Consider the following 54773-nt stretch of genomic DNA (forward strand, 5'->3'; position numbering starts at 1 on the left):
GGTCTCGATCTCGTAACCGGCCGCCCTGGCCTTGTCCTTGTACCAGCCGACGATCTTTTCAGGCGCGTCGCCGCTTTCCATGGATACAAGCGCACCTGCCGCTTCGCCCATCCCCACGTTCGAGGCACTGGTGACCTTTGCCCCCGGATAGACGGCAAGGCCATCTGGCAGGTCGGGCTTCACATTCGCACCAGTATCGACGGTGACTTCACCGTCCTCACCATTGAGGCGCACGTTGGTTTGCTCGCCGTTCTCGGAAATCTCGTAAGCGACTTCGCCATCCTCGGTCTGCATCGTGCCTTCGCGCTCCGACCCGCAGGCGGAAAGGGCAAGGACAGCAGCCGGGGCAAGCAAGACGCTGGCAAGACGCATCGGTTTCTCCATTATCAGTTTCAGGGTCCCTCGACCCAGCGGCCGTCGGCCTGTTTCCAGTAACGCCGCTCGACGTTATCGCGCTCTCCCAACGCGCGCCATGCCCCGCGTGCGCCGTCAATGGTGCTTGCGTCGAAGAACAGGAACGCCCGGTCGAATTCCAGCGCATCGTCACGCCAGATTCCGTCCGCGAGCGCCACAAGGCGCGCACCGTTAATCGGGACGGTCATTTCGGGGGAAAGCAGCACGGGCTGCATGTCCGCGCCGGGCTGCCCGACCTCCCCATTGGCGAGGAAACCGGGGTTGGCCCACATGGCGTCGGACAATGCGGTGCGGGCTGCTTCATCCTCGCAGACGACGAACATGCGCTGTCCGCCCTGCAAGGCCTTTCCCGCGATCAGCGCCAGCGCCTGCGGCGCGGGATCGCGGGTCAGGTGATAGAAATCGACGCGCACCGGTCAGCCGATCAGGCTTCGGACGTATCCCGGATAAAGCGGTCGAGAACGCGCACGCCGAAACCGGTCGCGCCCTTGTCCCAAGTGGCACCGGCCTTGTCGGCCCATGCCATGCCCGCGATGTCGAGGTGTGCCCAGGGGGTGCCGTCCTCGATGAAACGCTGCAGGAACTGCGCCGCCGTGATCGAGCCGCCCCAGCGCGGGCCGACGTTCTTCATGTCGGCGATCTGGCTGTCGATCAGCTTGTCGTAGGCAGGCGAAAGCGGGAAGCGCCACAGCTTGTCGCCGCTGGTCTGGCCCGCCTTGAACAAGGCATCGGCAAGATCGTCGTCGTTCGAGAACATGCCGGCGTTTTCATGGCCGAGCGCGACCACCATCGCGCCTGTCAGCGTAGCGAGGTCGACGATGCGTTCGGGCTCGAACGTCTGCTGCACCCAGGTCAGCGCGTCGCACAGCACAAGGCGGCCTTCGGCGTCGGTGTTGATGACTTCGATCGTCTGGCCCGACATCGACGTGACGACGTCGCCGGGACGCTGGGCGTTGCCGTCGGGCATGTTCTCGGCAAGGCCGCAGATTCCCACGACGTTCGCCTTGGCCTTGCGTGTGGCAAGCGCGAGCATGGCCCCTGCCACGGCGCCAGCGCCGCCCATGTCCCATTTCATGTCTTCCATGCCGCCAGCCGGCTTGATCGAGATACCGCCGGTGTCGAACGTCACGCCCTTGCCGACGAACGCAGTCGGCTTGTCGCTGCCGCCGCCGTTCCAGTGCATGGCGAGAATGCGGCTCGGACGGGCCGAACCCTGACCGACGCCCAGCAGCGCGCCCATGCCCAGCTTTTCCATCTCTGCAACGTCGAGCACGGTGATTTCGACGCCGGTGCCTTCAAGGCGCGCCTTGCAGCGGGCGACGAAGCTTTCGGGATAGATGATGTTGCCGGGTTCCGAAACGAGTTCGCGCGTGAACTCGACGCCGAGCGCGACAGCGGCGGCATCGTCCCAAGCCGCTTCGCTGCCTTCGGGCGCATTGACGGCGACCACTTCTTTCAAGGTCGGCTTCTGCTCCTCCTTGAGGCGGGTCCGATAGGTGTCGATGCGCCATGCACGCAGGCGGGCGCCCATCAGGACGGCGGCTGCGCCTTCGGCATCGAGGCCGCTGTCGGCGAAATCGATGGCAATTGCGCCCTCGCCCGAGGTGATGAACTTTGCGGTCAGGCCAGCGCCGGCCTTTTCGAGGTTGGCGAGGCGTTCGGCCGAGCTCGGCTGGCCAGCGCCCGAAAGCGCGATGCGGCGGACCTTGCCGTCGACTTCAGCAAAGCCGTCGAACTGCTGGCCGGGCTTGCCCGAAAAGCGCGAGGCGGATGCCCCTTCGGTCACGGTGGCCGGCAGGCCTGCGGGCAGCGCATCCTGCGCGACGATCTGGGCGACGACGCGGACTTCTGCGGGCAGTTCGGAGGCGAAACGGATGTTCATGAAGGCTCCTGCTTTGTCTTTTTATCGAGAGCAGCGAAAGGGGGGGACGCGCCGAGCGGGGGTCACGACGCGGGATATGCCGCTCTATCGGCGTTGCAGTTAGGCATGAGCGGTGCAATAGGCAAGCCATGCCGCCCGGATCGCAGAGTGCCCAGATGACCGTTCCGACTGCCGATTCGGAATCCGCCAATACGCTGCGGAGCGCGAACGTCCCACGCCGCCACGGCTTGCTCGCAGCCAGTGCTCTGACCGCCGCCGCCCTTCTCGCCGTCCCGGCCCATGCACAGGAAGTCGGCGAGGATACCGCGCGCGAGCCGGATTATTTCTGGAACGGCGGTGAAAACCCAGAACCTGACCCCGCTCCGCCCTTCCGTATCGAGGAAGCGGACGAGGCTGGCGCAATCGCGTTCGAGGCCGACGAACTCGGATATGAAAACGGCACCGAGACCGTCATCGCAAGTGGCGACGTCGTCTTAAGGCGCGGCAACCAGCAGCTGGAAGCCAACGAGATCCGCTGGGACCGCGAAAGCGGGCTGATCGTGGCAAGCGGCAATGTGCGCCTGCGCGATGAAACCGCGAACACGATCTACACCGACCGGCTGGAACTGACCGACGAACTGCGTGCAGGCGCAATGGAAAACTTGCTTCTCGTCCTAGACGAAGGGGCAAGGCTTGCCGCCCGCAAGGGTACGCGCAACGAGGACGGGACCGTCCGCCTCGACTATGCCGCCTACAGCCCGTGCCGCGTCGAGACGCCCGAAGGCTGCCCACGCGATCCCAGCTGGCGCATCGTCGCCAAGCAGGTGAACTTCGATCCCGAGAGCCAGACCGTACGGTTCAAGGGCGCGAAGCTGGAACTGTTCGGCGCGCCGATCCTGCCGCTGATGGGCATCACCATCCGTACCGACGGCCAGCCGGTCTCCGGCCTCAAGACGCCCAACTTGCGCTTTTCGGAATCGAACGGCATCGAGGTGATGGGCGAATACTACTGGCGTCTCGCCCCGAACCGAGAAATGACGCTGGGGGCCAGCGTCTATTCCGATGTCGCGCCGCTGCTGTCGGCAAGCTACTCCGCTTTGACAGAGCACGGAGCGTATCAGGTCACCGGCTATGCGACGAACAGCTCGCGCATCCCCATTGGCGGCGATGCCAGCGACGTTCTGCCCGGGTCGGAAGAATCGGTGCGCGGCTATTTCGACGCCAACGGCCGGTTCCAGCTGGACGAGAACTGGTCCGTCACCGGATCGGTCCGCCTTGCCAGCGACCGCACGTTCCTGCGCCGCTACGACATCAGCCGCGACGACCGCCTTCGCTCGATGATCAACGTCGAGCGGATTGACGACGACAGCTACCTTTCGATCGCGGGTTGGGCGACGCAGACGCTGCGCACGGGCGAGGAGCAGGGGCTGGTGCCTTTCGCCATGCCGCTGGTCGACTATCGTCGCCGGCTGTCCGATCCGGTGCTGGGTGGCAAGATCATGCTGCAGGCCAACACCCTGATGCTGGAACGCAGCGACGGGCAGGATACGCAGCGCGCCTTTACCCGCGCGGAATGGAGCCTGCGCACGCTGACCGGCATGGGGCAGGAAGTGACCTTCACCGCCCTTGCCCGCGGCGATGTCTATCACACCGACGAAACTGCGCTGACCAGCGTCGACTTCTATCGCGGCAACGAAGGGTGGGAGACCCGCGCCATGGCCATCGGTGCCGTGGACGTGAAGTGGCCGCTCGTCGGCGGCGTCTTCGGCGGAACCCAGGTGCTGACCCCGCGCGTCCAGTTCGTCGCCAGCCCGCCGATCCGCAATCTCTCGATCCCGAACGAGGATGCGCGCGCGGTCGATCTGGAGGATTCAAACCTCTTCGCGCTCAACCGCTTCCCCGGATACGACCGGGTTGAGGACGGCGCTCGGGTCACATACGGCTTCGACTGGCGCTGGACCGCGCCGGGCTGGCGCATCAACACGACGTTGGGCCAGTCCTATCGCCTGTCCAACCAGTCCGACATCCTGCCCGACGGCACGGGCCTCACATCGCGTACGTCCGACGTCGTGGGCCGCAGCGAAGTGCGTTTCCGCGATTTCGTCTCGTTCACGCACCGCTTCCGGCTGGACAAGGACAACCTCGCCGTCCGCCGTAACGAGTTCGACGTCGCTGTCGGCAGCCGCAAGACTTATATCGAGGCAGGCTACTTGCGCCTCGACCGCAACATTCCAGATACGCTGGAAGACCTTGGTGACCGCGAGGAACTGCGCCTTGCAGGCCGTGTCGCCTTTGCCAACTACTGGTCGCTGTTCGGTTCGACCGTCGTGAACCTCACCGACCGCGAGGAAGATCCCTCGTTCACGTCGGACGGTTTCGATCCGTTGCGCACGCGTCTCGGCGTTGCCTATGACGATGAATGCATGTCGATCGCCCTGACATGGCGGCGAGACAGCTTCACGACGGGCGATGCGCGCAAGGGCAATACTTTCCTGTTCCGTTTCAGCCTCAAGGGTCTTGGCCTTTAAGCCTTTTCCCCGCCTAGGAGAGGTCTTGTGTTGCCCTTCGAAGGCCATGACCCTAAACGCCTTGGCCGGATACAGGGGCATTTGGCGGCTCATCTATGGTTAAGCCGGGGCCGGCCATTGGCGCAGAGTAATGCAAATGTTCGCGCCCGCCGCGCGGCAAAAAGGGATGTCAGGTTCTAAACTTATGACCATGGGCAAGACTTCGACCATGAGCGAAACGATCTTCCGTGCGGCTGGCCGCGCGGGTCTGATGCTGGGCGCCGCCGCCATGATGGCCGGCCCGCTGGCCGCCCAGACCCCGGCCGCGAACGCCGCCAATGCGGACGATCCGGGCGCCAACGCCAATCTCGATCTGCCCGCCAACCCCGATATCCTCGGGGCGGAGCCGGTTTCGCAGTTCCGCGGCGCGACCGCGATCGTCAACGGCACGATCATCACCGGCACCGACATCGACCAGCGCCTCGCGCTCGTCCTCGCGGCCAACCAGAACGAGCTTTCGGCAGAAGACCAGCAGCGCCTGCGCGCTCAGGTCCTGCGCAACCTCATCGACGAAACGCTGCAGATCCAAGAAGCCAGGGCTTCGGAACTCGAAGTCTCGAACTCGGAGGTCGAGGCGACCTACAACCGTGTCGCGCAACAGAACTTCGGCATGACACCGAGCGATCTGGATGCCTATCTCTACAACGTAAAGTCCTCGCCCGCTTCGATGAAGCAGCAGATCCGCGGCGAACTTTCGTGGCAGCGTATTCTTCGCCGTAACATCGCGCCGTTCATCAACGTTTCCGAAGAGGAAGTGAACGAGCGTCTTGACCGTTTGAAGGCCGATCGCGGCACCGAGGAATACCGCCTTGGCGAAATCTTCCTTTCCGCCACCAGCGAGACGAAGGCCGAAGTCCAGCGCCAGGCCCAGCAGATCATGGAACAGCTGCGCGAAGGCGGCAGTTTCGTGGCTTATGCCCGCCAGTTCAGCCAGGCCTCCACCGCGGCGGTCGGCGGCGATCTTGGCTGGGTGCGCCTCGCGCAGCTTCCGCCCGAACTCGCCGAAGCGGCGTCGCAGATGCAGGCCGGACAGCTGGTCGGCCCGGTCGAACTGCGCGGCGGTTACTCGCTGCTCTACCTCATCGACACCCGCAAGGTCCTGATGGCCGACAAGGGCGAGACGATCCTGAGCCTCAAGCAGATCTCGATCGACTTCCCCGAAGGCATGTCGCCCGACGCCGCCGCCAAGCGCGCGAACGACTTTGCACAGGCAGTGCAGCAGATTGACGGTTGCGGCGCAGCCGAAAGCGGCGCTGCCGCGATGGGCGCACAGATCGTGTCGAACGACAACCTGCGCGTGAAGGACCTGCCGCCGCAGCTTCAGGAAACGCTGCTCGCGCTGCCGCAGGGCGGTATCACGCAACCTTTCGGTTCGGCTGCCGAAGGCGTGCGGGTTCTAATGGTCTGCGGCCGCACCGACCCGGCCATGGCCGGCGGGCCGACGTTCGATGAACTGATGGCGCAGATCGAGGACGAGCGTATCAACAAGCGCGCCCAGATCTATCTGCGCGACCTGCGCCGCGACGCGGTCATCGACTACAACTAAGAGGTTGGGGGCGGACCCGATGACGCGCGTCCGCCCGCCCCTCGTCGCCTCGCTTGGCGATCCGGCCGGCGTCGGCCCCGAACTCCTTCTGAAATCCTGGACCGCGCGCGAGGAGGAACGCCTCGCGCCTTTCGCGGTCGTGGGCAGTCTTTCGCTGATGAAGGAAATCGCGGGGAATGTGCCGCTGGCGTCCGTGCGCGGTATCGAGAGCATTGCGGAGGCTGGCGAGATCTTTGCCGACGCGCTGCCGGTGCTGGATATCGGCCCGTTGCCTTACACGCCCGGCGCTCCCTGTCGCGAAGGCGCTGAGGTCGCTCTCGCCTCCCTTGTCCGCGCGACCCATCTGGCCATCGGCGGTAACGCATCTGCGCTCGTGACCGGCCCGATTGCCAAGGCCGAATTGCAGAATGTCGGCTTCGCGCATCCCGGACAGACGGAGTTCGTGGCCGAGGCGTGCGACGTCGCGGCCGAAGACGCAGTGATGATGCTGGCCGGGCCGTCGCTGAAAGTCGTGCCGATGACCGTGCACGTCTCGCTGGCCAGTGTCCCTGCGCTTCTGACGCAGGACCTGATCGCCAGCCGCATTCGCATCGCAGCAAAGGCGCTGGCGCGCGACTTCGGTCTTGCCAACGCGCACATCGCGGTCGCAGGGCTTAACCCCCATGCCGGAGAACAGGGCCGGATGGGCCGCGAGGAAATCGAAGTGATCGCCCCTGCCGTGGAGGCACTCCGCGCCGAAGGGCTCGATGTCGTAGGGCCACTGGCGGGCGACACGATGTTTCATGCCGCCGCGCGGGCCAATTACGACCTTGCCGTCTGCATGTATCACGATCAGGCGCTGATCCCGATCAAGGCGCTCGACTTCGACCGGGGCGTGAACGTGACGCTGGGCCTCCCGATCATCCGCACGTCGCCCGATCACGGGACAGCCTTCTCGCTCGCCGGAACGGGACGTGCCGATGCCGGGCCGACGATCGCGGCGCTTCGCATGGCCGCCGAATGCGCCGACCGACGGGCGGAGCAGTTGGCATGAGTCTCCCCCCGATCCGCGAGACGATCCGCCAGTACGGGCTGTCCGCATCGAAAGCGCTGGGCCAGAACTTCCTGCTGGATGAGCAGCTTCTTGATCGCATTGCCGCTATTCCGGGTGACCTCAGGGGCCGCAACGTCCTGGAAGTCGGTCCCGGGCCTGGCGGCCTGACGCGGGCGCTGCTGCGCGCCGGAGCCAATGTCACTGCAATCGAAATGGACGAGCGTTGCCTGCCCGCGCTGGCCGAGCTCGACGAACATTTCCCCGGCCAGCTAACCGTGATCCACGGCGATGCCATGCGCCACGATCCGGCGGACCTGTTCGACGGACCCTACGCGGTCGTCGCGAACTTGCCTTACAATGTCGGCACGGCGCTCTATACCGGCTGGATGAGCGGGACCGAATGGCCACCGCAGTGGTCGTCGCTAACGCTGATGTTCCAGTTGGAAGTCGCGCAGCGCATCGTGTCGGAGCCCAATACCGGTGCCTATGGCCGCCTTGCCGTGCTGTCGCAGTGGCGTTCTTCGGCCAAGATCGCGATGAAAGTGCATCGCAGCGCCTTCACCCCGCCACCCAAGGTGATGAGCGCCATCGTCCACGTCACGCCCGTTCCCGCCCCGCCCGGCGTGTCGAGCCCGGTGCTTGAAGCCGTAACCGAGGCCGCCTTCGGCCAGCGCCGCAAGATGCTGCGCCAGAGCCTGAAGCGCGTGCCCGGTGCGCTGGATGCGCTAAAGGAACTCGGCATCGACGAGACACGCCGCGCGGAAACACTGTCGGTGAGTGAATTCGTCTCGATCGCAGAGAAACTCTCCCCGCGTTGATCGTCAGACCGGTTCGCTGACCAGCTTGACGCAATGGCCGCGATTGGTCGGCTCGACCGACATCTCGGCCCCCGCCTGCCGCGCAAAGGCGTGCATCAGGCCAGTGCCCATGCCGCCGCCACGGCGAAGCGGAGCTTCCTCCACCTCCGGCTGGATCGAATTGCCGACGCCATCGTCGCGAACGGTCACGGACCAGCCCGAACCGTCACAGGTAAAGCCGACATCGACGCTGCCGGCGCGCCCTTCGGGGAAAGCGTACTTGGCGCAATTGGTGATCGCTTCGTTGACGAAGAGCCCCAGCGCGACCGCGACCTGACGCGGCAGAACGCACGATGCGATGTCGGTCTGCACTGCCACATTGTCGGCAAAGGCCCCTTCGCGCACGCGCAGGATCACTTCTTCAAGATAATCGCGCATCTCGACGCTGCTACCCTCACCCTGACTATCTACGAGGTTCGCATAGGCCCGCGCGAACGTATGCACGCGGCCCGTGGCCTCGCCAAGCGCAGAGATCACGGCTTCGTCGTCGGTGCGGCGCTTTTGCAGTTCCAGCAGGCTCGCCACCAATGCGAAGTTGTTCTTGGTGCGGTGTTCAAGCTCGGCCATCAGCAGACCGCGCCGCTCGATCTCCGCATCGCGGGCCTCTGCTGCGGTCTGAACAGCGCGGCGGAAGGTCTCGGCCAGCAAGGCGATGACTGCGACGGCAGAGGCGTTGATCACCACGCGCGAAGGATCGGTTGGCACGACAAACTGGAAACTGCCGACCGACGGCAGGACGAACCACCATGCCCAGAAGAAACTGAAAAGGTACGCGACAAGCCCTGCCCGCCAATGCCCGAAGAGGGTTGCGATCAACACGGTGGGATAGACCAGCGCGAAAGGCCCCGAGGTCGGCGCGACAAGATCGAGCAGGCTGCGCGTCCCGATCATCGCAAGCGCACAGGCAAGCCCGAACAGCGCCTGCGCACCAAGCTTCGCCGCCGGCGAGGCAAACCCCGCACTGACGTCAAAAGTCGCAAGCCGTTGAAACAATGGCGATCCCCGAACGAATGGTCGGGGCAAGTCCCCGGGCAATGCCGCACCATGTAAGGATCTTGGCTTTACCCGGGGTTTATAGACTAAACCGCCCTCACGCGAACAAATTTATCCGCGCGACATATTCAAGCCGGTGCAGCGGCGCGTTCCTTCTTGCGCAAGCGCCATGCATGGAGCAGCGGCTCGGTATAACCCGAAGGCTGTTCGACACCCTTGAACACGAGGTCCTTGGCTGCCTGGAAGGCAGGGCCATCCTCGTTCCCGACAAGCGGTTCGTAAGCGGCATCGCCTGCGTTCTGTTCGTCGACCTTGGCAGCCATTCGGTTAAGCGCTTCCATCACCTGATCTTCGGAAACGACACCGTGGAGCAGCCAGTTGGCCATGTGCTGGCTGGAAATGCGCAGCGTCGCGCGGTCTTCCATCAGACCGACGTCGTTGATGTCGGGCACCTTGGAACATCCGACACCCTGGTCGACCCAGCGCACGACATAGCCCAGAAGCCCCTGCGCATTGTTGTCCAGTTCCTCGCGCAGTTCCTCTTCCGACCAGTTCACGCCGTCAGCCAGCGGCACGGTCAGCAGCTTGTCGAGCGGAGGAATACCTTCCGCGGCGACTTCCTGCTGCCGGGCGAAGACATCCACCTTGTGATAGTGCAGCGCATGCAGCGTCGCGGCCGTCGGCGACGGAACCCAGGCGGTGTTCGCGCCGGTCATCGGATGGCCGATCTTTTCGACCAGCATCTGGCCCATACGGTCGGGCGCGGCCCACATGCCCTTGCCGATCTGCGCCTTGCCCGAAAGGCCGTGCTTCAAGCCGATGGCGACGTTGCGCTTTTCATAGGCAGCGATCCAGTCGCTGCCTTTCATCGCGCCTTTGCGGATCATCGGGCCGGCCTGCATCGAGGTGTGCATCTCGTCGCCGGTGCGGTCGAGGAAGCCGGTGTTGATGAACACGATGCGATCGCGAACGGCGTGGATGCAGGCGGCAAGGTTCGCGCTGGTGCGGCGCTCCTCGTCCATCACGCCCACCTTGATCGTGTGGCGCGCCAGACCGAGCATGTCCTCGACCGCGTCGAACAGGTCGTTGGTGAACTTGCACTCTTCCGGCCCGTGCATCTTGGGCTTCACGATATAGATCGAACCGGTGCGGCTATTGGCCAGTTTGCCCAGCTTTTCAAGATCGTGGCGGCTGATCGCGCTAGTGATGACGGCGTCCATGATGCCCTCGGGAATCTCGCTCCCATCGGGCAGGAGGATCGCGGGGTTGGTCATCAGGTGGCCGACATTGCGCACGAACAGAAGGCTGCGGCCCGGCAGCGACGCGGCCGTGCCGTCCGTCGCGGTATAGGCCCTGTCCGCCTCCAGCGAGCGGGTCATCGTCTTGCCGCCCTTCTGGAAGCTCGCCTCCAGCGTGCCGCGCATCAGGCCCAGCCAGTTGGTATAGGCCTCGCGCTTGTCTTCTGCATCGACGGCGGCGACCGAATCTTCAAGGTCGACGATCGTCGTCAGCGCAGCTTCGAGGTTAATGTCGGCGATACCCGCCTTGTCGGTCTTGCCGATGGGGTGATCCGCATCGAACACCACTTCGAGGTGCAGGCCGTTGTGGACGTAAAGATTGCCCTTTTCGGTCGTGCCAACGAACTGCGCGGGGTTCGCCAGTTCGATCGCGTCGCGGCTTTCAAGGTCCGCCCACGAACCGCTTGCCAGCGGAACGATGTGATCGAGCGTCTGGCGGCCCTTGGCGATAACCATTGCGCCGCGCTTCGCATTGAAGCCGCCGGCCGGAACCGGCTCGTCGGTCAGCGCATCGGTGCCGTAGTAGGCATCATAGAGGCTGCCCCAGCGTGCGTTGGCGGCGTTGAGAACGAAACGGGCGTTGAGAACGGGGACGACGAGCTGCGGCCCTGCCATCGTCGCGATTTCCGCGTCGACGTTCTCGGTGCCGATCTCGAAGTTGCCCGGTTCGGGGACCAGGTAACCGATCTCGAACAGGAAGGCCTTGTATTCGGCCATATCGATCTTCTTGCCGGCGCGCGCCTTGTGCCAGGCATCGATCTTCGCCTGCAGGTCGTCACGCTTGGCCAGCAGGGCACGGTTTACCGGTACGAACTTTTCGAGGAGGTCGGCAAAGCCCTGCCAGAATACGCGGGCATCCATTCCCAGCGGTGCAAGAACATCGCTTTCGACAAATTGCGCCAGTGCGGTCTCGACCTTAAGGCCAGCCTTTTCAACGCGTTCAACCATAATTTCCTGCCTCGTCGTTACAATTCGTGTCACGGCCCATCGCGCGCACGGCTTCATAGCACCATGCACGGCCTGGGGAGGGAGGATTTTCAGATTCGCCGGGGCGGCTCATGCCAACCCTGCGCGGGTCTGGCAAGAGATACCCGCCCCTCTGGCAAGAGAATTCATCGTATCGCGCGTCGGTTCCTGCCATGGTGGCGGCTGGCAATATGGGCCGCTCGTCGCTAGGTAAGTTTCCGATGAAACCGAATATCCCAGATACGACCGAACAGACCATGCTGGAGCGGGTCGATGCTGCCGCCATGCTGGACCGCACGCTGGCGTGGAGCGGCATCCAGTCCGGCACCGGCAATCTCGACGGCCTGGCCCGCCAGGCGCAGGCGCTGGCCGATGCTTTCTCCGCCCTTCCCGGCGACATCCGCCTGGAGGAGCCCGAACCGATTACCGCCATCGGCACTGACGGCAGCGAAATGCCGCTGACGCGCGGCAAGCATCTCGTCGTCTCGGTCCGGCCCAATTCGAACCGCCGCCTGCTGCTCACCGGCCACATGGACACGGTCTTTCCCGCCGACACCGATTTCCGCACTGTGCGCGAGGTCGAACCCGGCGTGCTCAACGGACCCGGCCTTGCCGACATGAAGGGCGGCATCTCGGTCATCCTCGAAGCGTTGAAGGTGTTCGAGACCAGCCCTGCAGCAGGCGACATCGGTTATGACGTGATGATCAATTCGGACGAGGAAACCGGCTCTGCCGCCTCGGCACCGCTGATCGAACGGCTCGCACGCGGCAAGATGGCGGCACTGACATACGAGCCTGCTACATTGCCCGACGGCACGCTGGCAGGGGCCCGCGGCGGATCGGGGAATTACAGCCTGATCGTTACGGGCCGCTCCGCCCACGCGGGCCGCAATCCGCAGGACGGGCGCAATGCCATCGTCGCGGCGGCAGACCTTGCCATGCGGCTGAAGGCGCTGACTTATGACGAGATGAGCGTGAACCCCGCCAAGATCGAGGGCGGGAGCGCGAACAACGTCGTGCCCGATCACGCGGTCCTGCGCTTCAACATCCGGCCCAAAACGTTGAAGGCGGCCCAGCACTTCGACCTCTCGCTCTCGCTGATGCTGGAGGAAGTTTCGGCCGAGCATGACGTGCAGATCCACCTTCACGGCGGGATCTCCCGCCCGCCCAAGCCAATCGACGAGAAGGCTGAAAAGCTGTTCTCCGCCGTGCAGGACTGCTGCGAAGGGCTGGGTCTGCACTATGGCCGCAAGGATACCGGCGGCGTGTGCGACGGCAACAACATCGCGGCCTGCGGTGTACCCGTGGTCGACACGATGGGCGTTCGCGGGGGCGCGATCCACTCGCCCGACGAATACATGATCGTCGAATCGCTTGCCGAACGGGCAAAACTTTCCGCACTTCTGTTTCACCGGCTTGCGCTCGGTGCCCTCGATGCACGAGAGATCGCACGATGACTTACGTGATGCGACCGGCGCGCGCCGATGACCTTGAAGCCATGTACGAAATGGCGAAACTCACCGGCGGCGGGTTTACCAACCTGCCCGCAAACCGCCCTGCCCTGCAGGCAAAGCTTCAGCGCAACGAAGCGGCCATCGCCCGCGACGACGACGAGATCGCCGACGACCTGTTCGTCATGGTGCTCGAGGATGCCGAAACAGGCGCGATCCGGGGGACCTGCCAGATCTTCAGCCGCATCGGCGGGTCCTGGCCGTTCTATTCCTACCGCATCACCGGCCACACCGCATATTCGCGCGAGTTGGACCGCACTTTCCGCAACCGCACCCTGCAACTCGTCACCGATCTTGAAGGGTCTAGCGAAGTCGGCGGCCTGTTCCTGCACCCGTCCGCCCGCGCGGGCGGTCTCGGCCTACTGCTGGCGCGCAGCCGTTACCTCTTCATCGCCATGCATCGAAAGCGGTTCGCCGACCGTCTGCTCGCCGAATTGCGCGGCATTGTCGACGCGCACGGCAACTCGCCGTTCTGGGACGGTGTCGCAGGCCGCTTCTTCGGTATGGGCTTTCGCGATGCGGACGAGTTCAATGCGCTGAACGGCAACCAGTTCATCGCCGACCTCATGCCCCGCCACCCCATCTACGTCGCGATGATCTCCGAAGAAGCGCGCGAGGCCATCGGGGTGCCGCACGAAAGTGGACGGCCCGCCATGCGGATGCTCGAAGAAGAAGGTTTCGCCTGGGAAAATTACATCGACATCTTCGACGGCGGCCCGACGATGACCGCGCGCACCGACGCGGTTAAGACGATTGCAAATACCTCGAGCGCCACCGTCACGCACAAGGCGCCCGCGCATGGCACCAAGGCGCTGGTCGCCACGGGCCGTCTGGGCAGTTTCCGCTGCTGCATGGGCCGCATCGAGGTCGGCGATGACGGGGCGATCGCGCTTGACCCCGCGACGCGCGAAGCACTGAAGGTCGCCGACGGCGACCAGGTCTGCTGGGCGGCACGCTGATGGCACTGGTAGAGATCAACTTCGACGGCATCGTCGGGCCCAGCCACAATTATTCGGGGCTCAGCATCGGCAATCTTGCGGCGACGAAGAACGCAGGCAAGGTCGCCTATCCCCGCGCCGCCGCGCTGCAGGGCATTGCCAAGATGCGGCACAACATGGCGCTGGGGCTGACGCAAGGCTTCCTGCTGCCGCTGCCGCGTCCTAAGCTGTCGTTCCTCGACGATATGGCGTTTGACGACGATGCGGACCCTGCGCTGAAAGCGATGGCCTGGTCGGCAAGCTCAATGTGGACGGCCAATGCCGCGACGGTCAGCCCGGCGCCCGATACCTTGGACGGGCGCTGCCACCTGACGGTCGCGAACCTCGTCACGATGCCGCACCGTTCGATCGAGTGGCCCGACACGCTGGCGCAGCTTCGCGTGGCATTCGGCAATGAAGATCATTTTGTTGTGCACGGCCCCGTCCCGCCCACCTTCGGAGACGAGGGTGCGGCAAACCACATGCGGATGGGTTCGGCCCATTCCGGCACATGCGTCGAAATCTTCGTCTATGGCCGCCCCGGCGGTCGCTTCCCCGCGCGGCAGCACGAACAGGCCAGCCGCGCCATCGCGCGCCGCCACGGTCTTGACGATGCGCGCACGCTGTTCATCGAACAGTCGCCTGTCGCGATCGAGGCGGGCGCGTTCCACAACGACGTAGTCGCCGTCGCGAACGAACACGTCCTGTTCTGCCACGAACAGGCCTTCGCCAACCGCGAAGGCGCGCATGCCGCGATCCGCAATGCCGTGCCCGGCGCGGAAATCGTGGAGGTTCCGGCCAGCGCAGTGAGCCTTGATGAGGCGATCACCAGCTACCTGTTCAACGCGCAGCTTCTGACACTGCCGACGGGCGAGCACGCGCTGATCGTGCCGACCGAGTGCCGTGACAGCGCGGCCGTCAGCGGATGGCTGGACGCCATGCTGGCGGGCAACGGACCGATCCGGAAAGTACTCTATGTCGACGTACGCCAGTCGATGGCCAACGGCGGTGGCCCTGCCTGCCTGCGCCTGCGCGTCGTGGCCGATCCGGCAACCGTGGATCAGCGCTTCCTGCTCGACGAGAACAAGGCCGAATCAATCGCGTCGGTTATCGATCAATACTGGCCGGAATCCATTGCACCCGACGAAATCGGCAGGCCGCAACTTGGAGAACAGGTTGCGAACGCAAGGGAAAAACTGCTTTCCGTTCTAAATCTTAAGGAACTTGGTTAACGCTTTTGCTTCGGAACTTACGAGGGGTTACTGTTTTATTAACGCGAAAGCCTTCGAGACTTTAGACAGATTCGAAAGGCCGAACCGGACGCAAGACAAGGAGTGACCCTGGCGTGGCCTCGAAGCTCAAGAAGATCGGACGACTGTTCGTCATCAAGACACGGCTTGAAGTGTTCATGGTGACTTATGCACTCGCCCTTGGTGCCATCGAACGTGGCACGGTCTATCTGGGCCAGTACCCTGGCGTTGGCGGCAAACTGCTGTTTCTCGCCTGCACGGGTTCGGTTTTCATGGCCGGCGCGAAGATGCTCGACTGCGTCCGACACGAAAACGCACAAAAGGATAACGCGGAAGCAGAGGCGGTGCCCGCCGACAGCTGACGCATTTGAAGAACTGCTAGCCAGACTGAACAGGGCGCCCCGAAACGGGCGCCCTTCTTTTTTCCTCCGTCCCTATCTGCCTGCGTCCTTACCTGCCGCCGCCCAGCGCGTGCTGCTCGGCCGTCACCGTCAAGCCATCGGCGGGTGCGCTTCGCCATGCCCCGATGATCCAGACGGCGGACAGCACCAGGATCGCCAGCAGGATGCTGAACAGCAGGACATAGCGCATGACATGCGGCGTATCGCCGCCCCGCGCTTCGCCGGTGGATACGTGAACCTCTTCGCCAACGAGTTTCATGGGCTTGCTCTCCGGTAATGGGCGACGCGTCTCAGGCGTGCGCTCCTTTGGCCGCGATCCAATCTGGCTCGTGGCCGACAGGCGCAAGATACCACGCCACGACGAGTCGGACCAAAGCTTGGCGATGTCGGAAAGGTGAGGACGTCTGTTTTTCGCCGCCCGCGCTCTTGATGAACGAGCAGGAGCGCTGCGCATTCGGCAAAAGTTGTTCTTTTAAATCAGGTAGCTGGGGAATTTCTGGTGCTAGCCGCCCGCGTCTTGGCTTTTTTGGGGAGCAGGAACTTCGATCCGCCCGCCACCTTTGCTCTCTCATGTCGAGACAGGTGGGGGGACTTCTGTTGCTAGCCGCCCCCCGGGGCCCCGGAATCCGCTTCTGTTGCCCGGTGGGTCCAACCGCGCTTTAGCTTTGTAAGATCAGGCCGTTAGGCCGTCAGGTTACGCAGCGAGAGCGAGTGCTTCGTTATCGTTGGCACTTGTGAGTTTTGAGCCTTTAACGGGTTACTCAGCCCGGGCGAAAACAATGTCTTTCAACACACGTCGATCCTGGTTCGGCCCCCTGATACCAACCCCTCGATAACAGGAGGAAAATGGTGGAGCCGCCGGGTACTGCCCCCGGGTCCGCTGTGCCTATTGCACACCGCAATTTATCGCCATAGCCGGCCGAAACCGGCACCGACCTATATAGCGATGCCGATCTTAATGTGAAGTGAGCGCCGGAAAAATCAGGGCTTCTTCTTCAGCTCGGCAAGGATTTCCTTGAGCGTGTCGAGCGTGGGGTCTGTCGGGACCGCATCGCTTTTCGCGGTTTCCTCGGCCGCCTTCTTCTCTTCCTCCATCGCGTCCATCATGCGGTTCACGCCGCGCACGATCATGAACAGCGCGAATGCGATGATGAGAAAATTCAGGATCTGCGTGATGAGATCGCCGTACCCGATCATCGGGACGCCCGCCTCTTTCAGCGCGGCATAGTTGTCGAGAGCGCCGTCATATCCTTCGGGAACAGCGCCCAACCGGATGAACTTGTTCGAAAAATCGACCGATCCAAAGATCGCGCCGATGATCGGCATCAGGATGCTCTCGGTCAGCGACGTGGTGATCTTGCCGAACGCAGCACCGATTACCACGCCGACGGCGAGGTCGAGGACGTTGCCGCGCGCGATGAATTTCTTGAACTCGGCCATCATGTGCCTGTCTTCCCCTGCATGTTTTCAGACCCGTTGGCATGGCATCCTGCCCAACCGCCACGCTTTCGCAAGCCGCGAGCCATGACAATCACCGACAGAACAGGGCGATGCGAGCATCCTGCCCTGTTGCACGCATGGCAAACCGCCTTATATGCGTAATACACCCCCGCTATCGGGAAACAGACATTGGCAACGGACCCATTCGAGAGGGAATTGATCGCATGACCACCGGCCCGTTCACCCGCGCACTGCGCCCATTGACCCGCGCCCTGCGCATGGCCATTGCTGGCCTCGCCGCGCTTTCGCTTGCCGCCTGCGGCATAAACTCGGTTCCGACGGCGGAAGAAAACGCCAAGGCCCGCTGGGCCGACGTGCAGAGCGCATACCAGCGCCGCGCCGACCTCGTCCCGAACCTCGTCGCGACGGTTCAGGCCGCAGCCGCTTCGGAAACGCAGATTCTGACCAATGTGACCGAAGCCCGCGCTCGCGCAACTTCGATCAACATTACTACCGACGACCTGTCGAACCCGGAAGAACTGCGCCGTTTTTCCGAAGCGCAGAACCAGCTGACGCAGGCGCTCGGCCAGCTTCGCACCGTGGTCGAAAACTATCCGACCCTGCAGAGCCAGGCCCGCTTTGCCGACCTGATGACCGCGCTCGAAGGCGCGGAAAACCAGATCAACGTGGCACGCGTCCGCTATAACGAAGCGGTGCAGGAATATAACACCACGATCCGTACCTTTCCCGACGTGATCGGCGCGAAGATCATCCATGGCGCGGAGCCGATGGAGCCGTTCAACGCCGCGCCCGGCGCTGAAACCGCACCCACCGTCGACTTCGGCACGATGAGCGGCGAACCCGCGGCTAACGACAACACCGGCGCTGATCAGCCCGCAGCCGCGGCAAATTGATCAGCGAACTGTCGTGAGCGTGCTGTTCCGCTTTCTTGCCGCTTTCGCCCTGCTGGCGGGCCTTTCGGGCTCGCCGGCATGGGCGGCCTATCCCGAACGCCCCGAAGGTCCCGTGCTGGACCAGGCGGACATCATTCCCGCCGATCAGGAAGCGGCGATGGATGCGCGCCTGCGTGCCTATAACGAGCAGACGGGCCGCGCGGTTGTTGTCGCCACCGTCAATTCGCTCGATGGCGAAACGATCGAGATGTACGCGGCCAACATGTTCGCGGAATGGGGCATCGGCGGTGCGGAGACGGATCAGGGCTTGTTGCTTCTGGTCGCGCCCAATGACCGCAAGGTCCGGATCGAGGTGGGCTATGGCCTCACCCCTTACGTCACTGACATCCTGTCAGGCCGGATCGTGCGAAACGATATCCTGCCGGCCTTCAAGGCGGGCGATTATCCGGGCGGCATCAATGCCGGGCTCGACTCTCTCATCACCCAGATGGACCTGACGCCGGCAGAGGCGAAGGCCGTTGCCGAAGCGGCCGCCGCTGCCGAAGCGCAGCAGCGCGAAATGGCAGGCCAGATCACTGGCTCCACCGCTGGCGGCTTCGTCTTCTGGGTCATCATGATCGTCGTGTTCATGCTTCTTTTCGGCAAGCGCAGTCGCGGTCGGCGCTATCGCAGGGGTGGCGGGATCGATCCCTGGGTCGTTCTTTGGGGCGTTAGTGAAATCGCCCGCCACTCGGGCGGACGTAGCTCGGGCGGCTTTGGCGGCGGCGGCGGTGGCGGTTTCGGGGGTTTCGGCGGCGGCATGTCCGGCGGCGGCGGCGCATCGGGGAGCTGGTGATGGGCCGTCCTGTCTATCTTGATGAAGCAGAGCACAAGCAGGTCAGCGATGCGGTTGCCGCGGCGGAACTGCACACGTCGGGCGAAATCGTTACCGTTCTGGCAGACAGGTCCGACGGCTATTCCGACATCGCGCTGGCATGGTCGGCGCTTGTCGCCTTCACTGCGATCATGGCGCTGGCGCTGTTTCCCGACTTCTACCTGGGCTTGCTCGACAGTGTGACCGGCAACTGGAACGCGCAATGGAGCGCGGGGGCCATCTTTGCCGTCGCTGGCGGTTTCGGGATCATGAAGTTCCTTGGCACTTGGCTGATCCAGATGTGGCCGCCATTGAAGTTTCTGCTCGTCCCCGGCCCGGTGAAAGGCCGCCGTGTCCGCGCCCGCGCAGTCGATCTTTTCAAGGTCGGGGCGGAGCGCCGTACGCATGGCCGCACCGGCGTTCTCATCTACCTTTCGATGCGCGAACATCGGGCAGAAATCGTAGCCGACGAAGCGATTGCCGAGAAAGTCAGCCCCGAAACATGGGGCGACGCGATGAGCGCGATGATCACGTGCGTGCGCGATGGCCGCGTGGCCGACGGCATGGTCGAGGCCGTGCACGAAGTCGGCAAGGTACTGGCCGAACACTTCCCCCGCGCAGAGGACGATCAGAACGAACTGCCCGACCGGTTGATCGAACTTTGAACGCGCCCGAAATGAACGACATGGATCAGCCTGAAAAGGTCTGCTGGGAAGGCGACTGGATCGTCGCGAAGAAACGTGGCCGCTGGGAATATGTCAGTCGCTCGCGCTCGATCCGCGCGGCGGTGATCCTGGCCGTCGACGATGGCCATGTCCTTCTGGTGGAACAGTATCGCACCCCCCTGTCGAAGCCCTGCATCGAACTTCCCGCGGGCCTTATCGGCGACGATGACGGAAGCGAGGGTGAACACGCGCTCGATGCAGCGGGACGCGAGCTTGAAGAGGAAACCGGCTACCGCGCGGACCGACTGATCGACGCGGGCGAATTCATGTCGAGCCCCGGCATGGTGACCGAAAGCTTCACGCTGGTGATCGCAAAAGGTCTCACCAGGGTCGGCCCCGGCGGCGGCACGGAGAGCGAGGACATAACAGTCCACCGCGTGCCGCTGGACGCCATCGGCGCGTTCATCGACGGGCAGCGCAACGCCGGCAAGGCGATCGACGTCAGGATGCTGATGCTGCTGTCCGCAGACCTGCTGAAATTGGCAAAAGCCTAGAAAACCACGCTATTCCGCGCTTTGGCACCGCGCACTCTTCCTGCATACTCGCCGCAGGGGGACTATCTATGGCGAGCATTGCGATCGGTGCGGGCAACGGGCTTATCCTGACGAGGAGCAAGCCGCTCCGCCTGTTGACGCTGCTGCTGTTCTATTTCGCGCAAGGCTTTCCGATCGGGCTCTTCTTCTACGCCCTCCCCGCATGGATGAGCGTCAACGGCGCGAGCACGCCGCAAGTCGCATCGGTCGTCGCCGCGGCCAGCCTGCCGTGGTCGTTGAAGCTCGTGAACGGGTTTCTGATCGACCGTTATACCTATCTTCCGATGGGGCGCAGGCGGATCTGGATCATCTGCGCGCAAGGCGTGATCGTAACATCTTTCCTTATCGGCGCACTGCTGTCGCCCGATGCGCGTGCGGTTTTCCTTCTTTCCGCGCTCGGCTTTGCCTCGAATGCGGCAGTGACTTTTCAGGACGTCGGTATCGACAGCCTTGCCGTCGATATCATGCCGGAGGACGAGCGAGCGCGCGCGGCGGGGATCATGTTCGGGGCGCAACTGCTCGGCATCGCGGCTTCGACATCGCTGGGCGGGACGCTGTTCCAGTATTTCGACCTTCCTGTCGGCCTTGCCGTTCTTGCGGTCATTCCGCTGGCCATCATGCTGTTCGGCATGGCCATTCGCGAACGCGACGGCGAACGCCGTCTGCCCTGGACCGAGGGAGAGGCCCACCCAGGTAATCTCGCCATTCAGGTCGAGGCGTGGTGGCCACTGCTCAAGTCGTCGTTCAAGGCGCTGGTCGTGCCGATCACGCTGGGTATCGCACCTATCCTCCTGGCCCGATCCGTCCCGCACGGCGCGTTTGAGGCGTTTCACCCCGAACTCTTCACCCAGATCGCGGGGTGGGAGATCAGTGGCTACACCAATCTCATTTCCACCTCGTCGCTAGTGAGCGGATTGCTTGGCCTCGTCATCGGAGGATGGATGGTTGATGCCATCGGATCGCGGGCCAGCCTGCTGATCGGCGCGGGGCTGGGTATCGTCCTGCTCACTTTCATGGGTTTCGCCACCGACCTCTGGACGCAGGACTGGTGGCTGACGACCTTCATCATCCTGTTCGACATTCTCGCCCTGCTCTACATCGTCGCGACCATCCCGATCTGCATGCGCCTGTGCCTGCCCGCGGTGGCGGCTACGCAATTCACGATCTACATGGCCATGGGCAATTTCGGGCGACCGCTGGGGGCCTGGATGGCATCGTGGACTGCGGGTGCTGGGCACCCCGAATGGCTCTATTTCTGCTCTGCCATTGCGTGGGCCTGCGCGACGCTACTCGTGCTGTTCGTGCGCTTTCCCGAAAAAGGTACGGCGGTCGATGAAGTGGTGTCCGGCCTGCCCGGCGCGGACGGCATACCGGCGCGGATCGACTAGCCCTCAGGCGTTTCCGGTCTGGGCGACGAGCAGCGAGGGATCGACACCCTCTGCCGCCCATGTCGCGGCCCAGCGGCCTTCCGCTTCGGCATCGAACAGGATCGCGGGCCGCCCCTCGGCCGCGTACCAGCCGTGGCGGTGCATTTCCTCGTCCAGCTGGCCATCGTCCCAACCGGCATAACCAAGCGACATGATCCACCGCTCAGGCCCCTCGCCGTCAGCGATCGCGCGCAGAATTGCGGCGGAACTGGACAGAGCGCCCAAGGGCTCGACCAGCATGGTGGAATCGTCGCTCCAGTCGGTGGAGTGGATGACGAAGCCCCGGCCCGTTTCGACCGGCCCGCCGTGGTGGATAGGGCAATCGGGCGCGACGCCAGGTTCAATGTCCATTTCGCGCAGGACGTCGTGGAACGTGATGCCTTCGCGCAAGTGGCCGATGCCGACGCCGAACGCGCCTTCCTCGCCGTGCACGAATATGGGAATCACCGCGTGTTCGAAATTCGGATCGCCCATCCCCGGCATGGCCAGGAGAATGCGTCCGGTCAGGTATTGAGGCTCGCTCATCCCCTATAAGGTAGGGATAGCGCCCTCCCCTTGCAAAGCCTGCCTACCGCAAGGGCGTGACCATTCAGCCCGCCGCCTCGCTTGTCAGCTGTACGAAGACATCTTCAAGGTCCGCCTCGCGCGTAGTGACGTCGACGATCGAATAGCCTTGCTGGTTCACCAACGTCAGTACTTCGCCCGCATTCATGCGGTCCATGTCGTACGTGATCGCGACAGTGCGGTCTGCAGTCACTTCGCTCTTGCTGAACGCCTCGTGCGCGGGCGCGGTGGTAATGTCGCGGTCGAGCGTCAGGACCACCACCTTCTCGCGGCCAAGCGCGATCAGTTCGCGCGTCGGCTTGTCGGCGATCAGCTTGCCGTGGTTGATGATCGCGATGCGGTCGCAAAGCTCTTCCGCTTCTTCGAGGTAGTGCGTGGTCAGCACTACCGTCACGCCGCGCTTGTTGAGGTCGACGACCAGTTCCCAAAGCTGGCGACGCAGATCGACGTCGACGCCCGCGGTCGGCTCGTCGAGTACCAGGATCGGCGGCGAGTGGACCATGGCCTTGGCCACCAGCAACCGGCGCTTCATGCCGCCCGACAATGATCGTGCATAGGCGTCTGCCTTGTCCTCCAGGCGTACGGCCTGCAGCAGTTCCGCAGTCCGGCGATCGGCCTTGGGCACGCCGTAGTATCCGGCGGTGTTGTCCAAAACTTCTGCGGGGGTGAAGAAGGGGTCGAAGACGATTTCCTGCGGCACGATGCCGATCGACGCCTTGGCATTGCGGCGATCGCGGTCGATGTCGAAACCCCAGATCGAAACCGATCCGCTCGTCTTGCCGACAAGGCCCGCCATGATGTTGATCAGCGTCGACTTCCCCGCACCGTTGGGGCCGAGGAGTCCGAAGATGCCGCCCTGCGGCACGTCGAACGTCACGTCGTCAAGGGCGAGCTTGCCCTCCTCCTGCTTGCCGGTGGGGGCATAACGCTTGGTCAGGTTGCGGATGGAAATTGCAGCTTCGGTCACGCGCCGTCTCATGCGCCATGGCGGGACGCGAGGCAAGTGGTGTGCACCGACTGCCATTTTTCTGCCGCAACTCCCGCTTGCGGGAGGGCGGACCTGTTGGTAATCGGCATGGCCATGAATCAGCCGCCCGAAACGATCTACACGGACAAGTCCCGCGTGAAGTGCGACGGGGCCACCGATATCCGCGGCGGTGCCGCCCTTGGCCACCCGCGCGTTTGGCTCGAAATCGACGAGAAGGGCTATGTCGACTGCGGCTATTGCGACCGCCGCTTCGTACTCGAAGGCGGACCTGCGCATGACGTGACCGGCGCACCGCCCGAAGGGAGCGCCTGATCGCGATTTCCTGCCATGCGAGTAGTTCTTACTTGCATGCTTCCGATTTGGTTTCATTTGTGCCTATATTGCGGTGATGGAAAGTCCCGCAGATCCCCGCTCGCTGCTGTACCGGTCCGATCTTCTGGACCCGGACACCGCGCGTGATCTGACGTCTGCCGCGCTGAAGGGCTGCGACGACGGGGAATTGTTCCTCCAGTTCACCACGTCCGAATCGCTGGTCTTCGACGATGGCCGGTTGAAAACGGCGGACTATTCGCGCGAAAGCGGGTTCGGCCTTCGCGGGATATCGGGCGAGGCAACTGGCTTTGCCCACGCGAATGAAATCTCGGCAGAGGCGATCCGCCGCGCCGGCGAAACGTTGAGCCTGCTGGACGAGACGAAGTCGCCAATGGCCGCCGCGCCGCGTGCGACGAACCGACATCTCTATACCGAGGAAAGCCCGCTAGACACGGTGCCCTTCGCCGAAAAGGTCAAGCTGCTCGAAACGATCGACGCCGCCGCCCGCGCCCGCGACCCGCGCGTGAAGCAGGTCAGCGCGTCGCTGCTGGGCAGCTGGTCGGTTGTGGAGATCGTCCGCCCCGACGGTTTCACCGCGCTCGACGTGCGGCCCCTCGTCCGGCTCAACATCTCGATCGTGACAGAGGCGAACGGCAGGCGTGAGACCGGAACTTTCGGCATGGGCGGACGGCGCCTTTATGACGACATGTTCGATCCCGAATGCTGGAACAGGGCGCTCGACCGCGCGCTCGAACAGGCGCTGGTGAACCTAGAGAGCGTGCCCGCACCTGCTGGCGTGCGGCCCGTTCTACTCGGTTCTGGCTGGCCCGGCATCCTGCTGCACGAGGCGGTGGGCCACGGGCTCGAAGGCGATTTCAACCGGAAGAAGACCAGCGTCTTTTCCGACCGTATCGGCGAACGTGTCGCAGCGCCCGGCGTTACCGTCATCGACGACGGTTCGATGGCGGGCCGCCGCGGGTCGCTGACCATCGACGACGAAGGCACGCCCACTGGCGAGACCGTGCTGATCGAGGACGGCATTCTCAAGGGCTACATGCAGGACCGGCTGAACGCGCGCCTCATGGGCGTGGAGCCGACCGGCAACGGCAGGCGCCAGTCCTATGCCCACGCACCCATGCCGCGCATGACCAATACTTTCATGACTGCGGGGAACGACGATCCCGACGATCTTCTCGCCTCGATAAAAGACGGCATCTGGGCCAAGAGCTTTGGCGGTGGTCAGGTCGATATCGTGTCGGGCAAGTTCGTGTTCTCCTGCACCGAGGCCTACAAGGTCGAAAACGGCAAGGTCATCGCCCCGATCAAGGGTGCGACCCTGATCGGCGACGGGCCGACCGCGCTCACCAAGATCGTCGGCATCGGCAACGACTTCGCGCTCGACGAAGGCATCGGCACGTGCGGCAAGGGCGGGCAGAGCGTTCCGGCAGGCGTCGGACAGCCGACACTGCTGATTGAAGGGCTGACCATCGGCGGAACAGGCTAAGTCACTCGCCGTTCATCGAAAGTCAGCACCGGTTCAGCCGCAATGTGTTAGAGACTCGCACGATAGGAGCGAGAACATGAAGACTGCCAAGATCATTGCCGCCGCCGCCATGGCCGGAATGTTGGCCACCCCCGCGATGGCCGCGAAGAAGGATCCCGAGACCCGGCTGGCCGAAAAGCTTGAAGGGCGCGTGGCCGGCGAACCGGTACGTTGTATCGACATGTCCCGCGTGTCGAGCAGCACGATCTACGACAAGACCGCGATCGTCTTCGATGCAGGTTCCACGCTTTACGTGAATCGCCCCGACAGCGGCGAGAATTCGCTGCGCCGGAATGACATCATGGTCACGAAGACGTTCTCGCACCAGCTGTGCAGCGTCGATACGGTCGAAATGCGCGACAGCTCCGGTTTCTGGAGCGGTGTCGTCTTCCTCGGCGAATTCGTGCCCTACAAAAAGGTCAAGGAAGAGGGCTGATCAGTCCTTCTTCGCGCGGGATTTCGCGCGAAAGTACGACGCGACGAGCACCGGGCTGCTGATCAGCGGGTGTTTTTCACGAAACGGCGTCAGCGGAACCGCGATGCCGGTATGACGCTCCACCTTCCAGGCAAGATAACGCGCCCCGCCGTCAAATGTGGTGGCGGCGCGAAGTAGGCGCAGGACATTGAGCGGCTTGCCCAGCCGACGCCTGCGCGACCAGCGCTGGAGGATGCGCCTTCGACCGCGCTCTGTCAGGTTCGGGCTCAACACATCGCCTTCGACCGAGAACGGAATGCCGCCCGCGGCCCATGCATCGCGCATCAGTCCGTCGAAGTGCCCTGCCCCGAATTCGAGGATCTGCTGTTCGCGCCCCGACTTTTCGACGCGCAGTTCGGCCTTGTAGGTCGCACGGAACAGTGCGCCCCAGTAGTCGCGCTCGGTCCCCTTGTCCGGACCTAGAGCGGCGGCAAAGCGGCTGGCCGTGATCGCCGCCGCGCGAACGGCAGAGACGACCGCATCGCGGGCCGGTTCGTCGACCGTCCACGCCAATGCGCAAGGTTGAACGAAGCGGGCCCAGATCGTCGTGTCGAGATGCTGTCCCGATGCAGCATGGGCGAAAGTCGACAGGCGCATTTCGGCGACCTTGGCGCGAAGCACTTCACCGTCCATTTCAAGTTCGTGATACCCGACGCGAGGCCACAGGCCTTTTTCGCGCGGGCCCCATGTCAGCACATAGAAGTCGAGCACGCCTTCCAGCGACCCGCTGCGCAAATTCGATCCATAGAACAGCACCGCGCGCGCATCGGCTTGTCTGGCAAGCTTTGCGGCGAACGCCTGTACTTCCGGCCGAACGTCGGCCGCGAGCGCGGTCTCGACCCGCGCCGTTAGCGGATCGCGGGGCATCAGGAAGTGACGAAAGTGACCGGTGCGCCCTTGCGCAGCAGGTAGTCGCCTGCCGGAAAACGTTCGCCATCGAGGATGAAACCGCCTTCGAGGTCGATGCGCATTTCACCGGTATCGACGCGATGGACGCCTTCGTCCGCCATCGTCTTCCAAGTCATCCCCCGCAGGACGCGGGTGAAGACACGCATGAAGCGACGCGGCGGCGCATCAACGACAAGCGTTTTCATGCCCGGACGGCGTTCGCCGAAAATCTTCAGGCCCAGCGGCAAACGCTCCATCGTGGAGGCCAGCACGATGAACCGCTGGCCCTCGCTATTCGCGGCGGTGCCGTCGGACAGTTGGGCATCTTCGCCATAGCGGATGGCCATGGCCTTGCCCTGACGCCATGCCGAATTGTTGCCGCCCATGATCGTACTCGCCACCGCCCCGAAGATCGACAGCGCGACCGCGAGGTTGTTGACCGCGCCAAAGCGGTGCGTAGTCTGCGCGAGGTCGGTCGCGTCGACAAACACGCCAGCGCCGAACAAATAGCCCAGAACCGGACGGCCTTCGTTCACGCGCTCGATCTCGATCGGCGGACGCTCGACAAAACTGCGGGCCTTCCATGCCGCGACCATCTGGCTGATGTCCCAGTCATCGGGAACGCCAAGATCGATTGCCAGCGCATTGGTCTTGCCGCAGGGCAGGACGCCGATCACTGGCGGGCTATCGCCCCAGACATCGGTGCCGCAAGTCAGCACATCGCGCACCGTACCGTCGCCGCCGGCCACGATAACAAGTTCGATTCCGTCATGCTTGAAGCTTGCCAGCGTGCGGCGCAGTTCGTGGCGCGTACGCGGCGATTCCACCAGCACGCCGCTCGGCACGGTCAGCGGACGGCGCTTGTTGCGATAGCTGCGCGGATTGGAAATGACGGCGACGCGCGAACCTTCCCGCGCGCTCGACCCACGACGCGACGGTTCGGCCTGCTCAGACCGAGCAGGTCCGCCCACACCGTCGAACGCGAATAGCGGCGTGGTGCAATCGTCGTAGATCGTGCCATCCATCGACCCGACATAGCGACGAGACTGCGAAAAATCATCCGTAAAAAATTTGAAATATTCCGTCATGACATTGCCGCAACAGTGCAGCATGGCTGAATTACGAAGGTAAACCGCGGTTTCGCACACTGCACTCGCAGGGTTCGAAACGGGCGGTGGACCTGTGCAAAACATGACGAACTTGCGAGTACGACCGCGATGCGACAGGCACTGACCACATTGGACACCGAAACTCGTGGCCGCGAACTTGTAGAAATTACGCGCATGGTTGCTGCCTGGGTGGCCCGAAGCGGTATCGAGACCGGCCTCCTCACCGTCTTCTGCAAGCATACGTCGGCATCGCTGACGATACAGGAAAACGCGGCGCCCGAAGTGCGGCGCGACATCGTCGACTGGCTCGACCGGATCGCGCCAGAGGACGGCGGATGGAACCATGACGACGAGGGACCGGACGACATGCCCGCGCACCTCAAATCGATCCTGACAGGCATTTCGCTGACGATCCCTGTCGCCTCGGGCAGGCCGACGCTGGGGACATGGCAAGGCATCTACCTTGTCGAACATCGCACACGCCCGCACGTCCGGCAGGTCGTGCTGCATCTTTTCGGCGAATAATCTTTCAATAAGCCGGATAGCTTTGTGGGCGCCTGCGTTGTGGGCGGTAAAGGGGCGTTTGTGCCCTGCCCCCCCATCAGCGATCCAAAGAGTTACCAATGGCCATCACGATCAAGTCGTCCATCGCCTATAATTTTGCCGCCCCCACCGATTTCCTGCTCCAGATGGAAGCAGCCGTCATTCCCGAACAGGTCCTGACGGGCCCCGGCCTCACCCTCACCCCGACCGAGCATACCGCCCGCGTTGCCGGAGAGGACGCGATCGGCGAGCGTATCTGGCTGCGCTGTTCGGGCGAGTTCCGCGCCGACTACGAGATCACGGCAGAGATCGAGCGAGCGCTTCCCGATATCTCGCAACTCCCCTCGATGCTGCCGCACGAGCTGCCAAGCGAAGCCGTGCCCTACCTGTTCGATTCCCGCTTCTGCCCGGCAGACCAGTTCCACAGCTTCATCGAGGCCGAGTTCGGGGACCTTCAGGGCGGTGCGCGGGTTGCCGCGATCCACGACTGGGTCGCGCGCAAGTTCACGTATACCCCCGGTTCCAGCACGGCGACGACGACGGCGCTCGACAGCTTCGTCGAGCGTCAGGGCGTGTGCCGCGACTATGCCCATGTCGTCATCACGATGGTGCGCGCATCGGGCATCCCGGCGCGATATGTCAGTTGCTATGCCCCCAATGTCGAACCGCAGGATTTCCATGCGGTCGCAGAGGTCTTCCTTGCCGATCCGGCAGGCCCTCCGGGAACCGGCAGCTGGCATCTAGTCGATGCAACCGAGATGGCGGACCGTGCCAAGATTGTGAAGATCGGCGTCGGGCGCGATGCGGCCGAAGTCAGCTTCCTAACCAGCTATGGCATGGCCGAATTCATCGACAAGCAGATCACCGTGACAGAGACCTGACGGGTGGGGAGATACCCTCCCCACTATCTGCCTTGCATACGTATTTGCTTGTTGTGAACGTTCTCAAAGCTATCTATGACTTTTCATATATCGCATTGTGGCGCGTGGAAGCCCCTGCTTCCCAAGCTTTGCTGCAATTGCTAACACAGGGTCCGAAGGCCCGAGCGGGAGACGACAAGCGACCATGTGCATCCCAGTTCTGCGGTTCCCCGCATGATCTTTTCGGCGAACAAGCTTCTCCTCTTCGGCGCGACCGGGGATCTGTCGCAGCGCATGTTGCTTCCCTCGCTTTGCGCCCTCGCGTCCGATGGCCTGCTTCCCGACAATATCGACATCATCGGCACGGCGCGTTCTGAATATACCGACGAAAGCTTCTGCAACTTCGCGGCAGAGGCGCTGGCCAAGTTCCTTCCCGCCGGGCGCAAGGTCGACATCGACGGCTTCCTGTCGAAGCTGCGCTATCAGGATCTGGACGCCTCGACGCCTGAAGGTTTCGACACGCTTGCCAAGTGTGCCGGCCCCATCGGAACGCAAGAGAACGAAGGCCTCTCGATCTTCCTGTCGACCGCACCCTCGCTGTTCGAACCTACGATCAAGGGCCTTGCCGCCAACGGCCTGGCAACCGGAAACGTGCGTATCGGGCTGGAAAAGCCGCTGGGCGTCGATCTTGCCAGTTCGTGCCAGATCAACGACGCGGTCGCCTCGGCATTTTCCGAAGACCGGATTTTCCGCATCGACCACTATCTCGGCAAGGAAACGGTCCAGAACCTGCTTGCCCTGCGCTTTGCCAACATCATGTTCGAACCTCTGTGGAACGCGGCGCACATCGACCATGTCCAGATCACCGTGGCCGAAACCGTGGGCCTTGAATCCCGCGTCGGTTACTACGACGGCAGCGGCGCGCTGCGCGACATGGTGCAGAACCATATCCTGCAGCTCCTCGCGCTCGTCGCGATGGAACCGCCGACCAGCTTCGACGCGACGGCGGTTCGTGACGAAAAGGTGAAAGTCCTGCGCGCCCTGCGCCCGATCCAGCCGAACGAGACCGTGACCGGCCAGTACCGCGCAGGCGCCATCAACGGCGAGGCTGTGCCCGGTTATGACGAGGAACTGGGCCGGGATAGCGAGACCGAGACCTTCGTCGCCCTGAAGGCCCATATCGATAACTGGCGTTGGAAGGGTGTCCCCTTCTATATGCGAACCGGCAAGCGCCTGCCCGAACGCACGACCGAGATCATCGTGAAGTTCCGCGACGTGCCTTTCTCGATCTTCGAGGATCGCGGCGCGAAGACGCTGCCCAACACGCTCGTCATCGGCATCCAGCCGCGTGAGAACATCCGTCTTTCGCTGATGGCCAAAGTGCCGGGGCTGGACCGTGGCGGCATTCGCTTGCGCCAAGTCCCGCTCGACATTGCCATGCCCGATGCCTTTGCAGGTCCGGAACGCCGCATCGCTTATGAACGCCTGCTGCTCGATCTTGTCGAGGGTGACCAGACGCTGTTCGTGCGCCGTGACGAAGTCGAAGCCCAGTGGAACTGGATCGACGGCATCCGCGAAACATGGGACGAGGCGAATATCACGCCAAAGACATATACAGCCGGTAGCTGGGGGCCGTCCGCCGCCATCGCGCTGGCCGAGCGTGACGGGGTCACCTGGCACGAATAGCCAATGACCACTTAAGTTTTGGAAACCGGTATCGCAGTCAAAAAACCCGGCATTTCCAAAAGAGCGTGAGCCGAAGCCTGCCGGCACGCGGCGATCGCCTGACAAGTGCAACGCGGAAACCGGGATGAGGGAGCCCGGCCCGCCCGAACAAGACCGAAGGAAGACCGTGGCCGAACTGCACCCCACCCTCGCCCGCGTGACAGAGCGCATCGTCCTACGCAGCCGCGACAGCCGTGGCCGATACCTCGACCTCATGGCGCGGGAGGCCGATCGCCATCCCGACCGCACGGCACTCGCCTGCTCGAACCTTGCCCACGGGTTCGCCGCGATGGGAGACGACAAGGCCACGATCAGTGGCGGCAAGGCACCCAACCTGGCCATCGTCACTGCCTACAACGACATGCTTTCGGCACATCAGCCCTATGGCCGCTATCCCGAGGCGATGAAGATCTACGCCCGCGAAGTGGGCGCGACGATGCAGGTTGCAGGCGGCGTTCCGGCCATGTGCGACGGCGTCACTCAGGGTCAGGACGGCATGGACCTGTCGCTGTTCAGCCGCGACACGATCGCGATGGGCACGGCGATCGCACTCAGCCACGAAATGTACGACGGCATGGCCCTGCTCGGCATCTGCGACAAGATCGTGCCGGGCCTGCTGATCGGCGCACTGCGTTTCGGACACCTTGCCTGCATTCTCGTCCCCTCGGGCCCCATGCCCAGCGGGATAGGCAACAAGGAGAAGCAGAAGACCCGCCAGCTCTATGCAGAAGGCAAGGTCGGGCGTGACGAGCTGCTCGCCAGCGAGAGCGCAAGCTATCACGCGCCGGGCACCTGTACGTTCTATGGTACCGCCAACTCCAACCAGATGATGATGGAGATGATGGGTCTGCACATGCCGGGCGCGGCGTTCATTCCGCCGAACACGCCGCTGCGTTCGGCTCTCACCCGCGCCGCGGTGCATCAGCTGGCGAAGATTTCGACGCGCGGGTCCGACCCGCGTCCGCTGTCGGCCTGTGTCGACGAAAAGGCGATCGTGAACGCCATCGTCGGTCTGCTTGCCACGGGCGGTTCGACCAATCACGCACTCCACTTGCCCGCGATCGCCCGTGCTGCCGGCGTGCAGATCGACTGGGAAGACTTCGACGAACTGTCGAAGGCGGTTCCGCTCATCACCCGCGTCTATCCCAACGGCACCGGCGACGTGAACGCGTTCCACGCGGCGGGCGGCATGGGCTATGTCATCCGCGAACTGCTCGATTCCGGCCTTGCTCATGACGACATCGTCACCGTCGGCGGCGGCAGCCTGTCGGACCAGGCGCAGGAGCCGGTCATGAACGACAAGGACCTGTCTTGGCAGGCCGCGCCTGCAACCCCGCTTGATCCCACGATGCTCGCGCCCGTGTCCGATCCGTTCAATCCGGACGGCGGCATGCGTCTCCTTACCGGCAACCTCGGCCGCGCCACGATCAAGACGAGCGCGGTGGACGAGGAACGCTGGGTGATCGAGGCACCGGCCCGCGTGTTCGAAACGCAGGAAGTCGTCGCCAAGGCGTTCAAGGCGGGCGAGCTCGACCGCGATGTTGTTGTCGTCGTCCGCTTCCAGGGCCCGCGTGCAAACGGCATGCCCGAACTCCACAAGCTGACCCCGCCGCTGGGCGTTCTTCAGGATCGCGGTTTCAAGGTGGCGCTGGTCACCGATGGCCGCATGTCGGGCGCATCGGGCAAAGTCCCCGCCGCGATCCACTGCACCCCCGAGGCGCTAGCCGATGCAGGCGGCAACAGCGGTCCGCTCGCCTACGTACAGGACGGCGACGTGATCCGCGTCGATGCGCACAACGGCACACTTTCGACGACTGCCGACCTCTCGGCGCGCCAGCCCGCCGCCGCTCCGCCCGCCGCTTGGGGCGTGGGCCGCGAACTCTTTGCCATGATGCGCGCCGGTGCCGACGGCGCGGAAAAGGGCGGCTCTGCCATGCTGGCGCTCGCCGGTCTCTGACCGGGCAACTTCGACCTTATTAAAACAGGGAACACGATGACCGACATTCACTCCATCATGACGAAAGCGCCTGTCATTCCGGTCCTCGTGATCGACGATGTCGACGATGCGATCCCCGTGGCCGAAGCGCTTGTCGAAGGCGGTCTGCCATGCCTTGAAGTTACGCTGCGCACGCCCTGCGCGCTCGACGTGATCGAGGCGATGAAGACCGTCCCTGGCGCAATCGTGGGTGCAGGAACCGTCCTGTCGACCAAGGATCTCGAAAAGGTCCTGCGCGCAGGGGTCGAGTTCGTCGTGTCCCCCGGCCTCACCGAAAATCTCGGCCGCGCGGCCAAGGATGCGGGCGTGCCGTTCCTCCCCGGCGTGGCGACAAGCGCGGAGATCATGGAAGGCCTCGACATGGGGCTTTCGCATTTCAAGTTCTTCCCGGCAGAGGCGAATGGCGGGCTGCCCGCTTTGAAAGCCATCGCCGCGCCGTTCGGCATGGCGAAATTCTGCCCGACGGGCGGCGTCTCGTTAAAAACCGCGCCCGAATGGCTTTCTCACCCGCAGATCCTGTGTGTCGGCGGAAGCTGGGTCGCGCCCAAGGGGGCCGACAAGGACACCATCCGCAAGCTCGCCGCCGAAGCTGCCGCAATTCAGCCCTAAAGGGGAACCGCATGAACCCGAAGATCGCCGAGCTCCACGACCGTCTTCGCGAACTGCATTCGCGGACCCGCGAAACACCGCTGTTCAACCCGGTATTCCAGCTAGGTCTCGAATTCTCGCGAAAGCTTGAAACGGGCGAGATCGACCTTGCCGAAATCAACAGCCTGGTCAGCGCGCTCGAATGCGAAGGCCTGCAGGCCCGCGCACAGAAGCTCGACCGCCTGCTTGCGCCGATGGCGCCGGACGCGAACCTCAAGGTCTTCGAGGAACAGCCCGAGGATTTCGCAAGCTTTGCCGCGCGGTGGAACAATCCCCTGCTCCACGTGGTCTTCACCGCACACCCGACTTTCCTGCTGACGCCCGCACAGGCAGGGGCAGTCGCCAAGGCGGCGACCGAGGGCGAAGTCGACGGCGACACCGCCTGCGTCGCCCCGCACGAGCGGACGATGATCACGCTCGATTCCGAACATGACGCCGCGATGTCGGCAATGTCCCGCGCGCAGGGCGCCCGCGACCGGATCGTGCGCACCCTGTTCGAACAGGCACGCGGGAAGTGGCCATCCGAATGGAAGAGCTTTGCCCCCACGCCAGTCCGCCTGGCCACATGGGTCGGTTACGACATGGACGGGCGCACCGACATCGGGTGGAACACCTCGATCCGCTATCGCCTTCAGGAAAAGGCCGAGCGCCTCGCCTCCTACGCCGCGATGCTCGCTCAGGACGCCCCCGAGATTGCCGGACGCCTGTCGGCTGCTGCTGAACATACCGGCGAAATGGCGGCGATGTTCGCCAAGGACCTGTCGGACCCTGCGCTCCTTTCGCACACCGCAAATTCGCTGACGGCGGATAATCCGGCCAAGATCGTTTCGCTCGCGCCCGTCATCTCTGAACTGGAAGCGATGGCCGACGATGCCGACGAGGATACCGCGACCACCCTGCTGACCGCCGCTGCCGCCATGCGTGCCGACGGGCTGGGCATGGGCCTCATCCATTTCCGCGTGAACTCCAGCCAGCTGCAAAACGCGATCCGCCGCCGGGTGGACCCCGAATCCAAGCTCGACCTGTCGAGCCAGGCTGCGCTCAACACGATCCGCACCGCGCTAGAGGATGTCACGCCGCTCAACGCCAATTTCGCCGCGCTGGCGATCGAGGGCAGCACCGCGATCCGTCAGTTCCTCGCGATGCAGCAGATCCTGAAGCACATCGATGCCGACGCGCCGATCCGCATGCTGATCGCCGAATGCGAGCAGCCGCAGACGGTGCTCGCCGCGCTCTACTTCGCCAAGCTGTTCGGGATCGAGGACAAGGTCGACGTCTCGCCTTTGTTCGAGACCGAGGCCGCGCTGGAACACGGCGGCCGCTTCCTCGACGCCCTTCTAGCCGAGGACGAATACCGCACTTACGCGCGCAAGCGTGGCCGCGTCTGCATCCAGACCGGATTTTCCGACGCGGGCCGCTTTGTCGGGCAGATCCCCGCCAGCCTTGCCATTGAACGCCTTCAGGGCCGCCTTGCCGACGCGATGAAGGCGAACGGGCTTTCGGGCAAAGACGGGGCGGATGTCGCTGCGCTCATCTTCAACACCCACGGCGAATCGATGGGCCGCGGCGCGCATCCCGCGTCGATGAAGGACCGGCTGGAATGGCCGCTTTCGCCCTGGGCTCGCCGCCGTTTCGTGCGCGCAGGCATCCGGCTCGAACCCGAAGTCAGCTTTCAGGGCGGTGACGGTTACCTCTGGTTCGGCACGCCCGAACTCGCGCTCGCCACGCTGTCGCGCATTGCCGAAAACCCGCCGACCGATGCGGACCCCGATGCGCCGACCGACCAGTTCTATCGCCGCACCGACCTCAGTCTCGATTTCTATCGTGCGATCCGGCGCGTGCAGAACATGCACCTGGTCTCGGCGACCTACAGCCGTGCTATCACGGCCTTCGGTCTCGGCCTGCTGAACGATACCGGCAGCCGCCGTTCGCGCCGCCAGTCGGACCTTGCTTCCGACCGCAAGATGAGCCTGCGCCAGATCCGCGCGATCCCGCACAACGCCATCCTGCAACAGCTTGGCTATCCGGTGAACATCATCGCCGGCTTCGGTACGGCGGCGGAAAACAACATCGAGGAAATCGCCGAGCTTCTCTCCACCAGCGAACGCGGCAAGCAGCTCCTGCGCCTCGTCCGCGCGGCAGACGCGCTGGCCAGCATCAAGACGGTGGCCGCCTATGGCGAGCTGTTCAATTCCGCCTACTGGGCCAGCCGACCCTATCGCGGGACGGAAAAGCACCTCACCGATCCGTGCCTGATCCTTGCCGACTACCTGACGAAGGACGACCGCGTCGGCACCTTCCGCCGCCTCGCCAGCCGGCTTCGCGTCGATGCCATGCACCTCCACAAGCTGATGGACGCGATCCCCGGCGCGACCGACGAATGGGGCCCGGCGACGACGGACCGTGAGCACAAGCGCCGCTCTATCGGCGTGCTTCAGGCGCTGCGTCTCGCGCTATTGCAGCACATGTTTCTGAAGGCGGTGCAGGTACCGGTCTTCTCGCGGTCGAACGACATCAGCCGCGAGGACGTTCTGGAGATGGTCTTCACGCTGCGCATCGACGATGCCTTGTCGCAGATGCGCCGCGCCTTCCCGACCAGCTTCCCCTCGATCGACGATTTCGAGATCGCGGAGGACAGCCAGTATCCCGATGGCAGCGACAGCGGTTATCACGCCATCCGGCGCGATTTCATCGATCCGATCGAGAATGCCTATGCACTCGTGCTCAGGATCGGTACCGCGATCGCGAACGAGTTCGGCGCACACGGCTGAACTCCACCGCCCAAGGTCCGAACGTCGGAAGGAAAGTCATGGCAGTTCCGCTGGCCCGTTTCCGGCCCGATCCTTTCGTTCTGTCGCTATTCGCCGCGATCGTCCTCGCCTCGCTCCTGCCGCCGCGCGGAATCATGGCGGACGTATTCGCATGGGCGGCGGACGCGGGGATCGTACTGCTCTTCTTCCTCCACGGCGCAAAGCTATCGCGTGAGGCGATCGTCGGCGGGGTGACGCACTGGCGACTGCACCTCGTCATCCTTGCCGTGACTTTCGCATTCTTCCCGGTCTGCACGATCCTCCTCTCCACCGTACCGGGCCTCGACGAGAATCTCGCGCGCGGGCTCGTCTTCATCGGCGCTGTACCATCCACGATGCAGAGCGCGGTCGCGTTTACTGCAATGGCGGGCGGTAACGTGGCAGGCGCGGTCTGCGCGGCGGCGATATCGAACATGGCTGCGGTTTTCGTCACGCCTTCGCTTTCAGCGCTGATGGCGGGCGGCAGCGGCGGCGCGGAGATTTCCGGCACGGCAGCGCTGCGCATCATTCTTCAGCTTCTTGTGCCCTTCATCGTCGGGCACATGCTGCGCCCCGTCATCGGCGACTTCGTCACACGCCACAAGAAAGCCGTGGGGTTGGCAGACAAGGGCACCATCGTCCTGATTGTCTTCGTCGCCTTTGGCGCATCGGTACGCGAAGGCCTTTGGCAGCGCACCGGCATCGAGGAACTAGCCCTCGTCATCGCGCTGTGCCTGGTCCTGCTTGTCGCGGTGTTCACGGCAGCGGCGCTGGCCGGTCGCTATCTCGGCTTTTCGCGGGAGGATCGGATTACGATCCAGTTCGCAGGTTCCAAGAAAAGCCTTGCCGCCGGTGTCGCCTTTGCCGGTGTCCTGTTCCCGCCCGCCAGTGTCGGCGCGGTCATGCTGCCATTGATGATCTTTCACCAGGCCCAGATGATCGTCTCGGCACTTCTGGCAGCACGATGGGCCCGCGAAGGCGTGCAAAGCGATTGATTGCACTGCGCCATGCGTGCAATGGCGCTGCCACTATGGTCGATCCTCTGAACCCCAGCGACAAGGCGGTACTCGCCAAGGCAGAAATCCTTGTAGAGGCGCTTCCCTATATCAAGCGATATGCGGGGCGGACTTTCGTCATCAAGTACGGCGGCCACGCGATGGGAAATCCCGAGGCAGCGCAGGACTTTGCCGAAGATGTCGTGCTGCTGGGCGCGGTAGGCATCAACGTCGTCGTCGTCCACGGCGGCGGGCCGCAGATCGGGGCCATGTTGAAGAAGCTTGGCGTCGAATCAAGCTTTGTCGATGGCCTTCGCGTCACCGACAAACAGACCGCCGAGATCGCGGAGATGGTCCTGTCGGGCCGGATCAACAAGGAACTCGTCAGCTGGATCGCCAATGCCGGCGGCCGCGCCATCGGCATTTCAGGCAAGGACGGCGGGCTGGTGAAGGCGACAAAGGTCCACCGCACCCGCAAGGACCCGGACAGCCTGATCGAACAGGTCGTGGATCTCGGCTTCGTTGGCGAACCGCAACACGTCGACACGCGGATCATCGATACCGCCGTCAGCTCGGGCCTGATCCCCGTCATCGCGCCGATCGGCGTGGGGGATGACGGCCATACCTACAACATCAATGCCGACACCATGGCCGGCGCCATCGCCGCCGCCGTCGGCGCGGCCCGCCTGTTCCTGCTGACCGACGTTCCGGGCGTTCTCGATAAGCAGGGCGGTCTCCTGACCGATCTGACGCCGAGCGCCATCGCCAACCTCAAGGAAGACGGCACGATCAGCGGCGGCATGATCCCCAAGCTGGAAACCTGCGTACAGGCGGTCGAGGCCGGATGCGACGCGGCCGTCGTCCTCGACGGGCGCGTGCCCCACGCCATGCTGCTCGAAATCTTTACCGAGCGCGGCGCCGGTACGCTGATCCGGAACGACTGATGCACAAGCTCGCCATCGTCGCCGCATGCATCGCGCTGGCCGCGTGCTCGCAAGGTAGCGAACCTGCTGGGCAGTCAGGCGATATGGTCGAGGTCACGCCGACGCCGGAGGCAACCGAAACCGCGAGCCTGCCGCCCCTGCCCGGCCCTGCCGACACCGATCCGCAGGCGCTGCTCGATTACTGGAAGGCGGCTGTCGAAAGTGGCGACTACGCCGCGGCGGCGCTCGCCTGGCACGATCCTTCGCTGGCCGGTACCGAGGATTACGGGCAGGCGACGCTGCGCGTGACTTACGGCGAAGGCCAGCTGGAAGGCGCGGCAGGCTCGAGCTACCTGATCGTTCCCGTGACGCTGAGCGCGACCGGCCCCAACGGCGAATCGATCGATCGCACCGGCATGATGACCGCCAAGCGCGTGAACAACGTGCCGGGCGCGAGCGAGGAACAGCTTAGCTGGCGTATCCGTTCTCTGATCTGGGACTGATCGCGCAGCTCTTTTCGGCAGGTCCAGGCGTATTGGGTGGTTGATACACCGCCCACCCCTCGGCTAGACGCAGAAAGGCAAGCCCCCATTGCCGCCAAGGATATTCGCGCGTGCTCCTGCTTACCCTTATCCAGATCATCGACCTGCTCGTTTCAGTCGTCGTCTTCCTGGTCATCATCCAGTTCGTGCTGTCGTTGCTGATCGCGTTCAATGTGGTCAACACGTCGAACCAGTTTGTCGCAGCGATCTACACCGCGGTGAACGCCCTGCTCGAACCGATATTGCGGCCGATCAGGAAGATCATGCCCAATACCGGCGCGATCGATTTCTCGCCGCTGGTGCTGATCATCGGGCTCAATGTCCTGCAGATCATCCTGCGCAATCTTGCGGTGGCGGGCTACTGATGGCCGACATCATCGACGGAAAGGCCTTTGCCGCCGATTTGCGCGGCAAAGTGGCCGAAGGCGTTGCCGAATTCAGCGCGAAGGCGGGCCGCAAGCCCGGCCTCGCGGTCGTGCTGGTGGGCGAAGATCCGGCCAGTCAGATCTATGTGCGTAACAAGCACAAGGCGACCGTGGCTGCGGGCATGGAAAGCTTCGAACACCGCCTGCCTGCCGACACCACGCAGGAAGACCTGCTCGCACTCGTCGCGCAGTTGAACGCCGATCCGGCGGTGGACGGTATCCTCGTCCAGCTTCCCCTGCCCAAGGGGCTTGATGAAAACGCGGTGATCCAGGCGATCGATCCGGACAAAGATGTCGACGGTTTCACCACGGCCAGCGCAGGGCGCTTGATGACCGGGCTGCCCGGCTTCGTCGCCTGCACCCCGCTCGGCTGCCTGATGCTGCTGAAGGACCGGCTGGGTGACCTGTCGGGCAAGACCGCAGTTATCATCGGACGCTCCAACATCGTGGGCAAGCCGATGGCCCAACTGCTGCTGCGCGAAAGCTGCACCGTCACCATCGCGCATAGCCGCACCAAGGACCTGCCCGATGTCGTGCGGGCTGCGGACATCGTTGTCGCTGCCGTCGGGCGTCCCGAAATGGTCAAGGGCGACTGGCTGAAGCCGGGCGCGACCGTGATCGACGTTGGCATTAACCGCGTTCCGGCTGCGGACGAAGGCAAGACGAAGCTCGTTGGCGATGTTGACTTTGCCAGCGCGAGCGAGACTGTCGGCGCCATCACCCCCGTTCCCGGCGGCGTCGGCCCGATGACCATCGCCTGCCTGCTCTACAACACGCTCGAAGCTGCAAACCGCCGCGAAGGCCTAGCCTGATGCGTCTTGCAGTCGCTTTGCTCGCTCTGGCGCTGGCCGGTTGCGCCGCTGGCGGCCCGCCTCGTGGCGGACCGGGCGGGCCCGCCCTCAAACCGATCGCACAGCCTGGCGACGTCGTGGCGGCCGAATTGGCCTTTGCGAACATGGCGCAGGAAGAGGGTCAGTGGACCGCGTTCCGCGAATATGCCGCCGAAGACGGCGTGATGTTCGTGCCGCAGATGGTGAATGCAAAGGATTGGCTGAAGAAACGCGAAAATCCGGCTCAGGCGGTCGCGTGGCAACCGCACGAAGTCTGGTCGAGCTGCGACGGATCGGTCAGCGTCACGCGCGGCGCGTGGCAGCGGCCCGACGGCAGCACCGGCTGGTTCACAACCGTCTGGCAGCGCCAGAAGGACGGCGAATACCGCTGGCTGATGGATCACGGCGACACGCTGGCCAAACCGCTGGCAGAACCCGAACTGATCGACGCGCATGTCGCGGACTGCCCGCAACAGCCCTGGCCTCCGGCGCAGGAACTGCTTCAGGCGGTGCCCGGCAATGGCGAATTCTTCGGCGGATCGTCGGATGACCGCACCCTGCGCTGGGGCGGCCGGGTCGACCAGTGGGGCGGCCGCATCGTTACTGTTGACGTCTGGGACGGCGGACAGTTCCAGCGCGTGCTCCACCAGACTGTCGCTCCGCCCAAGGCCGGCGAGTAAGCCATGATCGAGCTTTTCGTTTCCGCCTTCATCACTCTGTTCGTCGTGATCGATCCGCCGGGTTGTGCCCCGATCTATGCGGGCCTGACCGCTGATGCGAACACCGCGCAGCGCCGTTCGATGGCCATTCGCGCAACCGTCATCGCGACGATCATTCTGCTGATTTTCGCATGGTTCGGCGAAGGGCTGCTGGGCGCGCTGCATATCGAGCTCGATTCCTTCCGTATCGCGGGCGGCATCATGCTGTTCGCCATCGCTATCGACATGGTCTTCGAGAAGCGGACAGAGCGCCGCCACGACCGCGCCGACAAGGTCCGCGCCCAGCACGCCGAATCGCCCGAGGTAGAGGACGTCTCGGTGTTTCCGATGGCGATGCCGATGCTGGCAGGCCCGGGCGCGATTGCGTCGATCATGCTGCTGATGGCGCGTGCCTCGACGGTCGAGGAAACGGCGGCCGTGCTCGCCGCTCTGGGTGTTGTAATGGTGTTGACGCTGGCCGCCCTGATCGCCGCGGCGCCGTTGATGCGCTTTTTCGGCGACCAGTTCGAATCGGTTGTGACCCGCCTGCTTGGCGTACTACTGGCAGCGCTCGCCGCCCAGTTCGTGATCGACGGGCTGCGCGGCAGCTTCAACCTCTGACGCTTTACTGGAGCGTTCCAGTCTCGTCGTCGTCGTGGCAGCCGTAGAACTGCATCAGCTGCACCAGCAGCTCGCACCGCTCGTTGAGGTCGTTGGCTTCGAGTAGAGCCTGCTTCGAAGCAGGATCAAACGGCGCAACTTGCGAGATTCCGTTGACGAGCGCCATGTCGTCAAGTCGGGACACCTGCTCCCAATCGACCGAATAACCCTGCCGATCCGCGAACCGGCGCGATTCCTGTTCAAGCGAGGCACGCTCGATCGGGAGCAGCACCGCGTCCTCGTTCTCTTCCAACAGTTCGGCATCGATCTGGCGAAAAGGCGTCGTCACATCCAGTTCGCGCACCGTCCGGAACCGCGCAAGACCATCGAGCACGATGTTGAACCGCCCGTCCTCCAGCGCCTCAACCTCGTCGATGCGGCCCAGGCAGCCGATCTCGAACAGGGGTGAGCCTTCTGCCGGCCGAACGGGCTGGATCATCCCGATCATCCGGTCGCGCGCCAGCGCGTCGGTAACCAGCGCGCGGTAACGCGGCTCGAAAATGTGCAGGGGCAGTTGCAGCCCGGGAAAGAGCAGCGCACCCGACAGGGGAAAGATCGAGATGCGCGAGGTGTCGGTACCGGATCCCATTGGCCTACCGGCGTTATCCAAACAGGATCAGCGAAAGCTTGCGGCGCTGGGCTGCAACCCAAGGGTCTTCGAGGCCGACGGCTTCGAATATCTGGAGCAGCTTGGCCTTGGCCGCGCCTTCCTGCCACTGCGGTTCCGTGCGGATCATCGACAGCAAGGTGTCCGCCGCCTCGTCGCGCGAACCGGCTGCGAAAGCGGCTTCGGCAAAAGCCATCTGCGCTTCCATGTCGGCCGGACGCTCCGCCGCAGCCTTGCGCAGGTTCTCAAGCTCGCTGTCATCGGGCTTGTTCTTGGCCAGCTCCAGCGCGGCAACGGCGCGTACGATCGCAGGGTCCTTGCGGACGTCCTCGGGCAGGCCCGCGATCGCGGCCTCTGCGTCCTCGATATGTCCCGCCTCGATCATGGAACGCAGCAGGCCTGCCTGCGCCTCGATATTGTCGGGTGTCATCTGCACGATCTGCGCAAAGATGCCAGCCGCGCGTTCGGCATCGCCGCCAGCCAGCACTTCCTCGCCCATCGCCAGAAGCGGGGCGACATCCTGTGCCGGTTCATCACCTGCTGCGCCGGACTGAACCGGGAGCTGCGAGAGAAGCTGGTCGAGAATCTGCTTCAGCTGCGATTCGGTGCGCGCCTGCGTGAGGTCGGCCACCGGCTGCCCCTGGAACATGGCGTAAACGGTCGGGATCGAGCGGACCTGGAACTGCGAGGCGATGAACTGTTCTTCGTCGACGTTCACCTTGGCGAGAATCACGCCCTTGTCGGCATATTCCGCGGCGACCTTTTCCAGCACCGGGGTCAGCGCCTTGCACGGCCCGCACCATTCGGCCCAGAAATCGAGAATCACCAGCTTGGTCTTCGACGGCTCGACGATATTGTCGCGGAACCGTTCGACCGCTTTTTGCTCTTCGATGTTGAGGCCCATGCTCGCCAAGGGGGAAATCTCCTGTCTCTTCGTGCTTTGCGCCAGCATCCTGCGGCGTCGATCGTTGCAGGGCAATGTGGGGCAGCGGCCCGGTTTTTCCAAGGGTTCACAAAGAATGTGACGCGGAGTGAATTTTTCCGGTTGCAGGCCTGAAATACCCCTGTTAAAGGCGCGCCTCACCCCGACCGGAAGGGCTTCTTTCCAACCGGTTGCAGGCGTTCAGAGCGGGCGTAGCTCAGGGGTAGAGCACAACCTTGCCAAGGTTGGGGTCGAGGGTTCGAATCCCTTCGCCCGCTCCATTTTCCCACTTGGAAAACGAACGATCGCAGGCGCTTAGGCGCCATGCGGTCTGTTCGCGCACCTGCTTTCCGCGTCGGACCTCAGGGTCCGGTCCGGCTTACGATTCGCTGTGCATGATCGGCCAGCGTAACCACCGGACTGTCGCCCAACCGACCGGAAATCGCCATGATTTCCAGCGCGAAGGCGCGGGCATTGTGCATGCGGATCAACGCCACTTCGTCGGCGTAACGATTGCCTCGCGCCGCTTCCTCTTCGGAATAGAGCGTGTCGAACCACAGCCCCCATTCTTCGTCCGTCATGACCTCTCTGGCGGCCAGATAGATCACCGGTCGGGCCATCCGCGCAGGCTCACCGAAACGATAGGCATGGGATGACGGCGCAACCTTTTGGTGAATGGCGGCGAGCATGCCCTTGCCCGCCTCCGGGTCCAGATCCGGATTCAGCGCCAGTTGCATCATGAGGTCCGCCCCATGCGCGACGCCGTGACGCCAGCCTTCGCCGGGCACGAAACCGCGGTAGTCGGTGATGCTCTCGAGGTAGAGCGCAGCGAACCTTGCAAGCCGGTAACGCTCGTCCTTGTCCAACCACGGCTCGATCCGGTCGGTCCGTGCAACTTCCGCCATGACCAGCACCGCAAACGGCCCCATGAAGCCTGCCTCGTCATGTCCCTCGATGGCAGGGGAAGCCGCCTCGGCCAGCAGATCTATCAGGTCTGCGCGCTTCTCGACCGTCATGCGTCCTGCGCGCAGCGCGGTCACGAAGGCGCTGAAGGCCCCCTCGTCGCGAACGGCGGGGTCGGGCTCTCCCAGGCACGTAACCATGCCCGCCATGTCCTCCCGGCTTCCTGTAACGATCGCTTCGACGGCGTCGAAATCGGTGTCGGCATTGACCAGGGGACAAGCAGCGACGGCGGCAGCAACAAGCAGGCTGATCGGCATGGGTGCAGGTTCTCACCCTGCAGAGCCTTCCTGTCCAGTGCTTGCGATCACCCGATCGCTGCCTATCTGCACAGCGTATCTTTCCCCTCAAAGGACTTATGCCGCCATGACCGAGACCTACACCCCGCCCGAAATCTGGAAGTGGGACGATCAGGGCAGCGGGGAATGGACTTCGATCAACCGGCCCTTCGCGGGTGCGCGCACAGAAAAGGACCTGCCGCGCGGCGAGCATCCTTTCCAGCTCCATTCGCAAGGCACGCCGAACGGCCAGAAAGTTACCATCCTTTTCGAAGAACTGCTGGCCGCAGGACATGATGGCGCACAATACGACGCCTGGCCGATCTGGATCGGTGACAGTGACCAGTTCACGTCCGGCTTTGTCGAGATCAATCCGAACTCGAAAATCCCGGCGCTGATCGACCTGACCGGTCCGGAACCGATCCGCCTTTTCGAATCGGGTTCGATCCTGCTGCACCTTGCCGAAAAGTTCGGGGCCTTCATCCCGACCGATCCGGCGGGCCGGGCCGAATGTCTGAACTGGCTGTTCTGGCAGATGGGCAGCGCGCCCTATCTGGGCGGCGGCTTCGGGCATTTCTACGCCTATGCGCCCTATCCGATGGAGTACCCGATCGACCGTTTCACGATGGAAACGAAGCGGCAGCTCGACGTACTCGACAAGCAGCTGGCATCGCGCGAATTCATCGCCGGGGACGACTACACCATCGCCGACATCGCGATCTGGCCCTGGTACGGAAAGCTCGCGCTCGACAAGTCGTACAAGAACGCAGGCACTTTCCTGCAAGTACAGGAATATAGAAACGTGCAGCGCTGGGCCGCGCAAATCGGAGAGCGCATGGCCGTGCGCCGGGGTGAGATCGTGAACCAGCGCGATGGCGCACCCGAACGGCATAGCGCGGCCGATATCGACGCGGCTATGGAATAAGCCTCTTCTTTCCGATGGTTTGACCGCGAGGCTCCTCCCCGCCATGAAGGCGCAAACCTTCGGGGAGAAGAAATGCTAAGCTGGATCGGGCTCATCGGTGGCCTCGCCCTTCTGATCTGGATGACGGTCAGGGGGATCAACATCCTCATCGCAGGGCCGGTCGCCGCGCTTGTCGTGGCGGTCACTGCGGGCCTGCCGCTGCTGCCGCCGCTCGCCGCGACGCTGGCGGACGGGACGGCGGCGCCCGATTATGCCAGCAGCTACATGGCCGGGTTCTCCAGCTTCCTTGCCGACTGGTTCCTGATGTTCCTGCTTGGCGCGATCTTCGGCGAGGTCATGGCTGCGTCCGGCGCTGCGGCCTCGGTCGCGCGGTTCATCACGCACAAGCTGGGTAGCAAATATGCGCTGGCCGCCACCGTCCTTGCCTGCGCGGTCCTGACTTATGGCGGGGTCAGCGTCTTCATCGTGGCGTTCTCGGTCTATGGCCTGGCGGTCGAACTTTTCCGCGAGGCGAACCTGCCGCGCCGCTTCATCCCCGGCGCTCTGGCATTCGGTTCGGTGACCTTCACTATGACCAGCGCGGGCAGCCCTGAAATCCAGAACCTGATCCCGATGCCCTATCTCGGTACTACGGCCTATGCGGCTTGGGAAGTCAGCCTTGTCGTCGCGCTGTTCATGGCGACGCTAGGCTACATCCTTCTGTCGCGCATGGTGAAGAAGGCGGTGCTTGCGGGTGAAGGTTTCTCAACGCGCGAGTCTGACGAGAGGTTCGAGGTCGACACCACCCTGCCCTCTCCGCTGCTGGCGATCATGCCGCTTGTCGGCGTGCTGGGCGTATTCCTGATCTCCCAGTCGCTGGGCAAGTGGGCGCTGGTCCTCGCGCTCGGCTCGGGGGTCGCGCTGGCCTGTATGGTCGGGTGGAGCGAGCGTGGGCGGTTTGCCGCGACGTTCTCACGCGGAGCGACGGGAGCGGTGGTCGCGATCACCAACACTTGCGCCGTGGTCGGCTTCGGCTCGGTCGCCAAGCTGTCGCCCGCGTTCCTTCAAGCGCTCGACGCCGTTCAGGCCATTCCGGGCAGCCCGCTGATCGGCGCCGCTATCGCGGTGACCGTCATCGCGGGCCTCACCGGCAGCGCCTCGGGCGGGCAGACGATAGCCCTGCCTCTAATTGCACCGCACTACCTTGATGCAGGGGCGAATCCGGAAGAACTGCACCGTGTCGTCGCGATCGCCTCAGGTGCGCTCGATAGCCTGCCGCACAATGGATATGTCGTGACGACGATCCGTGCGGTCTGCGGCGAAACGCACCAGGCCGCCTACAAGGCAGTGGCGGCGACGACCGTGATAGTGCCGGTGATCGGCACGATCCTCGCGCTGGTGCTGTTCTCGATCTTCTAGGGCGTTACAGGAACTTCCAGGGAGTTACAGGCGCGGAAGCGTCACGCCCTTCTGGCCCATGTACTTGCCAGCGCGGTCGGCATAGCTCGTCTCGCAAGGCTCGTTCCCCTTGAGAAAGAGGAACTGGCACGCGCCTTCGTTGGCATAGATCTTTGCGGGCAGCGGCGTCGTGTTCGAAAATTCAAGCGTGACGTGCCCTTCCCAGCCCGGTTCGAGCGGAGTGACGTTCACGATGATGCCGCAGCGCGCATACGTGCTCTTGCCAAGGCAGATGACCAGCACGTCGCGCGGCACGCGGAAGTATTCGACCGTGCGTGCCAGTGCGAAGGAATTGGGCGGGATGATGCAGCAGTCGGTCTTCTTGTCGACGAACGAATTGCTGGCGAAATCCTTGGGATCGACGATGGCGCTGTCGATGTTGGTGAAGATCTTGAACTCGTCCGCCACGCGCGCGTCATAGCCATAAGACGACAGACCGTAGGAGATGCAGCCGTCGCGGCGCTGCGCCTCCACGAAAGGCTCGATCATCGCCTCGTTCTGCGCCTTGTCGCGAATCCACTTGTCGGAAAGAATCGCCATGCCTTCACCCGTCTCCTTGCAGCGACGGTTTCCTTGCCCGTTCCGGCAAAGCGGGGGCAACCCTAGCCGCCCGATAGGTCGTGGATTACGCGGGCGTCAGGGCCGCGCGACAAGCCACGCGACCGGCCCCTCGACCGGACCGACACGGACAGAGGCATTGGCCGTCCACAGGGCCCAGGGGCGTCCGGCATAGTCCGGTTCCAGCCAGTCGCGCGACAGCCACAATTGTCGCTCTGCCCGCGCGCCGAAGCCGTACTCGTCTTCGAACGAAGCCGACGGGGCAAGAATCGCGCGCTTTCCCGAGTGCATCTCGATCTGGTTGAGAAAAACGACCAGTTCCGATTCCAGCTCGGCCGGACGGACCCGCGGGCTGCAATCCTCGCCCGAACGCGCCAGCACGACGGCGGGCGGCAGCATGTCGGCATCGCGGGGCACGATGGTCACGAAATTGGCCGACTGCTCGTCCGCGCGGCGGCAGGGATCATAGACGTGGACCGGGCCTGCCTTCATTCCCGCCTCGCTCATCTCCTCCACCGTTTCGGGAAAGCGTTCGTTGCGCGTTCCCGCACCCAGACTGGCGGTGACATAGCCGAAGCTGGCCCCCACCCCGGGCAGTTCGGGAATGGAAATCGCATTCTCGTTTCCCGTCAGCCATACGCCCTGCACGGGATATTCCGCCCCGTCGGGCCGCCAGTGCGACAGCTTCCACCACAGAACGCCCACGATGGCCGCGATCAGGGCCAGCGCGATCAGCCACAGGCCCGGCCTGTGCCGGAGCGTCCGCTTGCCCGCCATAGCCTCAGCCCCGGATGTGCAGGACGCAGATAAGCGTGAAGAGACGGCGCGCGGTCGCAAAGTCGGTGTCGACCTTGCCTTCCAGCCGTTCGAGCAGCAGTTCCGCCGCGTTGTTGTGGACCCCGCGCCGGGCCATGTCGATCGTCTCGATCTCTTGCGGGCTCGCCTTGCGGATCGCCTGATAATAGCTGTCGCAGATCGCGAAATATTCGCGGATCGGGCGGCGGAATCGGGCAAGGCCAAGCAGCAGAACTTCGAGCTGGTTGCCCGCTTCGTTCGCGATGTCGATCGACAACCGGCCGTCGACCACCGACAAGACAAGCTTGTACGGCCCCTCGTGCCCCGCCTCGAACGCACGAAGCGGCTTGAAGGTGTTGTCCTCGATCAGGTCGAAGATCGCGATCCGGCGCTCCTGCTCGATGTCAGGGTTGCGCCACAGGATCGTCGCCTCGTCCAGCGAGATGTCTATGATGCGAGGGTCCGCCATGGCTAACCCTGCCATCGCAAATGCCGCGCCGCTGGACAAGCGGGCATTGGTGCAATCCACGCCTAGGCTTGTTGCAGGCGATCCAGATCTTCGGGGGTGTTCACATTTGCGGGCGGTTCGGGCAGGTCGATCAGCCGCGCGCCCGCCCTTTCGGCAAAGTGCAGGACCGAGCGGCGCTCCGCTCCGGTGAGGATTTGTTCCAGCGTGGGCAGCGCCGATACAGGCCAGAGCCCGATAACCGGCTGGCTTTCTGCACAGGCCGGTCCGGGCGACAGGTGATCGAGCAGGTCGGCAGGCAGGTTCACGCTGTCCACGCCGCAAGTCAGGACGGCGAAAAACCCATTATCGCGCGCATGGCGCAGCGCCCCTGCAAGTCCGCCAAGCGGCCCCATACCGGCCTGCGGCCAGTCCGCGACTGTCGGGACCGACGCTTCCGCACGCCCGACGACGACCACGGCCTCGCAGAAACCGAAAAGAGCAGCGACAGCCCGGTCCATCAGCGTCTGGCCATCGAGCTTCGCCAGCGCCTTGTCGCTGCCGAAGCGGGTGGACTCGCCGCCGGCAAGCACGCATCCGAGTATCGTCTCGACCGTCATTTTGCGTCTCCCCATCGACACATGCTTCGCGACTTGCCCACTATTTGCCAAATCGTGTGCATCACGTGTTGACGCGGGGGTTACTCCTGCGTCAATCGGAATTGTGCCGGTTCGGGGGAACGGGCGCGGGGGACCCAACAGGGAAAGGCATCGTTTCTTCGGCCATGTGGCGGCTTTACCAGTTTCCGCTCTGCCCGTTCAGCCGCAAGCTGCGCCTGCTGCTTGCGGAAAAAGGCGTGTCTTTCGAACTCGTTCGCGAAAATCCGTGGGAAATGCGGGACGAATTTTTCCTCATGAACCCGACGGGCCGCACGCCCGTGATGCGCGAACCGGCAAAGAACATCACCCTGTCGGACAGCCGCGCCATTGCCGAGTATTTCGAGGAGACGATCCCGAAGAACCCGATGATCAACGGCACGGCCACGAACCGCGCGGAAATCCGCCGGTTGATGGCCTTGTTCGACGAAAACTTCTTCGGCGACGTCACCGGCCCGCTGCTGATGGAAAGATACACCAAGCGGGTCGTCGCGCGGCAGGCACCCAATTCCACCGCGCTGCGTAACGCGATGCGGCTGGCGGACGAACATCTCGACTATGTCGACTACCTGATCGATCATCGTCCCTGGCTTGCCGGTTCGACGATGAGCCTTGCCGATCTGACGGCTGCGGCACAGATTTCGGTCGCGGATTACCTCGGCGGCATCAACTGGCAGGGGCACGAACAGGCGCGCAGCTGGTATTCGGTGTTCAAGAGCCGGCCCAGTTTCCAGCCGCTTCTGGCGGACAGGATGGAAGGCGTGCCGCCGCCGAGGCACTATTCCGACATCAACGCCTGATTATCCGATTGCGGCCCTTTCGGGTCAGCTGCTCAGATGCCTGCTTCGTGGAAGCGGCCATGCTTGCGGAAACGCGTCATCCAGCGGTCGAGGAACAGCGTCATCGGCGACGGTTCTATGCCCAGCTTGGCAAAGCCGGGGCATTCGCCGCTTGCCACGTTACCCTGTGATAGCATTTCGTACTGGTCGCTGCTGATCGGCGCGCCCGGCAGCCAGCCGGTGGCCTTTGCAAAGGTGCGACCTGCAAAATCGGGCAGCGGCAGGAAACCGCGCGAACGGTCCTGCGACTTCGCGATACGCTCGTTCAGTTCAAGCATCGTGAGCACTTCGGGCCCGGCCAGTTCATAAGTCTTGCCCGCCAGCGACGGGTTTTCGAGCACCTTGACGATCGCACCGGCCACGTCCTCGACATGGACGGGCTGGAGCTTCGCGTCGGGTGCGAAGACCGGCAGGAACGGCAGGGTCGAAATGAGGCCGCCGAACATGTTGAGGAATTCGTCGTCCTCACCGAAGATGATCGAGGGACGGATGATCGTCGCACCGGGGAACGCTTCGGTCACGGCCTGTTCGCCAATGCCCTTCGAACGCTGGTAGGCGACTTCGCTGTCGACATTCGCGCCGATGGCCGAAACATGGACGAAGGCGGTTGCGCCGGCCTTCCTGGCCAGTTCCGCCGCACGGCCGGCGCCGCTGCCCTGCACGGCGTCGAGATCGCCGTCGAACGCGCCGACGAGGTTCACGACCATGTCGGAGCCTGCCACGATCGCCTCGACCGATTTGGGATTGCGGATGTCCATCGCGGCGAACTGGAGCTGGCCGAGATTGGCCAGCGGCTTCAGGTGCCAGGACTTCTTGGGATCGCGGCTCGCAACGCGCAAACGGACGCCCTTGCGCAGGAGATCCTGCGCGACGCGGGTTCCGAGAAAACCGCTTCCGCCGATGAGAGTGACGAGCTTGCCGGCCAGATTCGAGGACGCCATGTCCTGCCCTTTCGCAATCGCAGTGATACCGTGGCGGCGCTTTGGCACGCACCTGCCATTCCTGCAACCGTCGAGACGCCCAAACGCTCCCGCCCGGTAGCAACTGCCCTCAGATCATCCCGCGTGCGTTATCGTGCATTGGCGAATGATCGTTGCCGTCGTCGCGCACCAGTTTTGCGAAAGCGCGGGCGTGCGAGAGGAAGACCTCGCCGTTCAACTCGTCCACGAAATGGGTGCGCTGCAAACGGTCCATCACCGGCCCCTTCACTTCGGACAAGTGCAGCCCGATCCCGGCGTCGATCATCCGGTGATTGATCGCCTCAAGGCTTTCCAGACCCGAGGCATCCACTTCGTTCACCGCGCTAAACAGAAGGATGACATTGCGCACCTCAGGCTGATCCGCGACGCGTTCGAGCACGTATTCCTCAAGCCAGCGGGCGTTGAGGTAGGTCAGGCTCTCGTCCACGCGGATCGACAGGACGTGGGGGACGGTGAACACGTCGTGCCGCTCGACATTACGGAAATGCTCGGTCTCCGGCACGCGGCCGATGACGGCGGCGTGGGGCCGAGACGCGCGCCACAGGTAGAGCAGCAAGCCAACCGCGACACCCGCGATAACGCCCAGTTCGACGCCTGCCAAAAGCGTGATGCCAATCGTTGCCACGTGCGCCGCAAAGTCGGACTTGGAATAGCGCCATAACTGGCCCGGCGTCTTGAGATCGACGAGACTGAGTACGGCAACGATGATCGTCGCCGCCAACGTGGCTATCGGCAGGTTGAACAGCAGCGGGGTCAGGAACAGCGAGGCGAGCGCAATGCCGACCGCCGTAAACGCACCAGCCGCCGGCGTTTCCGCGCCCGCGTCGAAGTTGACGACGGAACGGGCGAAACCGCCGGTCACCGGGTAACCGCCCGAAAAGGCGCTGGCGATGTTCGAGGCGCCAAGCCCGATCAGTTCCTGGTTCGGCGCGATGCGCTGGCGGCGCTTGGCGGCCAGCGTCTGCGCGACAGAGACCGATTCCACAAAGCCGATGATCGAGATCAGGAGGGCCGGAACCCAGAGCTGCGAAATGAGGCCGATGTCGGTCGACGGCACCGCAAACGGCGGCAGACCCTGCGGGATCGCGCCGACAAGGTTCACGCCCTTGTCACCGAGGTCGAGGGTAAGTGCCGCAACGATGGTCAGCGCCACTGCCACGACCGGTCCCGCCTTCGCTCCGATTTCCGCCATGCGCGGTTTGATGCCGAGCTTCATCAGCGCAGGCTTTGCACCCTTGCGTACCCAGAACAGGAACACTGTCGCAAAGACGCCGACACCCATCGCCCAGACATTCACGCTGTTGAGCGCCGCTAAAAGCGAGCCCAACATGTCGGGCCAATTATCACCGCCGGCTTTGACGCCGAGGATGTGCTTCAACTGACTGGTCGCGATCAGGATGCCGCTCGCCGTGATGAAGCCCGAGATGACCGGATGCGATAGCAGGTTCGCTAGAAAGCCCATGCGCAAGATGCCCAGCACCGCCAGCATTACGCCCGACAGCGCGGCCAGCGTGATCGCCGCCTCCATGTACTGCGCCGTGCCCTGCGCCGCGACGGCGCCCGCCGCCGATGCCGTCATCAGCGAGACGACTGCGACCGGCCCGACCGCCAGCGTCCGGCTCGTCCCGAAGATCGCATAGGCGACCAGCGGCAGGATCGAGGCGTAAAGCCCGACGACCGGCGGCAGCCCTGCAAGCAGCGCATAGGCAAGGCTCTGCGGAATCAGCATGATCGTCACGATCACCGCCGCGATCAGGTCGTTCGTGAAAATCGTCTTGTCGTAACGCCGCCCCCAGTCGAGGATCGGCAGATACTGCGCGACGATGCCGGGCCTGGTTGCCTTGCGGGGTGTGGCCGTGGCGGTTTCGGTGGTCATCAGTGGTCCTGTTTTTCATGCGGCTTGACCAGCCATTCATGACCCTTGAGCATACCGTTCCAGTAAACCCACGGCAGCACCTCGGACTTCAGCAGCCACGACAGGCGGCGCGGACGGGTTCCGTCGATGATCCACTTGGGAAACGTGGGCAGCAGCTTTCCGTCATATCCAAACTCGGCCAGCACGATGCGGCCCTTCTCGACCGTCAGCGGGCACGAGCCATAGCCGTCGTAATCGGCAACCGGCTCTCCGCCGTTCAATACCGAAAGCGCGTTCACGGCCACGATCGGCGCCTGCTTGCGCGCGGCGGCAGCGGTCTTGGCATTGGGCATCGAGCCTGCATCGCCGAGGCCGAAGATGTTCGGATACTTGACGTGGCGCATGGTAAACTTGTCGACGTCGACAAAGCCTGCATCGCCCGCAAGCGGGCTGTCGGCCACGAATTCGGGCGCAATTTGCGGCGGGACGACGTGGATCATGTCGAAATCGCGGGTCACTTCGCCCGCTTCGGTCTTGAAGGTCGCTTTTCGCGAAGGCCCGTCGACAGCGACCAGAGTCGAGCCGAAGTTCAACCCGATGCCGTAGCGATCGACATACTCCATCAGCGCCGGGACATAGGCAGAAACGCCGAACAGAACACCGCCCGCATTGTGGAACTCGACATCGATATTGGGCAGCGCGCCGTTATGCTCCCAAGTGTCGCAGGACAGGTACATCGCTTTTTGCGGTGCACCGGCGCACTTGATCGGCATCGGCGGCTGCGTGAAAAGCGCGCGGCCGGACTTCAGGTTCCTGACGAGATCCCAGGTATAGGGCGCAAGGTCGAAGCGGTAGTTCGAGGTCACGCCGTTCTTGCCCAGCGTTTCGGCCAGGCCCTCGATCTTTTCCCAGGCAAGCCGGATGCCCGGCGCAACGATCAACATTTCGTAAGTGATCGTGGTTCCGTCGGACAGAGTGACGGTGTTGTTTGCAGGCTGGAAGCTGGCCGCCGATTCGCGGATCCACTTCACGCGGTCGGGCATGACATCCGCCATCGGGCGGCAGGTGACAGGCGCCTTGAAGACACCGCCGCCGACCATCGTCCACCCGGGCTGATAGTAGTGCGATGGCGAAGGCTCGACGATCGCAATGTCGAGCATGGGTTCGCGCTTCAGCATCGATGACGCCGTCGATATCCCGGCCGCTCCGCCGCCGATGATCAGAACCTTGTGCGAAAGTGCCTGCGCCATCGTGCCTTCTCCTGTGCTTCAGTTCTCTTCGCAGACCAGCGTTTCGCGCAGGGCCGACAGGTCGTAACCGGCCGCCGCCGCGCGCGAGAGGCGGTCGTCGATCGACCGGTTCTCGGGGTTAGCCAGCGTCTCCAGCGTGATCGAACGTGTGCCGGTGCGGCAGTAAGCCAACACCGGACCGTCAGCGGCCTGCCGCACGCCGCGAAAACGGGCGACGGCGGTTTCGGGAAAGGCCCCGCCCGACACGGCGATCAGGTGGAAATCCAAACCTGCCTGCTTCGCCGCCTTGGCAATGGCGACGGAGGTCGGCTGGCCTGCCTCTTCGCTATCGGGGCGGTTGCAGACGATCGTCGTAAAGCCTTCGGCCGCGAGCCTTTCTACGTCGGCAGGCGTAATCTGCGGCGAAACCGCGAACCGATCGTCTATGCGGCGAATATCCATGGGTCAGTTCCGTTCAAAAAGGCGCAGGATCAACATCCCTGCAAACATCGAGACGACGAAAGTCGCAGCCAGTGCCGGTTCGATCACCAGCGCGGCGAGGCCGGGACCAGGGCACAGCCCGGCGATGCCCCAACCCACGCCGAACAGCGCCGAACCACCGATCAGGCTGGGCGTCAGGTCTGACCGGTCGGGAATATGGAACTTCTCGGCAAAGATCGGCTCCACCATGCGGGGCACGATGCGCCACGCGATGGCCATGACGATGACCGCACCGCCCATGACGAAGGCCAGCGTCGGGTCCCAGTCGCCGAAGATGTCGAGAAAGCCGCGCACGCGCGCCGGATCGGTCATGCCGCCGATGGTGAGGCCAGCGCCGAACAGCGTTCCGGCGGCGAGCGGGGTCAGGATCCTGCTGCTCATTTCAGCACCTCCATCCCCATCGCGTTCATGACGGCGACCGTGACGATCCCCGCGACCATAAACGTGGCCGTGGCGACGATCGAGCGGGCGGAAAGCCGGCTGACGCCGCAAACGCCGTGGCCGCTGGTACAGCCGCTGCCCAGCCGGGTGCCGATGCCGACCAGCAGGCCAGCAACGATAATCGGGCCGAAGCCTGCAAACTGCGCATCGACCCCGCCGGTGACTATCGCGACGATTAGCGCGCCGAGCGGCAGGCCGAGCACGAAGGCCCATGCCCCGCCGCGCGAAATGCCGCTGCCGCCAACGCCGGTCGCCTTGGCGAAAAT

Annotated in this window: 56 protein-coding genes, 1 tRNA gene and 1 other RNA gene (2 of these 58 only partly in view); 33 read left to right on the forward strand and 25 right to left on the reverse strand. The window is 63.8% G+C overall.

What is annotated here, in order from left to right:
- The 3 genes in view from A9D15_RS08150 to A9D15_RS08160 are tightly spaced (at most 20 nt apart) and all read right to left on the reverse strand, a layout consistent with a single transcriptional unit that may run on beyond the window.
- On the reverse strand, window positions 1–372 hold the 5' portion of the coding sequence (locus A9D15_RS08150; RefSeq protein WP_172807496.1) for a hypothetical protein. Its footprint begins 126 nt before the window's first position; the window shows 372 of its 498 coding nt (coding positions 1–372); its start codon is at window positions 370–372; the stop codon falls past the left edge of the window.
- Between the two features lie 20 nt (window positions 373–392).
- Window positions 393–827 carry a DNA polymerase III subunit chi gene (locus A9D15_RS08155; protein WP_066763837.1) on the reverse strand — a complete coding sequence of 145 codons (435 nt, stop codon included), beginning with the start codon at window positions 825–827 and terminating at the stop codon, window positions 393–395.
- A gap of 11 nt (window positions 828–838) precedes the next feature.
- Entirely contained in the window at window positions 839–2296 is a 1458-nt protein-coding gene (locus A9D15_RS08160) for a leucyl aminopeptidase (RefSeq protein WP_066763838.1), read from the reverse strand.
- Window positions 2297–2451: 155 nt separating this feature from the next.
- On the opposite strand from A9D15_RS08160, the gene A9D15_RS08165 reads away from it, so the two are divergent.
- The 4 genes from A9D15_RS08165 to rsmA all read left to right on the forward strand — a co-directional run bounded on the left by A9D15_RS08165 (window position 2452) and on the right by rsmA (window position 8239).
- Entirely contained in the window at window positions 2452–4803 is a 2352-nt protein-coding gene (locus tag A9D15_RS08165; RefSeq protein WP_156521715.1) for an LPS-assembly protein LptD, read from the forward strand.
- A gap of 208 nt (window positions 4804–5011) precedes the next feature.
- Window positions 5012–6388, forward strand: a complete 1377-nt coding sequence (locus A9D15_RS08170) for a peptidylprolyl isomerase (protein WP_066764199.1) — start codon at window positions 5012–5014, stop codon at window positions 6386–6388.
- Window positions 6389–6407: 19 nt separating this feature from the next.
- Window positions 6408–7421 (forward strand): 4-hydroxythreonine-4-phosphate dehydrogenase PdxA, encoded by a 1014-nt coding sequence (gene pdxA / locus A9D15_RS08175; RefSeq protein WP_066763842.1) that lies wholly within the window; start codon window positions 6408–6410, stop codon window positions 7419–7421.
- Window positions 7418–8239 (forward strand): 16S rRNA (adenine(1518)-N(6)/adenine(1519)-N(6))-dimethyltransferase RsmA, encoded by an 822-nt coding sequence (gene rsmA, locus A9D15_RS08180; protein ID WP_156521716.1) that lies wholly within the window; start codon window positions 7418–7420, stop codon window positions 8237–8239. The genes pdxA and rsmA overlap by 4 nt, the downstream gene beginning before the upstream one ends.
- 3 nt (window positions 8240–8242) lie before the next feature.
- On the opposite strand, the gene A9D15_RS08185 is transcribed toward rsmA, so the two are convergent.
- On the reverse strand, window positions 8243–9271 hold the full coding sequence (locus A9D15_RS08185) for a sensor histidine kinase (protein ID WP_066763844.1): 1029 nt from the start codon (window positions 9269–9271) through the stop codon (window positions 8243–8245).
- Between the two features lie 128 nt (window positions 9272–9399).
- Window positions 9400–11517 (reverse strand): malate synthase G, encoded by a 2118-nt coding sequence (locus A9D15_RS08190; protein WP_066763845.1) that lies wholly within the window; start codon window positions 11515–11517, stop codon window positions 9400–9402.
- Between the two features lie 239 nt (window positions 11518–11756).
- On the opposite strand from A9D15_RS08190, the gene A9D15_RS08195 reads away from it, so the two are divergent.
- From A9D15_RS08195 to A9D15_RS08210, 4 genes are all read left to right on the forward strand, one after another.
- Window positions 11757–12992 (forward strand): hydrolase, encoded by a 1236-nt coding sequence (locus tag A9D15_RS08195; protein ID WP_066764201.1) that lies wholly within the window; start codon window positions 11757–11759, stop codon window positions 12990–12992.
- A complete protein-coding gene (locus A9D15_RS08200; RefSeq protein ID WP_066763846.1) occupies window positions 12989–14005 on the forward strand; it encodes an arginine N-succinyltransferase in 1017 nt (338 codons plus the stop codon). Before A9D15_RS08195 ends, A9D15_RS08200 begins: the two co-directional genes overlap by 4 nt.
- Complete coding sequence (locus A9D15_RS08205; RefSeq protein WP_066763848.1) at window positions 14005–15255, forward strand: N-succinylarginine dihydrolase; 1251 nt, start codon at window positions 14005–14007, stop codon at window positions 15253–15255. Before A9D15_RS08200 ends, A9D15_RS08205 begins: the two co-directional genes overlap by 1 nt.
- A gap of 176 nt (window positions 15256–15431) precedes the next feature.
- A complete protein-coding gene (locus tag A9D15_RS08210) occupies window positions 15432–15635 on the forward strand; it encodes a hypothetical protein (protein ID WP_066764203.1) in 204 nt (67 codons plus the stop codon).
- Window positions 15636–15723: 88 nt separating this feature from the next.
- Here the strand turns inward: A9D15_RS08210 and A9D15_RS08215 are convergent, their stop codons facing one another.
- The 3 genes from A9D15_RS08215 to mscL form a co-directional block, all read right to left on the reverse strand.
- On the reverse strand, window positions 15724–15933 hold the full coding sequence (locus A9D15_RS08215) for a hypothetical protein (protein ID WP_066763849.1): 210 nt from the start codon (window positions 15931–15933) through the stop codon (window positions 15724–15726).
- A 362-nt stretch (window positions 15934–16295) separates the two neighbouring features.
- Window positions 16296–16643: a transfer-messenger RNA gene (ssrA, locus tag A9D15_RS08220) on the reverse strand.
- A 12-nt stretch (window positions 16644–16655) separates the two neighbouring features.
- The gene (gene mscL, locus A9D15_RS08225; protein WP_066763850.1) at window positions 16656–17117 is read right to left on the reverse strand and encodes a large conductance mechanosensitive channel protein MscL; all 462 of its coding nucleotides are present in this window, start codon (window positions 17115–17117) and stop codon (window positions 16656–16658) included.
- 221 nt (window positions 17118–17338) lie between these two features.
- Here mscL and A9D15_RS08230 point away from each other — a divergent pair, with 221 nt between their 5' ends.
- The 5 genes from A9D15_RS08230 (at window position 17339) to A9D15_RS08250 (ending at window position 21527) form a co-directional block, all read left to right on the forward strand.
- Window positions 17339–18028 (forward strand): LemA family protein, encoded by a 690-nt coding sequence (locus A9D15_RS08230; protein ID WP_082924356.1) that lies wholly within the window; start codon window positions 17339–17341, stop codon window positions 18026–18028.
- Window positions 18029–18041: 13 nt separating this feature from the next.
- Window positions 18042–18863 (forward strand): TPM domain-containing protein, encoded by an 822-nt coding sequence (locus tag A9D15_RS08235; RefSeq protein WP_229660387.1) that lies wholly within the window; start codon window positions 18042–18044, stop codon window positions 18861–18863.
- A complete protein-coding gene (locus tag A9D15_RS08240; protein ID WP_066763851.1) occupies window positions 18863–19546 on the forward strand; it encodes a TPM domain-containing protein in 684 nt (227 codons plus the stop codon). Before A9D15_RS08235 ends, A9D15_RS08240 begins: the two co-directional genes overlap by 1 nt.
- A gap of 11 nt (window positions 19547–19557) precedes the next feature.
- Window positions 19558–20100, forward strand: a complete 543-nt coding sequence (locus A9D15_RS08245; RefSeq protein WP_066763852.1) for an NUDIX hydrolase — start codon at window positions 19558–19560, stop codon at window positions 20098–20100.
- Window positions 20101–20168: 68 nt separating this feature from the next.
- Window positions 20169–21527 carry an MFS transporter gene (locus tag A9D15_RS08250; protein WP_066763853.1) on the forward strand — a complete coding sequence of 453 codons (1359 nt, stop codon included), beginning with the start codon at window positions 20169–20171 and terminating at the stop codon, window positions 21525–21527.
- 3 nt (window positions 21528–21530) lie between these two features.
- Here A9D15_RS08250 and A9D15_RS08255 read toward each other — a convergent pair whose 3' ends face one another.
- Window positions 21531–22091, reverse strand: coding sequence for a YqgE/AlgH family protein (locus A9D15_RS08255; RefSeq protein WP_066763855.1), 561 nt, complete (start codon window positions 22089–22091; stop codon window positions 21531–21533).
- Between the two features lie 64 nt (window positions 22092–22155).
- Window positions 22156–23109 (reverse strand): ABC transporter ATP-binding protein, encoded by a 954-nt coding sequence (locus A9D15_RS08260; protein ID WP_066763856.1) that lies wholly within the window; start codon window positions 23107–23109, stop codon window positions 22156–22158.
- 102 nt (window positions 23110–23211) lie between these two features.
- Here A9D15_RS08260 and A9D15_RS08265 point away from each other — a divergent pair, with 102 nt between their 5' ends.
- The 3 genes from A9D15_RS08265 (at window position 23212) to A9D15_RS08275 (ending at window position 25409) form a co-directional block, all read left to right on the forward strand.
- A complete protein-coding gene (locus A9D15_RS08265) occupies window positions 23212–23430 on the forward strand; it encodes a zinc-finger domain-containing protein (RefSeq protein ID WP_066764209.1) in 219 nt (72 codons plus the stop codon).
- A 76-nt stretch (window positions 23431–23506) separates the two neighbouring features.
- Window positions 23507–24934 carry a metalloprotease TldD gene (gene tldD / locus A9D15_RS08270; RefSeq protein ID WP_066763857.1) on the forward strand — a complete coding sequence of 476 codons (1428 nt, stop codon included), beginning with the start codon at window positions 23507–23509 and terminating at the stop codon, window positions 24932–24934.
- A gap of 76 nt (window positions 24935–25010) precedes the next feature.
- Window positions 25011–25409 (forward strand): hypothetical protein, encoded by a 399-nt coding sequence (locus A9D15_RS08275; RefSeq protein WP_066763858.1) that lies wholly within the window; start codon window positions 25011–25013, stop codon window positions 25407–25409.
- Here the strand turns inward: A9D15_RS08275 and A9D15_RS08280 are convergent, their stop codons facing one another.
- A complete protein-coding gene (locus tag A9D15_RS08280) occupies window positions 25410–26315 on the reverse strand; it encodes a hypothetical protein (RefSeq protein ID WP_066763859.1) in 906 nt (301 codons plus the stop codon).
- Window positions 26315–27361, reverse strand: coding sequence for a diacylglycerol/lipid kinase family protein (locus tag A9D15_RS08285; RefSeq protein WP_066764211.1), 1047 nt, complete (start codon window positions 27359–27361; stop codon window positions 26315–26317). The genes A9D15_RS08280 and A9D15_RS08285 overlap by 1 nt, the downstream gene beginning before the upstream one ends.
- A 192-nt stretch (window positions 27362–27553) precedes the next feature.
- Between A9D15_RS08285 and A9D15_RS08290 the strand changes: the two genes are divergently transcribed.
- The 13 genes from A9D15_RS08290 to A9D15_RS08350 all read left to right on the forward strand — a co-directional run bounded on the left by A9D15_RS08290 (window position 27554) and on the right by A9D15_RS08350 (window position 41040).
- A complete protein-coding gene (locus tag A9D15_RS08290; RefSeq protein ID WP_066763862.1) occupies window positions 27554–27970 on the forward strand; it encodes a secondary thiamine-phosphate synthase enzyme YjbQ in 417 nt (138 codons plus the stop codon).
- 98 nt (window positions 27971–28068) lie between these two features.
- Entirely contained in the window at window positions 28069–28869 is an 801-nt protein-coding gene (locus tag A9D15_RS08295) for a transglutaminase-like domain-containing protein (RefSeq protein ID WP_066763864.1), read from the forward strand.
- Between the two features lie 213 nt (window positions 28870–29082).
- A complete protein-coding gene (gene zwf, locus A9D15_RS08300; RefSeq protein WP_066763866.1) occupies window positions 29083–30534 on the forward strand; it encodes a glucose-6-phosphate dehydrogenase in 1452 nt (483 codons plus the stop codon).
- Between the two features lie 124 nt (window positions 30535–30658).
- A complete protein-coding gene (gene edd, locus A9D15_RS08305; protein ID WP_373283498.1) occupies window positions 30659–32530 on the forward strand; it encodes a phosphogluconate dehydratase in 1872 nt (623 codons plus the stop codon).
- A gap of 36 nt (window positions 32531–32566) precedes the next feature.
- The gene (eda, locus tag A9D15_RS08310; RefSeq protein WP_066763867.1) at window positions 32567–33178 is read left to right on the forward strand and encodes a bifunctional 4-hydroxy-2-oxoglutarate aldolase/2-dehydro-3-deoxy-phosphogluconate aldolase; all 612 of its coding nucleotides are present in this window, start codon (window positions 32567–32569) and stop codon (window positions 33176–33178) included.
- A gap of 11 nt (window positions 33179–33189) precedes the next feature.
- Window positions 33190–35988 (forward strand): phosphoenolpyruvate carboxylase, encoded by a 2799-nt coding sequence (locus A9D15_RS08315; RefSeq protein ID WP_066763869.1) that lies wholly within the window; start codon window positions 33190–33192, stop codon window positions 35986–35988.
- A 38-nt stretch (window positions 35989–36026) separates the two neighbouring features.
- Entirely contained in the window at window positions 36027–37001 is a 975-nt protein-coding gene (locus A9D15_RS08320; RefSeq protein WP_066763870.1) for a bile acid:sodium symporter family protein, read from the forward strand.
- Between the two features lie 35 nt (window positions 37002–37036).
- Window positions 37037–37945 (forward strand): acetylglutamate kinase, encoded by a 909-nt coding sequence (argB, locus tag A9D15_RS08325; protein ID WP_066763871.1) that lies wholly within the window; start codon window positions 37037–37039, stop codon window positions 37943–37945.
- On the forward strand, window positions 37945–38427 hold the full coding sequence (locus A9D15_RS08330; protein ID WP_066763873.1) for a hypothetical protein: 483 nt from the start codon (window positions 37945–37947) through the stop codon (window positions 38425–38427). Before argB ends, A9D15_RS08330 begins: the two co-directional genes overlap by 1 nt.
- Window positions 38428–38537: 110 nt before the next feature.
- Window positions 38538–38831 (forward strand): YggT family protein, encoded by a 294-nt coding sequence (locus A9D15_RS08335; protein ID WP_066764217.1) that lies wholly within the window; start codon window positions 38538–38540, stop codon window positions 38829–38831.
- A complete protein-coding gene (gene folD / locus A9D15_RS08340; protein WP_172807497.1) occupies window positions 38831–39703 on the forward strand; it encodes a bifunctional methylenetetrahydrofolate dehydrogenase/methenyltetrahydrofolate cyclohydrolase FolD in 873 nt (290 codons plus the stop codon). Before A9D15_RS08335 ends, folD begins: the two co-directional genes overlap by 1 nt.
- Complete coding sequence (locus A9D15_RS08345) at window positions 39703–40401, forward strand: Cif family virulence factor (RefSeq protein WP_066763875.1); 699 nt, start codon at window positions 39703–39705, stop codon at window positions 40399–40401. Before folD ends, A9D15_RS08345 begins: the two co-directional genes overlap by 1 nt.
- Before the next feature lie 3 nt (window positions 40402–40404).
- A complete protein-coding gene (locus A9D15_RS08350; RefSeq protein WP_066763877.1) occupies window positions 40405–41040 on the forward strand; it encodes a MarC family protein in 636 nt (211 codons plus the stop codon).
- Window positions 41041–41044: 4 nt separating this feature from the next.
- On the opposite strand, the gene A9D15_RS08355 is transcribed toward A9D15_RS08350, so the two are convergent.
- Window positions 41045–41668 carry an LON peptidase substrate-binding domain-containing protein gene (locus tag A9D15_RS08355; protein ID WP_066763878.1) on the reverse strand — a complete coding sequence of 208 codons (624 nt, stop codon included), beginning with the start codon at window positions 41666–41668 and terminating at the stop codon, window positions 41045–41047.
- Between the two features lie 13 nt (window positions 41669–41681).
- Entirely contained in the window at window positions 41682–42590 is a 909-nt protein-coding gene (locus A9D15_RS08360; RefSeq protein ID WP_066763879.1) for a tetratricopeptide repeat protein, read from the reverse strand.
- A 224-nt stretch (window positions 42591–42814) separates the two neighbouring features.
- Between A9D15_RS08360 and A9D15_RS08365 the strand changes: the two genes are divergently transcribed.
- Window positions 42815–42889 (forward strand) — tRNA-Gly (locus A9D15_RS08365).
- Window positions 42890–42970: 81 nt separating this feature from the next.
- On the opposite strand, the gene A9D15_RS08370 is transcribed toward A9D15_RS08365, so the two are convergent.
- Window positions 42971–43828: a DUF2785 domain-containing protein gene (locus A9D15_RS08370; RefSeq protein WP_066763880.1), complete on the reverse strand. Its 858-nt coding sequence runs from the start codon at window positions 43826–43828 to the stop codon at window positions 42971–42973.
- A 106-nt stretch (window positions 43829–43934) separates the two neighbouring features.
- Between A9D15_RS08370 and yghU the strand changes: the two genes are divergently transcribed.
- Together yghU and A9D15_RS08380 are read left to right on the forward strand one after the other, a co-directional pair.
- Window positions 43935–44771, forward strand: coding sequence for a glutathione-dependent disulfide-bond oxidoreductase (gene yghU, locus A9D15_RS08375; protein ID WP_066763881.1), 837 nt, complete (start codon window positions 43935–43937; stop codon window positions 44769–44771).
- 72 nt (window positions 44772–44843) lie between these two features.
- Window positions 44844–46169, forward strand: coding sequence for a GntP family permease (locus A9D15_RS08380; protein WP_066763882.1), 1326 nt, complete (start codon window positions 44844–44846; stop codon window positions 46167–46169).
- A gap of 24 nt (window positions 46170–46193) precedes the next feature.
- Here the strand turns inward: A9D15_RS08380 and dcd are convergent, their stop codons facing one another.
- The 4 genes from dcd to mobA form a co-directional block, all read right to left on the reverse strand.
- A complete protein-coding gene (gene dcd, locus A9D15_RS08385) occupies window positions 46194–46748 on the reverse strand; it encodes a dCTP deaminase (protein WP_066763884.1) in 555 nt (184 codons plus the stop codon).
- A 96-nt stretch (window positions 46749–46844) separates the two neighbouring features.
- Window positions 46845–47543, reverse strand: a complete 699-nt coding sequence (locus tag A9D15_RS08390; RefSeq protein ID WP_066763885.1) for a glycoside hydrolase family 25 protein — start codon at window positions 47541–47543, stop codon at window positions 46845–46847.
- Between the two features lie 4 nt (window positions 47544–47547).
- A complete protein-coding gene (locus A9D15_RS08395) occupies window positions 47548–48030 on the reverse strand; it encodes a UPF0262 family protein (protein WP_066763886.1) in 483 nt (160 codons plus the stop codon).
- A 62-nt stretch (window positions 48031–48092) separates the two neighbouring features.
- The gene (mobA, locus tag A9D15_RS08400; protein WP_066763887.1) at window positions 48093–48626 is read right to left on the reverse strand and encodes a molybdenum cofactor guanylyltransferase; all 534 of its coding nucleotides are present in this window, start codon (window positions 48624–48626) and stop codon (window positions 48093–48095) included.
- 164 nt (window positions 48627–48790) lie between these two features.
- On the opposite strand from mobA, the gene A9D15_RS08405 reads away from it, so the two are divergent.
- Window positions 48791–49462: a glutathione S-transferase family protein gene (locus tag A9D15_RS08405; RefSeq protein ID WP_066763892.1), complete on the forward strand. Its 672-nt coding sequence runs from the start codon at window positions 48791–48793 to the stop codon at window positions 49460–49462.
- Window positions 49463–49494: 32 nt separating this feature from the next.
- On the opposite strand, the gene A9D15_RS08410 is transcribed toward A9D15_RS08405, so the two are convergent.
- From A9D15_RS08410 to A9D15_RS08435, 6 genes are all read right to left on the reverse strand, one after another.
- On the reverse strand, window positions 49495–50442 hold the full coding sequence (locus tag A9D15_RS08410; RefSeq protein ID WP_066763894.1) for a complex I NDUFA9 subunit family protein: 948 nt from the start codon (window positions 50440–50442) through the stop codon (window positions 49495–49497).
- 109 nt (window positions 50443–50551) lie between these two features.
- Window positions 50552–52357 carry a SulP family inorganic anion transporter gene (locus tag A9D15_RS08415; protein ID WP_066763896.1) on the reverse strand — a complete coding sequence of 602 codons (1806 nt, stop codon included), beginning with the start codon at window positions 52355–52357 and terminating at the stop codon, window positions 50552–50554.
- Window positions 52357–53586, reverse strand: coding sequence for an NAD(P)/FAD-dependent oxidoreductase (locus A9D15_RS08420; protein WP_066763902.1), 1230 nt, complete (start codon window positions 53584–53586; stop codon window positions 52357–52359). The genes A9D15_RS08415 and A9D15_RS08420 overlap by 1 nt, the downstream gene beginning before the upstream one ends.
- An 18-nt stretch (window positions 53587–53604) precedes the next feature.
- Window positions 53605–54027 carry a protein tyrosine phosphatase family protein gene (locus A9D15_RS16930; RefSeq protein ID WP_066763904.1) on the reverse strand — a complete coding sequence of 141 codons (423 nt, stop codon included), beginning with the start codon at window positions 54025–54027 and terminating at the stop codon, window positions 53605–53607.
- 3 nt (window positions 54028–54030) lie between these two features.
- A complete protein-coding gene (locus A9D15_RS08430; RefSeq protein ID WP_066763906.1) occupies window positions 54031–54447 on the reverse strand; it encodes a DUF6691 family protein in 417 nt (138 codons plus the stop codon).
- Window positions 54444–54773, reverse strand: partial view of a YeeE/YedE family protein gene (locus A9D15_RS08435; protein ID WP_066763912.1) — the 3' portion only. 120 nt of this gene lie beyond the right edge of the window; only the last 330 of its 450 coding nucleotides appear in the window; its start codon lies off the right edge, out of view; its stop codon occupies window positions 54444–54446. Before A9D15_RS08435 ends, A9D15_RS08430 begins: the two co-directional genes overlap by 4 nt.

The organism is Croceicoccus pelagius, from assembly GCF_001661915.1.
GTDB lineage: Bacteria > Pseudomonadota > Alphaproteobacteria > Sphingomonadales > Sphingomonadaceae > Croceicoccus > Croceicoccus pelagius.

What these genes read in the sequence shown, in the direction of transcription:
- A9D15_RS08160 (WP_066763838.1), bottom strand. Translation starts at nt 2,296, where the DNA reads ATGAACATCCGTTTCGCCTCCGAACTGCCCGCAGAAGTCCGCGTCGTC.
- A9D15_RS08165 (WP_156521715.1), top strand. Translation starts at nt 2,452, where the DNA reads ATGACCGTTCCGACTGCCGATTCGGAATCCGCCAATACGCTGCGGAGC.
- A9D15_RS08170 (WP_066764199.1), top strand. Translation starts at nt 5,012, where the DNA reads ATGAGCGAAACGATCTTCCGTGCGGCTGGCCGCGCGGGTCTGATGCTG.
- pdxA (WP_066763842.1), top strand. Translation starts at nt 6,408, where the DNA reads ATGACGCGCGTCCGCCCGCCCCTCGTCGCCTCGCTTGGCGATCCGGCC.
- rsmA (WP_156521716.1), top strand. Translation starts at nt 7,418, where the DNA reads ATGAGTCTCCCCCCGATCCGCGAGACGATCCGCCAGTACGGGCTGTCC.
- A9D15_RS08190 (WP_066763845.1), bottom strand. Translation starts at nt 11,517, where the DNA reads ATGGTTGAACGCGTTGAAAAGGCTGGCCTTAAGGTCGAGACCGCACTG.
- A9D15_RS08195 (WP_066764201.1), top strand. Translation starts at nt 11,757, where the DNA reads ATGAAACCGAATATCCCAGATACGACCGAACAGACCATGCTGGAGCGG.
- A9D15_RS08200 (WP_066763846.1), top strand. Translation starts at nt 12,989, where the DNA reads ATGACTTACGTGATGCGACCGGCGCGCGCCGATGACCTTGAAGCCATG.
- A9D15_RS08205 (WP_066763848.1), top strand. Translation starts at nt 14,005, where the DNA reads ATGGCACTGGTAGAGATCAACTTCGACGGCATCGTCGGGCCCAGCCAC.
- A9D15_RS08210 (WP_066764203.1), top strand. Translation starts at nt 15,432, where the DNA reads ATGGTGACTTATGCACTCGCCCTTGGTGCCATCGAACGTGGCACGGTC.
- A9D15_RS08215 (WP_066763849.1), bottom strand. Translation starts at nt 15,933, where the DNA reads ATGAAACTCGTTGGCGAAGAGGTTCACGTATCCACCGGCGAAGCGCGG.
- mscL (WP_066763850.1), bottom strand. Translation starts at nt 17,117, where the DNA reads ATGATGGCCGAGTTCAAGAAATTCATCGCGCGCGGCAACGTCCTCGAC.
- A9D15_RS08230 (WP_082924356.1), top strand. Translation starts at nt 17,339, where the DNA reads ATGACCACCGGCCCGTTCACCCGCGCACTGCGCCCATTGACCCGCGCC.
- A9D15_RS08240 (WP_066763851.1), top strand. Translation starts at nt 18,863, where the DNA reads ATGGGCCGTCCTGTCTATCTTGATGAAGCAGAGCACAAGCAGGTCAGC.
- A9D15_RS08245 (WP_066763852.1), top strand. Translation starts at nt 19,558, where the DNA reads ATGAACGACATGGATCAGCCTGAAAAGGTCTGCTGGGAAGGCGACTGG.
- A9D15_RS08250 (WP_066763853.1), top strand. Translation starts at nt 20,169, where the DNA reads ATGGCGAGCATTGCGATCGGTGCGGGCAACGGGCTTATCCTGACGAGG.
- A9D15_RS08255 (WP_066763855.1), bottom strand. Translation starts at nt 22,091, where the DNA reads ATGAGCGAGCCTCAATACCTGACCGGACGCATTCTCCTGGCCATGCCG.
- A9D15_RS08260 (WP_066763856.1), bottom strand. Translation starts at nt 23,109, where the DNA reads ATGAGACGGCGCGTGACCGAAGCTGCAATTTCCATCCGCAACCTGACC.
- A9D15_RS08265 (WP_066764209.1), top strand. Translation starts at nt 23,212, where the DNA reads ATGAATCAGCCGCCCGAAACGATCTACACGGACAAGTCCCGCGTGAAG.
- tldD (WP_066763857.1), top strand. Translation starts at nt 23,507, where the DNA reads ATGGAAAGTCCCGCAGATCCCCGCTCGCTGCTGTACCGGTCCGATCTT.
- A9D15_RS08275 (WP_066763858.1), top strand. Translation starts at nt 25,011, where the DNA reads ATGAAGACTGCCAAGATCATTGCCGCCGCCGCCATGGCCGGAATGTTG.
- A9D15_RS08280 (WP_066763859.1), bottom strand. Translation starts at nt 26,315, where the DNA reads ATGCCCCGCGATCCGCTAACGGCGCGGGTCGAGACCGCGCTCGCGGCC.
- A9D15_RS08285 (WP_066764211.1), bottom strand. Translation starts at nt 27,361, where the DNA reads ATGGATGGCACGATCTACGACGATTGCACCACGCCGCTATTCGCGTTC.
- A9D15_RS08290 (WP_066763862.1), top strand. Translation starts at nt 27,554, where the DNA reads ATGCGACAGGCACTGACCACATTGGACACCGAAACTCGTGGCCGCGAA.
- A9D15_RS08295 (WP_066763864.1), top strand. Translation starts at nt 28,069, where the DNA reads ATGGCCATCACGATCAAGTCGTCCATCGCCTATAATTTTGCCGCCCCC.
- zwf (WP_066763866.1), top strand. Translation starts at nt 29,083, where the DNA reads ATGATCTTTTCGGCGAACAAGCTTCTCCTCTTCGGCGCGACCGGGGAT.
- edd (WP_373283498.1), top strand. Translation starts at nt 30,659, where the DNA reads ATGAGGGAGCCCGGCCCGCCCGAACAAGACCGAAGGAAGACCGTGGCC.
- eda (WP_066763867.1), top strand. Translation starts at nt 32,567, where the DNA reads ATGACCGACATTCACTCCATCATGACGAAAGCGCCTGTCATTCCGGTC.
- A9D15_RS08315 (WP_066763869.1), top strand. Translation starts at nt 33,190, where the DNA reads ATGAACCCGAAGATCGCCGAGCTCCACGACCGTCTTCGCGAACTGCAT.
- A9D15_RS08320 (WP_066763870.1), top strand. Translation starts at nt 36,027, where the DNA reads ATGGCAGTTCCGCTGGCCCGTTTCCGGCCCGATCCTTTCGTTCTGTCG.
- argB (WP_066763871.1), top strand. Translation starts at nt 37,037, where the DNA reads ATGGTCGATCCTCTGAACCCCAGCGACAAGGCGGTACTCGCCAAGGCA.
- A9D15_RS08330 (WP_066763873.1), top strand. Translation starts at nt 37,945, where the DNA reads ATGCACAAGCTCGCCATCGTCGCCGCATGCATCGCGCTGGCCGCGTGC.
- folD (WP_172807497.1), top strand. Translation starts at nt 38,831, where the DNA reads ATGGCCGACATCATCGACGGAAAGGCCTTTGCCGCCGATTTGCGCGGC.
- A9D15_RS08345 (WP_066763875.1), top strand. Translation starts at nt 39,703, where the DNA reads ATGCGTCTTGCAGTCGCTTTGCTCGCTCTGGCGCTGGCCGGTTGCGCC.
- A9D15_RS08350 (WP_066763877.1), top strand. Translation starts at nt 40,405, where the DNA reads ATGATCGAGCTTTTCGTTTCCGCCTTCATCACTCTGTTCGTCGTGATC.
- A9D15_RS08355 (WP_066763878.1), bottom strand. Translation starts at nt 41,668, where the DNA reads ATGGGATCCGGTACCGACACCTCGCGCATCTCGATCTTTCCCCTGTCG.
- A9D15_RS08360 (WP_066763879.1), bottom strand. Translation starts at nt 42,590, where the DNA reads ATGGGCCTCAACATCGAAGAGCAAAAAGCGGTCGAACGGTTCCGCGAC.
- A9D15_RS08370 (WP_066763880.1), bottom strand. Translation starts at nt 43,828, where the DNA reads ATGCCGATCAGCCTGCTTGTTGCTGCCGCCGTCGCTGCTTGTCCCCTG.
- yghU (WP_066763881.1), top strand. Translation starts at nt 43,935, where the DNA reads ATGACCGAGACCTACACCCCGCCCGAAATCTGGAAGTGGGACGATCAG.
- A9D15_RS08380 (WP_066763882.1), top strand. Translation starts at nt 44,844, where the DNA reads ATGCTAAGCTGGATCGGGCTCATCGGTGGCCTCGCCCTTCTGATCTGG.
- dcd (WP_066763884.1), bottom strand. Translation starts at nt 46,748, where the DNA reads ATGGCGATTCTTTCCGACAAGTGGATTCGCGACAAGGCGCAGAACGAG.
- A9D15_RS08390 (WP_066763885.1), bottom strand. Translation starts at nt 47,543, where the DNA reads ATGGCGGGCAAGCGGACGCTCCGGCACAGGCCGGGCCTGTGGCTGATC.
- A9D15_RS08395 (WP_066763886.1), bottom strand. Translation starts at nt 48,030, where the DNA reads ATGGCGGACCCTCGCATCATAGACATCTCGCTGGACGAGGCGACGATC.
- mobA (WP_066763887.1), bottom strand. Translation starts at nt 48,626, where the DNA reads ATGACGGTCGAGACGATACTCGGATGCGTGCTTGCCGGCGGCGAGTCC.
- A9D15_RS08405 (WP_066763892.1), top strand. Translation starts at nt 48,791, where the DNA reads ATGTGGCGGCTTTACCAGTTTCCGCTCTGCCCGTTCAGCCGCAAGCTG.
- A9D15_RS08410 (WP_066763894.1), bottom strand. Translation starts at nt 50,442, where the DNA reads ATGGCGTCCTCGAATCTGGCCGGCAAGCTCGTCACTCTCATCGGCGGA.
- A9D15_RS08415 (WP_066763896.1), bottom strand. Translation starts at nt 52,357, where the DNA reads ATGACCACCGAAACCGCCACGGCCACACCCCGCAAGGCAACCAGGCCC.
- A9D15_RS08420 (WP_066763902.1), bottom strand. Translation starts at nt 53,586, where the DNA reads ATGGCGCAGGCACTTTCGCACAAGGTTCTGATCATCGGCGGCGGAGCG.
- A9D15_RS16930 (WP_066763904.1), bottom strand. Translation starts at nt 54,027, where the DNA reads ATGGATATTCGCCGCATAGACGATCGGTTCGCGGTTTCGCCGCAGATT.
- A9D15_RS08430 (WP_066763906.1), bottom strand. Translation starts at nt 54,447, where the DNA reads ATGAGCAGCAGGATCCTGACCCCGCTCGCCGCCGGAACGCTGTTCGGC.